The sequence below is a fragment of the Chitinispirillales bacterium ANBcel5 genome, assembly GCA_029688955.1.
GTDB classification, from domain to species: domain Bacteria; phylum Fibrobacterota; class Chitinivibrionia; order Chitinivibrionales; family Chitinispirillaceae; genus Cellulosispirillum; species Cellulosispirillum alkaliphilum.
On sequence record JARUKZ010000015.1, the window covers coordinates 1 to 57,671 of the forward strand.

The 57,671-nt window shown below is 39.3% G+C and carries 56 protein-coding genes (1 of these 56 running past the window's edge); 18 read left to right on the plus strand and 38 right to left on the minus strand.

The window, feature by feature from the left end; all coding sequences use genetic code 11:
* From QA601_09640 to QA601_09655, 4 genes are all read left to right on the plus strand, one after another.
* A partial coding sequence (locus QA601_09640; protein MDG5815341.1) for a hypothetical protein occupies positions 1-215 on the plus strand: 215 nt, incomplete at its 5' end.
* A 593-nt stretch (positions 216-808) separates the two neighbouring features.
* Complete coding sequence (locus QA601_09645; protein ID MDG5815342.1) at positions 809-1,603, plus strand: hypothetical protein; 795 nt, start codon at positions 809-811, stop codon at positions 1,601-1,603.
* A gap of 436 nt (positions 1,604-2,039) precedes the next feature.
* A complete protein-coding gene (locus QA601_09650) occupies positions 2,040-2,651 on the plus strand; it encodes a hypothetical protein (protein MDG5815343.1) in 612 nt (203 codons plus the stop codon).
* A gap of 141 nt (positions 2,652-2,792) precedes the next feature.
* A complete protein-coding gene (locus QA601_09655) occupies positions 2,793-3,053 on the plus strand; it encodes a DUF4235 domain-containing protein (GenBank protein ID MDG5815344.1) in 261 nt (86 codons plus the stop codon).
* Here the strand turns inward: QA601_09655 and QA601_09660 are convergent.
* Positions 3,050-3,778 (minus strand): class I SAM-dependent methyltransferase, encoded by a 729-nt coding sequence (locus QA601_09660; protein MDG5815345.1) that lies wholly within the window; start codon positions 3,776-3,778, stop codon positions 3,050-3,052. The genes QA601_09655 and QA601_09660 overlap by 4 nt on opposite strands.
* Before the next feature lie 106 nt (positions 3,779-3,884).
* Here QA601_09660 and QA601_09665 point away from each other — a divergent pair, with 106 nt between their 5' ends.
* The 6 genes from QA601_09665 to QA601_09690 all read left to right on the plus strand — a co-directional run bounded on the left by QA601_09665 (position 3,885) and on the right by QA601_09690 (position 7,334).
* Complete coding sequence (locus QA601_09665; GenBank protein MDG5815346.1) at positions 3,885-4,607, plus strand: methyltransferase domain-containing protein; 723 nt, start codon at positions 3,885-3,887, stop codon at positions 4,605-4,607.
* A 43-nt stretch (positions 4,608-4,650) separates the two neighbouring features.
* Positions 4,651-5,529, plus strand: coding sequence for a YihY/virulence factor BrkB family protein (locus QA601_09670; protein ID MDG5815347.1), 879 nt, complete (start codon positions 4,651-4,653; stop codon positions 5,527-5,529).
* Positions 5,530-5,571: 42 nt separating this feature from the next.
* Positions 5,572-5,745, plus strand: coding sequence for a DUF1328 domain-containing protein (locus tag QA601_09675; GenBank protein MDG5815348.1), 174 nt, complete (start codon positions 5,572-5,574; stop codon positions 5,743-5,745).
* A 37-nt stretch (positions 5,746-5,782) separates the two neighbouring features.
* Positions 5,783-5,980 carry a hypothetical protein gene (locus QA601_09680; GenBank protein MDG5815349.1) on the plus strand — a complete coding sequence of 66 codons (198 nt, stop codon included), beginning with the start codon at positions 5,783-5,785 and terminating at the stop codon, positions 5,978-5,980.
* A gap of 95 nt (positions 5,981-6,075) precedes the next feature.
* Entirely contained in the window at positions 6,076-6,702 is a 627-nt protein-coding gene (locus tag QA601_09685) for a hypothetical protein (protein ID MDG5815350.1), read from the plus strand.
* A gap of 167 nt (positions 6,703-6,869) precedes the next feature.
* On the plus strand, positions 6,870-7,334 hold the full coding sequence (locus QA601_09690) for an MgtC/SapB family protein (protein ID MDG5815351.1): 465 nt from the start codon (positions 6,870-6,872) through the stop codon (positions 7,332-7,334).
* Between the two features lie 2 nt (positions 7,335-7,336).
* Here the strand turns inward: QA601_09690 and QA601_09695 are convergent, their stop codons facing one another.
* The 20 genes from QA601_09695 to QA601_09790 form a co-directional block, all read right to left on the minus strand.
* Entirely contained in the window at positions 7,337-8,107 is a 771-nt protein-coding gene (locus tag QA601_09695; GenBank protein ID MDG5815352.1) for a TIGR04290 family methyltransferase, read from the minus strand.
* 10 nt (positions 8,108-8,117) lie between these two features.
* On the minus strand, positions 8,118-9,836 hold the full coding sequence (locus QA601_09700) for a hypothetical protein (protein MDG5815353.1): 1,719 nt from the start codon (positions 9,834-9,836) through the stop codon (positions 8,118-8,120).
* An 11-nt stretch (positions 9,837-9,847) separates the two neighbouring features.
* Positions 9,848-10,444 carry a histidine phosphatase family protein gene (locus QA601_09705; GenBank protein MDG5815354.1) on the minus strand — a complete coding sequence of 199 codons (597 nt, stop codon included), beginning with the start codon at positions 10,442-10,444 and terminating at the stop codon, positions 9,848-9,850.
* 1 nt (position 10,445) lies between these two features.
* Positions 10,446-11,453, minus strand: coding sequence for a GNAT family N-acetyltransferase (locus QA601_09710; protein MDG5815355.1), 1,008 nt, complete (start codon positions 11,451-11,453; stop codon positions 10,446-10,448).
* Positions 11,454-11,456: 3 nt separating this feature from the next.
* Positions 11,457-12,527, minus strand: a complete 1,071-nt coding sequence (locus QA601_09715; protein ID MDG5815356.1) for a glycosyltransferase — start codon at positions 12,525-12,527, stop codon at positions 11,457-11,459.
* Positions 12,528-13,334: a PIG-L family deacetylase gene (locus QA601_09720; GenBank protein MDG5815357.1), complete on the minus strand. Its 807-nt coding sequence runs from the start codon at positions 13,332-13,334 to the stop codon at positions 12,528-12,530.
* Positions 13,331-14,101: a sugar phosphate nucleotidyltransferase gene (locus QA601_09725; protein ID MDG5815358.1), complete on the minus strand. Its 771-nt coding sequence runs from the start codon at positions 14,099-14,101 to the stop codon at positions 13,331-13,333. Before QA601_09725 ends, QA601_09720 begins: the two co-directional genes overlap by 4 nt.
* Position 14,102: 1 nt before the next feature.
* Complete coding sequence (locus QA601_09730) at positions 14,103-15,182, minus strand: glycosyltransferase (GenBank protein ID MDG5815359.1); 1,080 nt, start codon at positions 15,180-15,182, stop codon at positions 14,103-14,105.
* A gap of 25 nt (positions 15,183-15,207) precedes the next feature.
* The gene (locus QA601_09735; protein MDG5815360.1) at positions 15,208-15,795 is read right to left on the minus strand and encodes a histidine phosphatase family protein; all 588 of its coding nucleotides are present in this window, start codon (positions 15,793-15,795) and stop codon (positions 15,208-15,210) included.
* A gap of 12 nt (positions 15,796-15,807) precedes the next feature.
* The gene (locus QA601_09740) at positions 15,808-16,710 is read right to left on the minus strand and encodes a glycosyl hydrolase (GenBank protein MDG5815361.1); all 903 of its coding nucleotides are present in this window, start codon (positions 16,708-16,710) and stop codon (positions 15,808-15,810) included.
* Positions 16,694-17,845 (minus strand): glycosyltransferase, encoded by a 1,152-nt coding sequence (locus QA601_09745; GenBank protein MDG5815362.1) that lies wholly within the window; start codon positions 17,843-17,845, stop codon positions 16,694-16,696. Before QA601_09745 ends, QA601_09740 begins: the two co-directional genes overlap by 17 nt.
* A complete protein-coding gene (locus QA601_09750; GenBank protein ID MDG5815363.1) occupies positions 17,845-18,951 on the minus strand; it encodes a glycosyltransferase in 1,107 nt (368 codons plus the stop codon). Before QA601_09750 ends, QA601_09745 begins: the two co-directional genes overlap by 1 nt.
* 23 nt (positions 18,952-18,974) lie before the next feature.
* Entirely contained in the window at positions 18,975-20,108 is a 1,134-nt protein-coding gene (locus tag QA601_09755; protein ID MDG5815364.1) for a glycosyltransferase, read from the minus strand.
* The gene (locus tag QA601_09760; GenBank protein MDG5815365.1) at positions 20,099-21,202 is read right to left on the minus strand and encodes a glycosyltransferase family 4 protein; all 1,104 of its coding nucleotides are present in this window, start codon (positions 21,200-21,202) and stop codon (positions 20,099-20,101) included. The genes QA601_09755 and QA601_09760 overlap by 10 nt, the downstream gene beginning before the upstream one ends.
* A 51-nt stretch (positions 21,203-21,253) precedes the next feature.
* The gene (locus QA601_09765) at positions 21,254-21,541 is read right to left on the minus strand and encodes a hypothetical protein (GenBank protein MDG5815366.1); all 288 of its coding nucleotides are present in this window, start codon (positions 21,539-21,541) and stop codon (positions 21,254-21,256) included.
* A 29-nt stretch (positions 21,542-21,570) separates the two neighbouring features.
* Positions 21,571-22,581, minus strand: coding sequence for a Gfo/Idh/MocA family oxidoreductase (locus QA601_09770; GenBank protein ID MDG5815367.1), 1,011 nt, complete (start codon positions 22,579-22,581; stop codon positions 21,571-21,573).
* Positions 22,578-23,594: a zinc-binding dehydrogenase gene (locus tag QA601_09775; GenBank protein MDG5815368.1), complete on the minus strand. Its 1,017-nt coding sequence runs from the start codon at positions 23,592-23,594 to the stop codon at positions 22,578-22,580. Before QA601_09775 ends, QA601_09770 begins: the two co-directional genes overlap by 4 nt.
* Entirely contained in the window at positions 23,591-24,664 is a 1,074-nt protein-coding gene (locus tag QA601_09780) for an NAD-dependent epimerase/dehydratase family protein (GenBank protein MDG5815369.1), read from the minus strand. The genes QA601_09775 and QA601_09780 overlap by 4 nt, the downstream gene beginning before the upstream one ends.
* On the minus strand, positions 24,661-25,776 hold the full coding sequence (locus QA601_09785; GenBank protein ID MDG5815370.1) for a GDP-mannose 4,6-dehydratase: 1,116 nt from the start codon (positions 25,774-25,776) through the stop codon (positions 24,661-24,663). The genes QA601_09780 and QA601_09785 overlap by 4 nt, the downstream gene beginning before the upstream one ends.
* A gap of 282 nt (positions 25,777-26,058) precedes the next feature.
* The gene (locus tag QA601_09790) at positions 26,059-26,511 is read right to left on the minus strand and encodes a hemerythrin domain-containing protein (GenBank protein ID MDG5815371.1); all 453 of its coding nucleotides are present in this window, start codon (positions 26,509-26,511) and stop codon (positions 26,059-26,061) included.
* A gap of 270 nt (positions 26,512-26,781) precedes the next feature.
* Between QA601_09790 and QA601_09795 the strand changes: the two genes are divergently transcribed.
* The 4 genes from QA601_09795 (at position 26,782) to hisS (ending at position 29,807) form a co-directional block, all read left to right on the plus strand.
* Positions 26,782-27,279 carry a DUF892 family protein gene (locus QA601_09795; GenBank protein ID MDG5815372.1) on the plus strand — a complete coding sequence of 166 codons (498 nt, stop codon included), beginning with the start codon at positions 26,782-26,784 and terminating at the stop codon, positions 27,277-27,279.
* 16 nt (positions 27,280-27,295) lie between these two features.
* Complete coding sequence (locus tag QA601_09800; protein MDG5815373.1) at positions 27,296-28,141, plus strand: sulfurtransferase; 846 nt, start codon at positions 27,296-27,298, stop codon at positions 28,139-28,141.
* A 16-nt stretch (positions 28,142-28,157) separates the two neighbouring features.
* A complete protein-coding gene (locus tag QA601_09805) occupies positions 28,158-28,331 on the plus strand; it encodes a DUF1328 domain-containing protein (GenBank protein ID MDG5815374.1) in 174 nt (57 codons plus the stop codon).
* A 192-nt stretch (positions 28,332-28,523) separates the two neighbouring features.
* Positions 28,524-29,807, plus strand: a complete 1,284-nt coding sequence (gene hisS, locus QA601_09810) for a histidine--tRNA ligase (protein MDG5815375.1) — start codon at positions 28,524-28,526, stop codon at positions 29,805-29,807.
* On the opposite strand, the gene QA601_09815 is transcribed toward hisS, so the two are convergent.
* The 3 genes from QA601_09815 to fliD are packed head-to-tail and all read right to left on the minus strand — an operon-like array spanning position 29,804 to position 32,548.
* Complete coding sequence (locus QA601_09815) at positions 29,804-30,148, minus strand: hypothetical protein (GenBank protein MDG5815376.1); 345 nt, start codon at positions 30,146-30,148, stop codon at positions 29,804-29,806. The two genes, hisS and QA601_09815, sit on opposite strands and share 4 nt — an antisense overlap.
* A gap of 3 nt (positions 30,149-30,151) precedes the next feature.
* Entirely contained in the window at positions 30,152-30,571 is a 420-nt protein-coding gene (fliS, locus tag QA601_09820) for a flagellar export chaperone FliS (GenBank protein MDG5815377.1), read from the minus strand.
* A 12-nt stretch (positions 30,572-30,583) separates the two neighbouring features.
* Positions 30,584-32,548, minus strand: a complete 1,965-nt coding sequence (gene fliD / locus QA601_09825) for a flagellar filament capping protein FliD (protein MDG5815378.1) — start codon at positions 32,546-32,548, stop codon at positions 30,584-30,586.
* Between the two features lie 144 nt (positions 32,549-32,692).
* On the opposite strand from fliD, the gene QA601_09830 reads away from it, so the two are divergent.
* Both QA601_09830 and dnaA read left to right on the plus strand, forming a co-directional pair.
* Complete coding sequence (locus QA601_09830) at positions 32,693-33,571, plus strand: MlaD family protein (GenBank protein MDG5815379.1); 879 nt, start codon at positions 32,693-32,695, stop codon at positions 33,569-33,571.
* Positions 33,572-34,006: 435 nt separating this feature from the next.
* Complete coding sequence (dnaA, locus tag QA601_09835; GenBank protein ID MDG5815380.1) at positions 34,007-35,389, plus strand: chromosomal replication initiator protein DnaA; 1,383 nt, start codon at positions 34,007-34,009, stop codon at positions 35,387-35,389.
* A 9-nt stretch (positions 35,390-35,398) separates the two neighbouring features.
* Here the strand turns inward: dnaA and trmFO are convergent, their stop codons facing one another.
* The 9 genes from trmFO to QA601_09880 all read right to left on the minus strand — a co-directional run bounded on the left by trmFO (position 35,399) and on the right by QA601_09880 (position 49,157).
* Positions 35,399-36,730 (minus strand): methylenetetrahydrofolate--tRNA-(uracil(54)-C(5))-methyltransferase (FADH(2)-oxidizing) TrmFO, encoded by a 1,332-nt coding sequence (gene trmFO, locus QA601_09840; GenBank protein MDG5815381.1) that lies wholly within the window; start codon positions 36,728-36,730, stop codon positions 35,399-35,401.
* Positions 36,731-39,028, minus strand: coding sequence for a type I DNA topoisomerase (topA, locus tag QA601_09845; GenBank protein ID MDG5815382.1), 2,298 nt, complete (start codon positions 39,026-39,028; stop codon positions 36,731-36,733).
* Between the two features lie 94 nt (positions 39,029-39,122).
* Positions 39,123-40,751: a bifunctional phosphoribosylaminoimidazolecarboxamide formyltransferase/IMP cyclohydrolase gene (purH, locus tag QA601_09850; protein MDG5815383.1), complete on the minus strand. Its 1,629-nt coding sequence runs from the start codon at positions 40,749-40,751 to the stop codon at positions 39,123-39,125.
* Between the two features lie 196 nt (positions 40,752-40,947).
* Entirely contained in the window at positions 40,948-43,248 is a 2,301-nt protein-coding gene (locus tag QA601_09855) for a carbohydrate-binding protein (GenBank protein ID MDG5815384.1), read from the minus strand.
* Positions 43,249-43,543: 295 nt separating this feature from the next.
* On the minus strand, positions 43,544-45,307 hold the full coding sequence (locus tag QA601_09860) for a cellulase family glycosylhydrolase (GenBank protein ID MDG5815385.1): 1,764 nt from the start codon (positions 45,305-45,307) through the stop codon (positions 43,544-43,546).
* A 149-nt stretch (positions 45,308-45,456) separates the two neighbouring features.
* Positions 45,457-47,061, minus strand: coding sequence for a sodium:solute symporter family protein (locus tag QA601_09865; protein ID MDG5815386.1), 1,605 nt, complete (start codon positions 47,059-47,061; stop codon positions 45,457-45,459).
* Entirely contained in the window at positions 47,058-47,252 is a 195-nt protein-coding gene (locus tag QA601_09870) for a hypothetical protein (protein MDG5815387.1), read from the minus strand. Before QA601_09870 ends, QA601_09865 begins: the two co-directional genes overlap by 4 nt.
* Before the next feature lie 2 nt (positions 47,253-47,254).
* Complete coding sequence (locus QA601_09875) at positions 47,255-47,893, minus strand: TetR/AcrR family transcriptional regulator (GenBank protein MDG5815388.1); 639 nt, start codon at positions 47,891-47,893, stop codon at positions 47,255-47,257.
* Between the two features lie 166 nt (positions 47,894-48,059).
* A complete protein-coding gene (locus QA601_09880; protein MDG5815389.1) occupies positions 48,060-49,157 on the minus strand; it encodes an AI-2E family transporter in 1,098 nt (365 codons plus the stop codon).
* A 260-nt stretch (positions 49,158-49,417) separates the two neighbouring features.
* Here QA601_09880 and QA601_09885 point away from each other — a divergent pair, with 260 nt between their 5' ends.
* Positions 49,418-51,526 (plus strand): 7TM-DISM domain-containing protein, encoded by a 2,109-nt coding sequence (locus QA601_09885; GenBank protein MDG5815390.1) that lies wholly within the window; start codon positions 49,418-49,420, stop codon positions 51,524-51,526.
* A gap of 107 nt (positions 51,527-51,633) precedes the next feature.
* On the opposite strand, the gene QA601_09890 is transcribed toward QA601_09885, so the two are convergent.
* On the minus strand, positions 51,634-52,782 hold the full coding sequence (locus QA601_09890; GenBank protein MDG5815391.1) for a DegT/DnrJ/EryC1/StrS family aminotransferase: 1,149 nt from the start codon (positions 52,780-52,782) through the stop codon (positions 51,634-51,636).
* Between the two features lie 219 nt (positions 52,783-53,001).
* Here QA601_09890 and QA601_09895 point away from each other — a divergent pair, with 219 nt between their 5' ends.
* A complete protein-coding gene (locus QA601_09895) occupies positions 53,002-53,712 on the plus strand; it encodes a methyltransferase domain-containing protein (GenBank protein MDG5815392.1) in 711 nt (236 codons plus the stop codon).
* A 60-nt stretch (positions 53,713-53,772) separates the two neighbouring features.
* On the opposite strand, the gene purD is transcribed toward QA601_09895, so the two are convergent.
* The 4 genes from purD to QA601_09915 form a co-directional block, all read right to left on the minus strand.
* Positions 53,773-55,071, minus strand: coding sequence for a phosphoribosylamine--glycine ligase (gene purD, locus QA601_09900; protein ID MDG5815393.1), 1,299 nt, complete (start codon positions 55,069-55,071; stop codon positions 53,773-53,775).
* A gap of 29 nt (positions 55,072-55,100) precedes the next feature.
* The gene (locus QA601_09905) at positions 55,101-55,748 is read right to left on the minus strand and encodes a hypothetical protein (protein ID MDG5815394.1); all 648 of its coding nucleotides are present in this window, start codon (positions 55,746-55,748) and stop codon (positions 55,101-55,103) included.
* Between the two features lie 140 nt (positions 55,749-55,888).
* Positions 55,889-56,923 (minus strand): tRNA preQ1(34) S-adenosylmethionine ribosyltransferase-isomerase QueA, encoded by a 1,035-nt coding sequence (gene queA / locus QA601_09910; GenBank protein ID MDG5815395.1) that lies wholly within the window; start codon positions 56,921-56,923, stop codon positions 55,889-55,891.
* 105 nt (positions 56,924-57,028) lie between these two features.
* Positions 57,029-57,671: the 3' portion of a hsp70 family protein gene (locus QA601_09915; GenBank protein MDG5815396.1), read on the minus strand. It continues 2,204 nt past the right edge of the window; the window shows 643 of its 2,847 coding nt (coding positions 2,205-2,847); its start codon lies beyond the right edge, outside the window — the gene reads right to left on this strand; its stop codon occupies positions 57,029-57,031.

Here is a 57,671-nt window from a genome sequence, read left to right on the forward strand (position 1 = left end):
GATTCAGTTGCTCTGATTTTTTACGAAAAGGTGAGAGCTATAACCCCCCCCACCTTTTTTGGGCAATTAGTTACAGAAAGCACTGTATAGAAATCTATCTCTTTTTAAAGATCGCCGCAGCCCCACCGGCTATTGATAGCAAAAGATATAAAACCATTGAAGGTTCAGGGACCGCTGCTTTAGTCCCCCGGGCTGTGGCCCAAATCCCTATATAACCAGCACCGGTTCCACCCGGGACTGAAATTCTCCCTTACGCCATGTTTCTTTTATATGGGGCTAAAGGCGGTAGTTTGGGTCACCCCCGGGCGGCAATGGTAAAAGCGTGAAAAGATCCGTTTGGGGGGACCCTTAAGCTATAATCTCGGTAGGAATTTGGAATTCTTGTCTCGCAGGGAGCCTTTGGTCTTAATCTCTCTCCCATTCTTGTCGATATCCCGCTTCGCATCACCCACTACGAGGCAAGCAAGGTCCTTAGCGCCTCCGTGAAGAACCATTCACTTGCCATCAGGGCTATCTGAGGGATGGCCAACTTTGCCTCCCTGGCCTCCGTAGCAGTAGCTGCTGCGTAGGGGTGCCGGGCGACACAAATAAAAAAAACTGTTATGGCCGTAACCCCTTCGAAGCATTACATATTTATTACCATATGTTTAATCAGATTAACAGACAAATTCGTACGTTTTATCGTTCTTGTCCCACTATACAACCTTAATCCAGAATTCCAAACTCACTTTTTTTACTTTTTGTTAGACATTATTCCCCTCCAGAAAACATTTTAATTTTAACACACTATTATAACAGGAGTGAATATATGGAATCATCACAACCACTTGTACCTATCAAAATGCCCCTTGCGGTACTTCTGCAACAGGCATGTGATATGCACAAAATTTGCTACTCCGATCTTGAAGCTGTTAAGAAGGTCGGGCTCGATATGTCGCTTGTTGACGCTATCCCTCAGCTTGTGTTAGATCTTTCCAAAGCTCACAGCGATTGGATAAATGTAAAAAAAGATAGTGTTCAAGAGGGTAAAGAGCTTAAAAAGTATATTGCTGAAATGTGTAAGTTTCGTACCGACCTCTCCCGGTCTCTGCGGTTTGCGGCAAAGAAGGCCGGTGTTAAACTGGTAGTTCCCTACTATAAAACACGCAGTGGTTATGAGGTGAGTCAGCATCTAAATGACCTGGCGGTGATGGGCAGAAGGAAAAGGTGGATGCTTGAGAAGATAAACTTTGATATGTCTATTCTGGAAGAGGCGGTTCATCACTCCTTTAACCTTACAGAGAAAATAATCTTTAGAAGACAGAGTAGACCTGTCGATTCAAAAGAGCGCAAGGCGCGTGATGAGCTCTATTCGAAACTCTATAGAATAGTAGAGGAGATACGTATTTGTGGTAAGTTTGCCATGCGTCACTCAAGACGTAGAAAACTGTACGCGAACTCCTACTGGCGTCGCCCCAAACGGGGAAGACCACGGGGGTTTGCCTCGCCAAAGCCAAAGAAAAGAGGAAACGTTCAAACTGCCGCGCTAAAAGGTGTAAAACCCATGTACCAACCATCGGTTGTAACTAAAAGCACTAACCCCGGCCCGCCACCGGATAGTTAAGCACAACACAAACGTACTCTGTACCTACTAAACCACCTCTTTAAGCACCCTGTTTTTCAGGGATCACAGCATTTCTATACCCATTTTTACAAAATACCCTTAAGCGATGGGGTCATTTCACCCCAAAAAGTATTTCTCACCCCGTTTAGACCAATTCTTTTCCTCTACGAACCATTTCTCAGTGCCCACGAACTAATTATTTGACCCTCTGAACCATTACTTTAGCCCCATTTCCTACTTCTCACCCACCCTGAAGCATTTCTCTGTACCCGGGAAAACCGGAACGGCTCTATGGAAGAGTGAAACGGGTAACAGAAGAAGTAAAACGTTCATCGGGAAGGTTAAAACTGCTATCGGGAACTGTGAAAACGAACCCGGTAAGAGCCAAACAGTACTCGGGAATGGTGAAACATGGGTGTGGAAGGGGTTGTGGGGTGTGCAGAAGGGTTTCGTTGGCGGTATGGAAGGGTTCATGGAATGTGGAATGTGGAATGTGGAATGCGGGTATATGGGGGTATATGGGGGTATATGCGGGTATATGCGGGTATATGCGGGTATGTATGCGGGTATGTATGCGGGTATGTATGCGGGTATGTATGCGGGTATGTATGCGGGTATGTATGCGGGTATGTATGCGGGTATGTATGCGGGTATATGCGGGTATGTATGCGGGTATATGCGGGTATATGCGGGTATGTATGCGGGTATATGCGGGTATGTATGCGGGTATGTATGCGGGTATATGCGGGTATGTATGCGGGTATATGCGGGTATGTATGCGGGTATGTATGCGGGTATATGCGGGTATGTATGCGGGTATGTATGCGGGTATGTATGCGGGTATGTATGCGGGTATGTATGTGGTATGTATGTGGGTATGTATGCGGGTATGTATGCGGGTATGTATGTGGTATGTATGTGGTATGTATGTGGTATGTATGTGGTATGTATGTGGGTATGTATGCGGGTATGTATGTGGTATGTATGTGGTATGTATGTGGTATGTATGTGGTATGTATGTGGTATGTATGTGGTATGTATGTGGTAGGTGTGTGGTAGGGACACCCCTTGTGGGTGTCCTCCCCCTACGAAACACACACACCGTACAATTAACGGTTACTGTGCCCGGTTTTTGCTTACTCAATAGTACTGAAGATTAGTGATAAACCAAGTAAACAGAGGTGTAGTAATGAAAAAGAAAGTACGAAAAAAGATGTGGAAACTAGCGATGATGATCATAGTCTCAGTGAGTGGATTTATAATCAACCTCAGCCTCAAAAAGGTATGGAAACTGATCACCAAAAAAGATCCTCCCAAAGAGGAAGGCGAGGTCAGGTCCTGGAAAGAGTTAATCACCTGGAACATAATTAGCGGACTTATCAGCTCTGTTTCAAAATTGTTTGCAGCGCAGACAAGTCGCCGGGCAGGAAAGCGCCTTAAAGCTGTTTAAAGTTTTTGAAGCGAGAGCAGTTCAATAATCCCCAAAAACTTTAATTGTGACCTGAGTACTTTAAATCCTCGTTTGGCAAACGTGAGGTGAAGAGAAACTTTATCCGGGTACCTCCTGAGACTCTCTGCAATGTAGGTGTAAACTGAACAGTCTCTATGGAGTATATAGCCCCACAACGCACCCCACAGCTTTAAAATGCAGTACTGATTGAACTGTAGAACCTTTTGAGGTGGTTTGCTAAATTCCAGAAAATGAGCAGTTGCACCTGGTTTTAAAATTCGCCAGAATTCATCTAACGCGCCGTTAAGATCCGGAGCATTACGTAAGGCGTACCCGCCGGTTACCAGATCAAACGATTCATTTTTGAATGCCAATTTGCACATATCTTGCGCGCACAACGAGACATCGGGACTACAGTTTTCCTTAGCCCTGCAAAGCATCGAGGGTACCAGATCGATACCGGTAACAGATGCTGCGGGGAATTTTTCTTTCAAAAGGTCGGTGATATCTCCGGTCCCACAAGCTATATCGAGAACCGAAATTTTCTGCTTCTTGCCATCATCAGGTAATGCTTCGGTAAGCGTCCTTTTCCAGCGTTTATCGTTTAGAAGCGAAAGGGCTTTAGTGGTTATATGATACTTTGGAGCCACAACAGAAAAGAGATAAGAATTGAATCGTCTTTTCTGCTGTGGTCTGAAAAACAAATCATCACTGTATTTTTCCACCCAACTCTCCACTATAAGGGGTCCGGTTATTGCGTAAAGATTAAACCAGCGTTCATTGAGTTTGCAATTATGTTGCCAACCATGTAGTACAAAAAAAGGATTTTCGATGAATTCAATAGTAAGGGATCAATTGTTATCCCGCTCACAAGAGCCTGAAATCATGGACAGCAAGTCTTGTGACACTAAACAGCTAATAAAAACACTTCAGCAGTTCAAATTGGTAAACCTGCTTTTTTCAAGAGTACGATACTTGTTGAAACAATCAGTTTTAAGCGATTTAGAAAAGGTTAAAGAAGCATCACTGCTTGATATGGGTTGTGGCGGGTGCGATATCTCCCTATGGCTTATCAGACGATGCAGAGAGAAAGGCTTGAGGTGCAACATTACCTGTGTGGATTACGATCCCCGCATCGTATCTTTTGGAAAACATCTGTGCAAAGACTACCCTGAAATAGATTTTATCATTTCAGACCTGACACAGGTCCTTAAAGCTAACAAATACGACTATGTAGTAGCAAATCATGTACTTCATCACTTCTCTGACGATGAGCTTCAAACTCTTATCCCCCTTATATTCACGGCATCAAAACGCCTCTTTTTGCTCAATGATCTGTACCGCAGTGCTATCAGTTATTATCTTTTTCCATTGCTATCTAAACCTTTTTTTCACAACAGTTTTATTTGCGAGGATGGAAAACGATCAATAAAAAGAGGGTTTTTAAAGGAAGAAATTGATAAATTAGTTGACCCGTTCAATGCAACATGGAATATTAAGACTTCAACTATCTTTCCCGGTCACCTATACTGTATAGGAGAGCGTGAAAATTAAGGGGATAACTAAAACTGCTTATGGAGTTATGAGGAGGATATAATTGTTTAAGCTGCTTAAAGATTCAGTGATTCACTTTGCCAAAGATAATGCCCCACGCCATGCTGCTGCTCTTGCGTATTATTCACTTTTCTCCATTGCTCCGCTGCTTATAATCGCTGTTGCGATCATCGGGGCAGTGTACGGGGAGGATGCGGCACAGGGGCTTATCGTTGACCAATTGGGCGATATGATGGGTGAAGGTGCTGCCAGGTATGTAGAAGATCTGATTGTTCAGGCAGCACGTCCAACCTCAGGTATCACCGCTACCCTTATCAGTGTAGCGATTCTGCTCTGGGGCGCATCAAGGGTCTTTAATCACCTGAGAGCATCAATTAATTCAATCTGGCATATTCGCCTAAAAGAAAAGCTGGGTATAGTTCATAAAATCAAAATGAAAGCGTTTGCACTTATTCTCGTTCTGTTTAGTGGATTATTTCTTCTTGCTACTGCGGTTTTAAACACGGTTATTTTCGCGCTGATTGACCGCATTGAAGAATACACCCCAACCATACCGTTTCTGTGGCAAACAGTGAACTTTTTTTTTCTATATGCAGTGACCACCTTCATATTCGCGCTGATTTTAAAATATATCCCCAACGCAAAACTGGACTGGATTACGGCAACAATAGGTGCGCTCTTTACCTCATTTCTTTTCTCAGTAGGACGGATTTTGCTTGGAATTTATCTCAGTGAATTCTCAGTAACATCAACCTACGGAGCAGCCGGATCCCTTGTGGCAGTACTAATATGGCTATACTATTCAGCACAAATCCTTTTTCTTGGAGCCGAATTTACCCAACAGTATGCAAACTCACGAGGTACACCAATAGAGCCCTCCCGGGATGCAAGCGCAGTAAAGATAATAGAATCTGGTACATAAATTGCACTTTTTGATCATCCATAGAGAAAGAGAGAGGTAGTTATGTTATCATTGTCGTTTCTTTTACTTATTCTGGCAATTTTAGTAGCAGTACTTGGCTTCACAGGTATAGCAGTTTTAACTGTCGAACTTGCAACGATTCTGTTTATCGTTTTTATTGTGTTATTTCTAATTACGCTCCTGGTTGGGCTGGTAAAAAAGCCACCAAAGGTATGATAATTGATCAACACGTTGAGGGAGGTACTTTATGGGTGTGGTAAAAAAAACATTGATTTCTCTTTTGGCAGCTTCATCAGTTGGCATTGTCACAAAGGTAGTAAAGTGGAAAAGTAAAAGAGTGACTAAAGGATTTTTGCACAAGACATCAAAAAGCGGAAAGCAGGCACAAAAAAGATTGAAACATCTTTTTAAACCTAAAAAAAGCTTTCTAAAAACAGTGAAAATCGGTTAATTCTATAGCAGTGCAGCAAAGATCTTGCGTTCCGTTTAAAGGCTTCTTTACACATTGTTGTTTTTTTTGAGCAGTTGCTTTAAAAGGAGATCACTATGAAAGTATTTAAAATCAGTTTTATCGTTGCTTTTTTCATCCTTTTCACTGCTGGCTCTTCATCTGCACAAGATCTGCGTCTGACCCTTGATGCTGGCGTTTCGAGACCCGCGGGAGATTTAATGGATCAGTTTTCATGGGGATATTCCGGGGGAGGTAATTTTTTAATTCGTATTACCGATAATTTGAGTCTGGGTGGACGAATTGCCTATAACAGATGGGGACCAGATGAAGCAGAATTCCTGGAGGATATTGATCCCTTTGATATAATCGATGCTGAAGTAGAGGGAGAAGCCAGGGCGTTTGAAGTTGTTCCCATTGTAAGGCTCACAACCGCATACCCTCTCAGTCCGATTCAATTCTTTTTGCACGGAGGCGCGGGCTTATATGGACTGAGTGATGAAGTTGAAGTAAATGGTAACGATGAAGATGGAAACCCTGTTTCAGAGATATTCGGCGATGATTGGCGCTACAGATTCGGAGCACAAATTGGTGCAGGCCTGTTACTTGGTAGCCCGGATTATCTCTCCCTGGAACTCTATCCTGCTTTTCACCTGATCTTTGACGGAAATGATGATACGTTTCAGTACTTTTCAATCAACATAGGTCTGGGATTAGGTATCTGATCTCTTGCAAATGGGTTATTGAAGGAACATAACAATACGGTAACAATTGTTTAGGATCTTCAATAACCCGCTTAATTCACTTTGAAAAACAGATTTTCTACCCTCTTACCCTTTCTCTATCTGCCCGGTGTCACTTGATAAATCGGCTATTTACAGGAGCACTTTAGGTGGATTTTGATTTTAGCACAATACTTTCTCACCTTTTACATCTTTTATTGGCGTATGGTTTTGCGCTTCCCATCGGCTTTGAAAGAGAAAGGGATTCAAGAAGCGCCGGAATAAGAACGTTTCCCCTGGTAGCAGTTGCAGCCTGTGGTTATATGATAATTGGTACAACAATGCTACTTGGCCCTGAACCGCAATCAAGGGTAATGTATGGAATAATCACCGGAATGGGTTTTATTGGCGGAGGTGCTATTCTTAAGAATCAAAATATGGTGACCGGAACGGCAACCGCTGCAAGTCTATGGAATACCGGAGCAATTGGAATGGCTGTAGCCTGGAAACGCTATGAAATAGCACTGATTTTAAGTACACTGAATTTTTTAACACTAAGATACGCAACCCAGCTTAAAAGTAAAGTTGTTGATACTAAGGACCAAACCAGTGATGATTCAATTTACCCTCCTTAACCTTAGTTTCTTTTATCTATTCCAGCAGCAGCCCTGTACTCTTTCTCCCTCATATCCTCTTCATGTATTACCACAGTATTTCTTGAACATACAAATATCTCATCATCTGGTCTGTGATTGACAGTAAAATTTGATGAACGCAGCATAGCTTCTATTGCCCCACCATTTGGTACCCACCAATTAGTGGGGTCACCGGCCACCCGTTCTTCAATGAAAGCCATCTTTGGCCATCCTGTTTGAAGGAGAGTTTCTCGTTTAAAAAGATCAAGGTCGCTAACACTGGTATACTGTTCAACTCCTGGCATCTTTAAAGTTTGAAATACCATCATTTCGGAACTAATTCGGGAGATAATATCCATTGCAAGAAGAGGGTATCTAAGATGATAAAATACACCCATGAACCAGATCAGATCATAGGTTTGAGACTCATGCGCAAGATCATATACCTGCATCTTTTTAAACTCAATGTTTTTTTCCAACCCAAACACCTTCGATGCCCACAAGGCCTGTTTTAAAAAATGCTCATCAATATCTATGGCGGTTACCTTCGCACCCAAACGTGCCAGTTGAAAAGAGTAATACCCGGCATTACAGCCGATATCAAGCACGTTAACACCGCTAAGATCAGAGGGAATAAACGGAGCTATTAGCTCCCATTTGAATTTAGGAAAATCTCCCAGTGGGTGTTCAGGAGATGTCTGAGTACCATCAGGCAGATGCAAGTTGTGAAACCAGGGTTTTAAGTCTTCTATCTCTTTTTCTATCTGTTTCATTGTTGCTCCACTAATAGGTAGTGTTGTATTCCTCTAGTTTAGTTTCGAGACACCTTATATAAAACTGTAGCTTCTGGTTAAACCTTTGTGCCTCTACAGTTCCTGACAATGATTCCTTTGCCAAAGCTGAATATCCGATTCTAAACACCGTATAGGCTATAAAATGAAAAGGCAAAACTCTATCCAACTCATAATCACCCGATTTTTCTTTATATATACTCAAAAAATCTTTTGTACTCCTGTTACAGAGTGCAAATTCTATACAAAAGCCGGCAATATCCCATGCTATATCTTGTGCGGCTGGTAAAAACTGATCCCGATAATGGTCTGTTCCATCCAATTTCACCCACCTGTTTTCAGAATAAATCCACTTATGTGGCAACATCCTGCTATCTACGGCTATCGGACGTCTCCTGTACAGTTCAGTGTTGATTAAAACTTTTTTGAGCTTTTTAAGCAGATCTTTTCTTCCAATCTTTGAAATATTACCTTCAATCATCTCAAGCATCTGCTCATAGGAGGTCAGCTGTTCACAAAGTAGTCTTTTACTTCTAAATACTAAGTAATCGACAACAGTGTGAAAAAGTGTGCACAAAGAGCTGCTGGCATCTTCTTTTACATCCATAAACCGGTAAAAAACAAAACCGTTTTGAACTTTTAGAACCGGTGAAGAATAAGTATTACTCAAAATTGTTGCGATCTTCTCAGTCTCTTTCTGATACCTCCCAAGACCAGAGAACTTTGCGACTATAGTTCCGGTATTAATGGTATCTAAAAGGTATTTTCTTCTCTCATGATAGGGGTTTACTGCCGGCCAAAGGGCAGGCCTGGAAAATAAATGATATCGCCATTTTCCCCCTGAAATATCTGTTAGTGTCGGCTCTGCGCTTATTAAGTTGTTTTGAATTTTTTTCCATACTTTATCAAATTCACCCGTGAACTTTTTATAATTATTCCAGCGTTCACGTGATTTTTGGCACACAAAGTTTTTTGAACTGGGAATCCAGCTTGGAAGAAACACTATTCTCTCCCCCGGGATACCAAATTTTTCAAGATATTCGGCAGTTCCACAGAAGGATGAACCACTTAATCCCGGCCCCTCATCAACAATTAAGTAGTACGCATCCCAGTGAATAAACTTTTCGATCATTTGGTTATCGAGTTTAATTTGTCTGTTAAATGTATCACCAAAAGGCCTTACAGTAAAACTGGAGACATCTACCCCATTTGCAAGTAAAACAGAAGTGACCGCAGCACTCAGACTGGTTCCGATACTTCTCAATCCAATGCATACAACCTTTTTAGGGTGTAATTCATCAATAATTTTTTCTGAAGCATCATAGAAGGTTTCAGGGTACAAACTGTAAAAAGCATACCCCTCTGGTATTCTTCTTTGAACATAATAAGGCAACTGGGTTGCTTTAAGGTGTTTGAAGAGAGGAAAAAACTGTGTCATTTTTTCCAAAGATCTGCCGTTTTTTAAATAATCATAATATACCTGTGCGCTGAGAATCGTTAATTGTCTTAACAAACCTCCGGCACGAGTGAAGTGTTCTGCATTTGGACTATAGTAGTCACACACACAGCTCTCGAATTCCCCACACTCGATTAGTAATTCAACGATACTGTCTTCAGTTGCTCTATCTAAAATCCGATCGGCACATCTTTTTACCTCTTCAAGAAACGTCTCTGTTCTACAGATCAAATTGTGATTAGCATAAACCAGCATATCAATGCCTTTCAGAGACGCCCTGTGTAATTAATTAGTGATATTTCAACATATTCATCGCCGATATCCAAAACCGAAACAGATGCAGTATCGATGGTTAGTCGGTGCATTGACCCAAGATCAATCCCTCCATAGTAACATAGTATAGCTTTTAATGGATCACTGTGACCCACAATTGCAATGTTACCACCCGAATAATTTTTTCTCAACTCTTCAACTTTTTGGACCTGGCGACTTTGTACTTCAATCATCATCTCTCCATCAGGAGCTCTAACCATCTCCCTAAAAGAGTTGAACCTTTGCCATAGTGGATCCTCATCTAAATCTTCAAAACTTTTACCAGTCCACTTACCAAAATCAATCTCATTAAAACTTTCATCAGTAGACACTTTCAGATCTTGACTGAGCCCAATGGTTTCAGCTGTTTCTACGGCTCTTTCAAGTGGTGAAGATACTATATGATTCAAAGGTGTATTTACGAACAGTTGGGAAAGAGCTTTGACCTGTTCCCTCCCCTGTTTATTGAGATGAACTCCTAAGGTTCTTCCATTCAGTTTACTGTCAACGGAATCGCAAATACCATGTCTAATTAAAAATATTTTAGTCAATTTAGTTAACTCCGGAAGTTAAAATAATCTGATGATTGACTCTATTTTTGGCGCCCCAGCTATATTTATAATCTTCCTCTCCTCTTAAAAAATCAAAAACTCTAAAGCCTTTTGCTATTAAATCTTTCATAGCAAGATACAAACACACCGATCCAATACTAACATTTTCAAAATTAGCATCGAAACCACTTATATACCCATAAGCACAATCATTATGCACCAGGATATAGAATGCAGCACAAACCTTTTCTTCACAACTGAACCTATAAAGTAATAGCCTGTTATTTCTGACCATTTCTCTTCCAGAGCACAGGTGGAATTTTTTGACCTTATCTTCTGATAACACACCATTCATTCCTTTGTTTTTCCAGCGCTTTGTATGAACCTTAATTAAATCGTCCATAAACACTTCAAATGTATTATCATCCGCGATTTCCATCGAAACCATGCTTTTATTCTTTTCAAGATATTTAATCCCTCTCCTTATATTTTTTCTCAGTTTTTTGGAAGCAATGTGCGTAATAAATTCATCAGAACTATTTGGTAGTATTAGATATGGACATCTACTTAGCTGCGTAATATGAACACTTGTTAATTTATCATTTTTTATTGTTAAGAGTATTGAATCTTTTTTTACTTCCTGAAGATCAATAATACTATACTGATGTTGATTATGTTGAAAATATTTATATAATGAATTGAGTACCTGAGTTTCATATCCATTCTTGATAATGATATCGAGATAATCACTAATTCCCGAACCTATAAAACTTAGCGTTTTTTCACCGTGCACCTCGTAGAGAAACAAAGGTGCCAATGCAATAAGTTTGTTTTCTGAGTTATATACAGTAATCACCCTGAGATGATCATTTCCAAATTGATACCACCAATTAAGTATCCACTCAGGACTCTGAAACGGTGTAGCTGTTTTGCTCTCATAAATCAAATCATTCCACTGAGCAATTATAGATTTAAGCTTTTTAACAGAATTTATTTCTTCTAAACGCACTTATTACCAACTCACATTTGATTCTTGCATTTTACACTTATTAATTATTTTGTTATATGTATTGATATATTCTTTTACCATTCTCTCTCTTGAATAATAATGTTCATAAGTATTTTTACAATACTCTCTACTAATTTCAGAAACGTTTTTAATTGCCTCAGCCATTTCCTGAATATTTTCCACTAAAAACCCATTTTTCCCGTTTTCTACAATATCTTTAAGGGCACCCGATGTATAAGCGATAACAGGTGTACCACAGGAAAGTGCTTCCATCGCAACCAACGAACTCGTTTCGGGAGCCTTACTGCTTACAAGTAAGCATCTGGAATTACGCAGTAATTTGTATCGGTGAAAAAGTGATGCTGATCCGATAAACCTGTATTTTTTTTCATCTATTCGGGGTAAAAGTGTATTTTGATAGTATTTAATATGTTCTTCGTATGGAAATACTTCCCCTACTAATAGCAATGGTATATTTGCCTTTTTTGCAGCATCAAATGCCTCATGAAAATTTTTTTCAGGACAAATTCGCCCCATACACAAAGCATACTTACCCGGGCTATTGGTAACCGAACCGTTGTTTTCAGGTACTCCGTTATTAATTAAGTATAGATTATTTAATTTTTTTTTGACTGAAGTAAACTGATGATTAGATACACAGTTAAAGTAAACCTGTTGAGACTGAATTGAATAAATCTCATCCGAATACCACGACAATGGTAAGTGTATTGTAATAAGTGAAGGAATATATGAATTTACATAAAAATATCGATTAAAGTTTATTCCGTGATAGTGAATGATGTTAACTTTATACTGATTTGCAACTTCTTCTACCTTAGCTTTGTACTCTTTTTCAATTGAACTACGGGTTTTCTCATCTATTTTTCCATCAGGAAATGATGTTTCAATGAGAGTACCGAAAACCTTTGATCCTCTGGAAGCTATGACTATACTTCTTAAATTATTTTCTACCAGTGCTCTGTCTAGTTGCAATAATATTTGCTCAGCTCCACCAGCAGTTCTTTCTTTTAAAGGTGAAAAAGGATAAGCAACGTTTAGTACAGTAAGAGCCATCTAAGATTTCCTTTTAAGGCCAAGCATATGCATAGATTCTGATGCAGCCTGACGCCACTCTCTTCCAGTAATACCCCATTCCATCAACTCATAAAACAATATTCCGGAATGAGGATTATTTAAATAATTATAAGTGGGTGCTTTTCTAAAAATTTCTTTTGTTATATCAAAGTGTTTAATCATTTCTACTTGTGTTTTATAGCACGAAACCATTTCATGTTTTATTTCCAGATCATTATTACTAATGTTTGATGATATGCTTTTTGTTAAATTATTCAGGAAATAGTTGGTCTTTATTGAACAATCATGGTTAAAATAAGATGAGAATTCATATACATCTGTATTAACTTCTTTTAACATTCTGCAAGCAGACCATACGACAAAAGATGCTGTATCGTGATCTGGATGCCCCCCTTCGTATGTATGAGTTATAATTTTTTCTATCCCGTTGTATTTAATTATATCCACTAATTTTTTTATGATTTCAACCATACGAAAAGATGCCGTCTGATCTGTGATATCAAGCCAAATACAACAATCTTTGGATAAGCCAGCACAATCTAAAGCTTGTTCTGATTCTCTCCTTCTTTTTCTTGCATATTGTTCTCTTGAATAACACCCTGCCAGATTTGAATGTTCTATGTTTGGTGCACCATCGGTTATATATACAATTTTAACATCTTTTAAATATCGCAACCTGCTTCCCATACTTATAACATCATCATCGGGATGAGCAGCTACAATTAGAGTTCTTCTATTTACGTTATTGGGTTTATAGCATAGCTTCTCAAGAAAAGAATCAATCACGAGTATTGCTCCTGATAGTCTTCTTTATCACTTGTTATATTTTCATGTGAATCTTTTAGTAGTTGAACAGATTCATAGTAACCATTAACCGTTCCTACATCTACATACTTTGAACCGGCAGATATCCCAAAAACATTTTCCCCACTTTCAATATAGGTATTTATAAGAGTTCCAAAATATTCATCTCTTTTACCCTTCAAACACCATAATTTGTACAATTTTTGTAGTATTTTTCCGTTAAGCTTAAATGCGCCCCATATGAGATTAGTATGTTTTTGCACATGTTTGACCATAATCTTTTTTACCGATAGGTCATCATTTAATTCTACAGCATCGTAAAATTCAGGTTTTTTTACTGGAAATAACAGAAGAGAAAATATATCGTCAGGTAGCTCACATAATGCTTTTTCAGGAAACCAAATAGTGTCGGGTAAACCTACCAACACTTGTTCATCCTTGTTAATCAGAGGTAGCGCTCTGAAGATTGAATCACAAAGACCACATGGATTTGATTGTATAGTGTATGAAAAATGTACTGAATCGTTTCCCTGACCAAAATAACTCAATATATCACTCTTGGTCGAAGATATTACAAAACATATTTTTGTGACCCCTGCCCTTACCATTCTCTCAACTAAATATTCACACACTGCCTTTGGACGTAATCTACCATTTTCTACCTTACTGCCGACAGGAAGAAGCTCTTTAGAAAATGCAAGAGGTTGAATACGAGACCCTGATCCTGCAGCAGGAATTATCCCCCACATATTACACACACTCCTTCTGTTGTATGCTTACTATCAAATTTTCAAGTTTTTGTGCCCGATGATATGCTCTATGCTGATCAAAAACCCTCTCTTGAGCACATTTTGCAATTTTGTCCCGCTGTGCCTGATCCATTTGAAGCATTTCTATAACATCCATAAAACTTTTGGCTATTAGTATTTCAGAAATGGGTTCGAAGAAATTTTCTATTCCAGACCAACTATCACTTATAACAGGTACCCTGCATGCAGCTGCTTCAAATATCCTGGCCGAAGGACAATATCCGCATTTTACCATCTCTTTTCGGGTAATATTTAATGTAAACTTACTCGACGAGTAAAACACATTGTGCAAGGGTGGTGGTACGTGCCCCGCGAAACTTATATTGGCTTTCCACTCAAAATCCTCAGGATATTGAGCCCCACCTGCCAAAAAGCGCCCCCCGGGAAACTCTTCAGACACTCTTAAAAACAGCTCTTTAAATCCACCATGACGATCTAACGCATACGTTCCAAGATAACTGAGATCTGATATATAGTCAGGATGTGGTTCAACAGGTTTGTGCCAATCGGGATCAACACACCCATAGAGAGTATCAACTCTTTTTGCACCCAATAGCCGTTTTAACCCATCTACAGAATCTCCACCAGTGTAACTCAAAACAAGATCAAATGAACTTAGTTTTTCTGATGGTATATACTCCGGCCATTCACCATCTATAATTTGGTTAAGAGTTACAGGAGTGTCAAGATCGTAAAATATCTTTGTTTTTACATCTGAATTAAAAATCACATTATATGCATCCTGTGAATTTTTACAATAGGAAGTTATTATAGCTGCATCTGCTCTTTTTAAACTTTTTTTTACTCTGTATTCAACTTCTTTCCATGTTGAATACAGAACTAATTGAAGGCCTTTTGGGGGGATGTAATCTCGATGGGAAGCGTAATATGGAACATCACGTTCATAGAAAATCACTTCATGATTACGTTTAAGTAATTCCTTAATGATACCTCTCCATAAAGTAGCATGTCCATTTCCCCATGATGAGCTTATTGCAAGCCCAAAAATCACCACTGTCACTCTTTTGTCCCTTTCAAATTGATATTCACACAACAAAATTCAATGTTTTTAAAACTGCACTATCCTGAAACAATCTAATTTCACTTATCGATCCAGGATCAATGCTTAAACGTAAAAACATATCAAGAGCTATGCCACACAGATATGAAATAACAGATTTAATAGGTTCGTTGTGACTAACTATAAGAATCCTTCTATGGGGTGTTTCTCTTTTCAGTTTTTCAATAAATGTAATCATACGATTTTGAACAGATATCATACTCTCACCATTAGGTGCTTTTGTCAAACTTCTAAAAGAATGAAAACGTTTCCATTCATAGTCGTGTTCAAGCGATTCAAATGTTTTTCCATTCCAGTTCCCATAATCTAATTCTATGAGTAGTGAGTCCAATTGTAGTGGTATACCATATTCTGCACATAATGGTTTTGCTGTTTCCACGCAACGTTCCAAAGGGCTACTATACACTACGTCTATTTTTTTCTTTCCCAAAATTTTCACTAATTGCTTTGATTGTTCGTAACCTCTTTCACTTAAATGGACATTTTTTAACCTACCCGGTATTTTTCCAGAAAAATCTACATACCCATGCCTTACTAAAAAAAGTTCTACCATAATTGTCTCCTACTAATCTTTTGAAATGGTTGTCTCTTTTTTTACATATCGTGCAACCACATCTTGTGCAAACTCTGCAAACTCTTCAAGAATAATAGGAGGACTTGTAATTGACGGCTGTATGCCCCTTGATGGAGGTGTAAAGCATAGTGTTATAGTAATGTCAAATTCTTTTAAGGCCTCCATTTGTTTATCAAACCAATCTATTGCATTAGGTCTGTGCCAATCGGCCCAGCTTATACCAGTGCGAAGCTTTTTTACTCCCATCTTTCTCAAGCATTCGATAGCAAAATCAAGCCGGTGATCTTCAAAATGAAACCATTGACATATTCCCATCTCCGGAGGAAAATATCTTAAAGCTGGTTTAGCTGTTCCATCGGCCCGTATAAGCCCCATATAAAAATGCCTATAATAGGAACTTCCTTCACTCTCTTTGTGTCGCGTTGTCGCTTCCCAGGCTGGTGGAAGATCAAACAAGCTGTACCAAAATATCCTCTCTACCCTGCCCATCAAAAGCTCTGAAGTTCGTTTTAAACCAAATACCTGCACTTCATCTGCACCAAAAGATGATGTGCCGACCTCGGTGACCCATACGGGCAGACTACAAACGCTCTCTACATCTTTTATTTTCTGTGGCCATTCATCTATTTGCCAGTGATTCCAATCAAGCGGAAATCCATGTATTGCAACAGCATCAAGAGTATCAAACAAACCATAACTGCTTAAAAGAGTGAGATAATTTGTATCAATTGGTGAAATGCCGCCCAGTACAACAGGTAAAGTAGGATGAGTACGCTTGATTGCCTTTGCCGCCAATGATGTCATTGCAGAAAACAGCTTCCAATCAGGATCTAATGTAAAATCCCAATGGGAGAGGTTATTTGGTTCATTCCAAAGTTTAATCGCCTCTATCATAATACTCCTCTAGATGTGAGGTGATAAAAAGAGCCTTTGACATAAATTTCTTACGCTTAACCTTGTGTGCCTCCAATACGTAATACTCAAGCTCCTCGGCACGATGAGCAGAAGTGTGCTCCTGCAAGACCCTCTTTTGTGCCTGTTGACCTATTTCCATACGTTGTGAATGAGGTATTTGAAGCAAAGTCTTATAGGTCTGTTCCATTGAACCACTTATAATGATCTCTTCATTGGGCTTAAAAAATGTCTCTAACCCCTCCCAGTAATCACTAATAACAGGTACTGCACATGCAGCTGCTTCAAATAACCTAACAGAGGGTGCATATCCTGATGCAATCATATCTGCTCGCGTTAGATTAAGAGTGTAACGTTGGGAGCAGTAGAATCGTCGATGATCAGCCGGAGCCAGGTGCTCCACTTTTTTTACATTTGCCGGCCATTTAATTTCTTTTGGATACTGAGGCCCAGCAACAATAAATTTGCCTTCAGGCCATTTCCTTGCAGTCTGAAGCATCAGAATCTCCAGTGAATCCTGCCTATCAGGACTAAATGTTCCCATGTATCCTAAGTCATATTTTATATCAACTTTTTGATGGTAATTCACTTCAGGGTCTACCGAACAATAGAGAGGTCTTGCGATTGGGGAGTTATAGACATTTTCTATTATATTGAGTATTGGTCCACCCGCAAAGGACAGATAAAGATCATATTTAGAAATGAGGTCAGGAGCAATATAATCATATTCTCTTCTCTTTAATTTTGACATAGTTACCGGTGTATCAATATCATAAAACGCTGTAATTCCACATGCAACACTGTTAACCCATTCACCTACAACCACACCATCAGGAACAAAAGAACCGACAATGACCAAGTCCGCTTTTTGTATAACAGACAAATATTTCTGTTTCAACTCATCTATTGAACTGTATAGTTCAATTTTACCATGAGACAGTTCAGGAGTATCTCTGTTGCAAGCATACCAAGGCATATCTCTTTCCAGAAATAATACTTTGTGACCTCTGGCTGATAGCTCCTTCATTAACCCACGGTATGTTGTTGCATGACCATTTCCCCAAGAGGAGGTAATAGTTAGACCCATGATAACAATATCATAATCTGGAGAAAGCATCAATTAGTAACCTCCTTATCCCTAACAACATATTCGTTAATTGCGTTTTGAACATCTTTAGCTCTATGTACATACGTGTGTGACTCCAATATTCTTTTCCTTGCAGAACGTCCAACTTCAAAGGCTATGTCTTCATCTATTGTGGTTAGTATTTCTGCAACATTTTCTCCATTAGATGCAACAAAACACTCTTTGTGTGGTTGAAGAAAAGCCTCAATACCGTCCCACTTATCGGTTATGATACAAGCTCCCGCCCCAGCCGCTTCAAAGATCCGTGTGGGTGGAGAAAAGCCGTAACTTGCCATACTCTGACGGTTAATATTGAGAATGGCCATTGATGAACAATTAAATTGGTTGTGCTCATGAGTATATACATGCCCAAGGCACTCAAGATTACCAAGGGATGGTATTTTACTATCCCAACCATTTCCACCGATTTTAAATTTGTATTCTGGTAAGAGAGAAGCTGGTTTAAAGAAAAATTCGCTTACTCTTTGTTCCCTGTCAGGCATTCGATTTCCTAAGAAGCCTAAACTGCATTCAAACTTTTCATTTTTTTCTACCGGATAGTGAGTAAACGGATCAAGAGCATTATAAACTGGAATACATATTTTCGCTCCAAGGCTTTTATACGCATTTACAACCATCTCCCCTCCCCCATAGGTAAGTATCATATCATACTCCGGAATAAGGGAGGCAAATGGATCGTTACGATTTGATTTAACTCTATCAAGAGTTGCAGGAGCATCCACATCCCAAAAAATTACGATACTCCCATTTGCCTTGTATTCAAGTACAGCTTCTTCAAGTACATCATCAAGATACCCAACACCACTTGCTTTGACGATAACATCAGCCCCCCTGGCCATATTTAGTGCTTTTTTTAATCCGGGTTCTGATGCCTCATAAACAATACTTTTTGCATAATGAGGATCTTCAATATCACGATGTTTTTGTCTGTCATAAGCATCTGGTTCAAAAAATGTAATCCGGTGACCTAAATCATATAATGCTTTCAATAGCCCTCTATAATAAGTTGCAGCACCATTCCAGTAAGCAGAAACCAAACTGGATCCAAAAAAAGCAATTCGCATTCTATTACTCACTATCATCCTCCTCTCTGAAGCATTCAGATCACTCTTGTCTCATTATTTGATCTGTTATTTTCGATTTTAATACCTATTTCAGAGCAAATATCCATTAATTCATCTACACGATGCCTACAGGTATGGCGCTGCAAAATAGTATTTCTCCCTTTTGTTGCTAAAGATTCCCTTAACTCTTGGTTGTTTAACACCTCCAATATCAATTTCTTCATTTCTTTGCCGTCACGAGCCATCAGATAATCCTCTCCCTCAGTAAACATTTTTTCACAATCATCCCAGGGAGAACATATCAGTGGAATGGCACATGATAGTGCTTCAAAGGGACGAATAGTAGGTATTCCAGGTAGCTTTTCAACATAAGGTTTTCTTGGAATGTGAACGGTCATCTTGAATCGAGAGAACAGTGAAGGCACCATATAGTTTGCAATCCATCCTCTATATTCTATCCCATTATTATTTAAAAGAGATATTGCATGGTCAGGATATCTAACCCCATGAATCGCACATCTCAACCCCAATGTACTTACTGGTTTAAAAAGATATTCTTCCAACTCTTTAGTTCTTTCATCATCTCCCCAGTTTCCTATCCAGGCAATGTCTCCATCTGTCTTTTGAGTTTCTATTGGTTTGAATGTTCTAATGTCAGCCGCTTCGTGCCATACCCATGCCTTCTGTATCCATGATTTTTCAAGGTAAATATCTCTAACTACTTTACCAAAAGCCAAAACGCCATCGTAATAAGAGAGATCATAATCTTCCATTTCTGATGGTGCTGTCACAGACCGATGATGAGTATCATGAAATAGTATTCTTAATCGAGGTAATGCCCGCCTGTATTTTCCTATACGTCGTACTAATTCCGGATGGTTCCATTCATGAACTATAACTAAATCTACACCATCGAGTTCTTTTCCCAGGTCTATTTCTTGTAAATTATACTTTCTACTCTTAAGATCCGGAAAAAATTCATCATAACCTTTAAATACCCCTTCTCCTTGAGCTCTAACAAGATTTGAAAGACTCCAACTATTCTCTGGTTCAAAAAGTAAAACTTCATGCCCTCTACTCTTTAACTCAGAAGCAATCCCTCTTAAAAAGTGGGCGTTTCCATGATTCCAATCTGAGATAAACGAATGAGCAAAAAAGGCTATGCGCATAACGTTTTCTCCCTATGATTACTGTTAAATTTATTGCGATCTATTAATTCCTGATATAAATCCAAATACGAATACACCATGCGAGATACAGAAAACTGCAGTGCACGTTGCCTTGCTCTCTCTCCGTATTCCCTGCGTATCCATGGTTTGTGTATCAACATCTGTAACGTATCCTGTAGTTGTTCACCATCTTCAGGATCAACAAAAAAAGCACTGTCTCCCCAAACTTCTCTTAAGCTTGCTATATTTCCCAAAACAAGTGCACATTCACATAATGCAGCCTCTAAAACAGATAATCCGAAGGGTTCGTATCTGGCTGGTAAAACATATATCGAAGCGCTTCCCATCCATTGTCCAACTTCAAAAGGAGTACATCGACCAAGCCAGTGCACATCACCTTTACTAATTTCATCTATCCCCTCACCAGCAACAAGGACCTGCCATGGTAATCGATGTGCTATGGATGCTAAAGTTCTAATGTTTTTCCCCTCATCCCAAAGCCTTCCCGCTGTAAGGATATATGGATCTTTTATTTTGGGCACAAATAAATGTCTGTTTCTTCCGTTAAAAATTACCTTGCCGCGAAAAGACACTTTGTAATTGGAACTTAGTGAATCTAACATATCTTTTGATGGAGCGACTATATAATCCACCCCCTCTAGTCCCCTTGAAACACTCTCTTTATATTGACTCCACTGTTCGCTTTCTGGATCCTTATTTTTAACAGCTCTATACCAGGAATACACACAAGAGTGTGCCACAATAAGGGAAGGAATATTCCATTTTACAGAACCGTAGGAAAAGCCGTTTAAATGTACGATATCAGGAGCAATAAACTCAGCGATTGAAGAAAGCCACTCTTTAGTCTGATCAACATCGCTCCAGGGATCATTCATCCATTCTAATTTATACCTACTCTCAAATAATTGTAGATTAGAAAGTCCAGAAATTTCGCTTCTTTGAGCTCTATTAAGCTTTTTTCCCATACTTGCAAGTGCTATTTCAAATCCCAGTTTATGCAAAGCACTTACAAGCTCAACAGTATATGACCATACTCCACCCACTGTATCGGTTGTTATTAATAACCGCTTCACTTGACCCTCCCTACCTAAACTTTTTTTATTTTTTCTCTCAAGCTGTTATTCTTACTCACCATTTATGCTTATTAATTTATAGTAATGATCATGGCCATCACTATTCTTTTCACAAAGAAATGCAAGATGAGCCTGGTCAAATTTTTCAAAAAATTTATCCCATGAAATAGGTTCATACTTTTCTTTATCTGAATCCTCGGGAAACAGTATTCTGATAACTCCACTTTCTTCTTTAGCAATAAGTTCATCAGGAACTAGTACAGGAAAACCACCACGCTCCTCAACCCATTTTTTGATGAACCGATGATTTGATGTGATTTTTGAGTTATCATTAAACATTTTCTTACTCCTTTCAGGTACCCTACCAACTATCTTCCGTATATACTATCAATGATCTGGGAAACAGTATACAGACGCTCTCCTTCAGGATCATATTTTTTCCCTTCATAAAGGTTTTGTGCCCACTCAACGATAGCCCTACCACCCCAATCATCAGGAGGACTAAGCAAAACTTCTTTTGAAGTTCCCCTATATCGTTCAAGGGTAAAGTCATAAAATGAACCATTTACATTTTTAATACAAAGTGAACCCCTGGTTCCAAATAAAGTGATATTTATAACAGCATCGCATCCGGTATTTAAATTCCATGAACAGGCGATTTGGACATTAGTGTTGTTTTCAAGCCCAATCTGAACAAAAGAATGGTCTTCTATGATACCCATTTTATTACTCACAGGTTTGCCTTTAGAAAAATGTTTTCCAGACACAGTTTTAACCTGATGTTCATCAAGTAAGTACAATACAGTATCAACCATATGAATACCTAAATCCATAACACAACCACCACCTGATAATGAAGGGTTATAGAACCATTCCTTATCAGGACCATAGGCATTGTGAAAACAGGCATCTACAGCATATATCTCTCCTATATCACCACTTTTCAGAAGTTCTTTAGTAAGTGATGTGGCCTTAAGATGACGATATGAAAAATCCACGCCCAGAAGTTTATCCTGAATTCGTGCAGTATCCAATATTTCTCTGCATTCACCTGCGGTTCTGGCGAGAGGTTTTTGACAAAAAACAGAACACCCTGCTTCTAACGCATCAATTGTTTGCTTTCCATGTAATGCACTTGGCGTTGCTATTACAACTCCATCAACAGCACTGTAATCTATTTGCTGAGAATCAGTGCATAGATATGCATAAGGATTATTTTCACTGATTTTTGATAGTGTACAGGGTTGAGTATCGGAAAGATAGAGTGCCTGAGCCAGACCACTTCCAAGCACAGCCTGCATTCTATTATACCCTATCCAGCCCAGACCGATAAAAGCTAAATTTAGTTTTTGAGTTATACTTTTAGTTTCTACAGTCATGGTATCACCACAGCTTTCAAAAAACCATCTGGTCTTGAGTTCATGATTTCGAATGCTTCATTTGTCTCTCTCAATGGAAAGGTGTGCGTGATTAAAGGAGCTATATCTATCTTACCTTCACAAATTACTTGAACTGCCTTTTTCATACCTTCAATATATTTCGACTCTTCCCGTTCATGAGCATTAATTACATCTATTCCTTTCCAGTTCCACTGTTGCAGATTTATACTCCTGTTTCCATCCTGGTGATACCCGGCTATAATCAATCTTCCCCTGTTAGCAATAATTTCTGAGGCTATATTCAATGGCCAACTGTGACCAGAGGCTTCAATAACGGTTTCACATCCCTTCGATTGAGTAAGGTTTGCAACATGCTGGATAACCTTGTTATGATCATCCATAGAAACAACTTCAGAAGCTCCAAACTGTTCTGCGAGTTCTAATGCAAAATGTCTCCTGGAAAGAGCAACAACTCTGGCTCCAGCCAATGAACATAACCTGACAAGCAATATTCCCAAAAAACCGTTGCCTACAATTGCTACATTTTGTCCAGGTTGAATATTACTTCTCTCAAAAATATTCATAGCACAACCCAACGGTTCACCAGGAAAATACAAATCATTGAGTTCACGAGGAACAGTAACCAGATTTTTCCCATTAACTATTTCATACTGGGCAAATGCTTTATTCGAAATAAAACATACTCTATCACCTACTTGAACGTCTCTTACATTATCTCCTATCTCTTCAACGATCCCCCACCCTTCATGTCCCGGAGCACCATAATCTAAAGGATAAGAAAACCAATCTCTTCCTTCCCAAATTGGAATATTTGAAGCACAAACACCACACCCCTGTAATTTTACCAAAACTTCATCTTTTAAGTTTTGTCGCAAACATATTTTTTCTGGTACAAATTTTTTAGGGTATAAACAGCGCAGCGCCTCCATTTCTACTACTATTTCTTTTTCCTTAGTTTCCGGGCATTCCTTTGCTAAAAGATCTTCTCTCATCCTACATTCTCCTTTTCCATCGATACTTTGCTTATTCTATTCTCTGAAAGCCACCTGTATAGCCGTTTTACACCATTTCTCCAACTTACCTTAGGCTCCCAACCGGTTTTTACCGAAAAATCCGAAAAGTCACTTATATAAAATTTCTGATCCCCCGATCTCCATGGGGCATATATTTTGTTTGCTTCTGCACCGTCAAGTTCTGAAATAAAATCTATGGTTTCAAGCAGACTCACAGCGTTCTGTGGACCTCCGCCAATGTTAAACGCGTTTCCTTTTATATTTTCAATATTTTTAATTGCCAGCGCAAATGCATGTATTAAATCATCAACATATAGCACATCTCTTACCTGAAAACCATCACCAAAAAGCGTTATACCTTTTTTTTCCAGGTGGTTTATTACAAAGTGAGCAACCCATCCCTGATCTTCATTACCGAATTGATGGGGCCCGTACATGCAGCTCATTCTAAATACAACTGCAGGTAAGTTATAGATTCTTGCATAATCAAGAACATATTGTTCGCTTCCACCCTTTGAACACCCATAGGGACTATGGAAATCCAGATTTCTCCGTTCATTTATACCCTTCATTGCTTGTTCATCGATTGGAATATAACGCTTATTATCCTTTTGAAGCGCTAGATCACAAAGCTGACCGTATACTTTATTTGTTGAAGTGTAGAGAAGAAATTTGCATTTTTTACTTTTTCGCACTGATTCAAGTACATTAATCGTACCGCCGAGGTTCACATCGAAATCTTCTCTTGGGTCATTGATGCTCGTTGTTACTGCCACCTGTGCAGCTAAATGAAAAACAACTGAAGCACATTGAATACAACGGTTAAGATCTGAAGCATTTCTTACATCTGCAATTACCGGTTTAATTTTGTTTCCATGTTGTATACTCAACCACTCTAAATTGTCTTTTGATCCGTTCCGGGACAAATTGTCATAAATAATGACATCGTGGCCAGCCAATGCCAGTCGGTTACATAAATTAGTACCAATGAATCCTGCCCCTCCTGTTACAACAACAGGCCCTTGCAGATTTGTAAAAACCCCATTCATGACCAGAGCCCCCGTTCCACCAGTTCGGCATTAGCTTTTTCAATATTGTCTATTGCAATCTGACCCTCAAGCCATTCAGACATTTCGATAATACCCTGCTTAATGTCTACTTTTGGTCTATAGCCTAAAACATTTTTTGCAAGAGATATATCTGAGAAACAATGTCTTATATCTCCAGCTCTAAACTTTGCACTTATATGAGGCTCCACATCATTTTTTCCTAATACATCCATAAGCATTTGAGCTACTTCATTGATTGTAATTCTCTTTCCGGTCCCAATATTTAATACCTTGTCCTTTATATCAGATTTCAAGACAAGAGAGCATGCAGAAGCTACATCTTTAACACTAACAAAATCTCTGCTTTGATTTCCATCTTCAAAAATTACAGGTGATTTGCTATTTAACAACCTTGATGCAAAAATTGCCATTACCCCGGTGTAAGGGTTACTGAGTGCCTGGCGACTTCCATAAACATTAAAAAAACGCAAAGCTACTACCGGTATACTATAGGCTCTCCCCAGCATTAAACACATCCGTTCCTGATCGTACTTAGATAATGCATACAATGATGTAAGAGAGGGCTTTTTAGTTTCGGGGGTTGGAAGCGCTTTGAGTATGCAACCCGTATTGTCAACGGGATCCCACTGCGCATTCTTTAACTGCTCTGAGCAGCGCTCAACGTTTTCACTACACCCTCCATTAGTGCTTTCATAAAGACCTTCACCATATACGCTCATACTTGATGCAACAACCAGCTTTTCTATGTTTCTTCCTACCAAGCATTCAAGGAGAGTAGCTGTTCCGATATTGTTTATTTCGGTGTATCTTTGAATCTGATACATGCTCTGCCCCACCCCCACGGCAGCAGCAAAGTGGTACACAGCATCCACGCCCTCAAGAGCATATTTCAAACAGTCTTTGTCTCTTACATCACCATAAATAAACTGGACGTCTTTGCTTAGGTATGAAGGTACTTTTGCATCGGGACCATGCACCTGGGAACAGAGATTATCAAGTACCCTGACCCTATAGCCAGATCTCAATAACTCATCAGCGAGATGGGAACCAATGAAACCAGCTCCTCCGGTAATTAGCACTTGTTTACTCATAATAATCCCACCATCATTGTTGATCACTGTTAAATATTTCTATTTATTTCTTTTAATAGTTAATTCAACTTTACTTTAAGGTTGAATCAGAAACTCTGAACCTTTATTGCAATCAACTTTCGTGCCATATTGTAGACATAGTGAATTGTTTTTAAGGTAAGAAGGTAGAGGGCTAATGAACTATCTTTAGTTATAGACTGAAAGTTTTTTAGAGAACATCGTTAGGATCGTATTTCCTATTTTAAGAATGGTAAGAGCAATTAAGCAGCAGGGGTTATATATTTAAGTTGTGAGATTAAATCCCATTTCATCTCTACTTTGAGAAAAATTCTTCCAAACTATTTTGAATTGCTCCTCAGAAAGAGCTTCTCTAAGTGCTTCATAAAAATCAATTTCTTCGTAATCGATATGCCTGTCTATGAAATCTTTTACAATTCTAACCTTTGCACCCCAGCGCTTATGATTCTTTGGAACAGCTTTCATTTCAAAAAGCATTAGTCTAAAAAGGTAATGCTCTTCAATCAACTGATGAATTTCATCTGAACAGTCCACATTCTGATCCAAAAGGCCACGTAGAACCACTTCTTCAAATTTCATATGACTGCTCAACAGGTTATAGAATCGCTCAAAGAGCTTTTCTCTGATCCTAACAGTGCTGATTGCATGCTCTTCCATTTGAGAGAGAATAACACGTAAACGGCTATGCTCATCACTGAGCAGTCCGGATGACTGCATAGATATGCTACTCCTGGTAAAACAATGGTCACTCTGGGTTCAATTGGATTTTAAGCAACACTTATACCACCCCCACAATCTCTTTTTTACGTAGATTCTGCGATGTTTTTCAATTTCAATTTCCACTTTCGGGAAATTACTCCTTTTTTAATAAACCACGTCTATAAATCTGCCTGCTTCAATTCAATTCTATGATGGTTCGCATTTTGCTTTAAAAACATCTCACATCATTTTTGCACAAACCATACGCCCTGTAATAAAGGAGTTTAAATGAGGCTCAACAGTCTTGAGGACCTTCTTCAAAACCAGATATTAAAGTTATACAACTCCGAACTCCAAATATCCCAAATTCTTCCGGTTCTTACAGAAGCTTCCTATTCCTCTGATCTACGACAGACCTTTCTTGCCCATCTTCGCAGAACAGAGGAACAGATGAAAAGACTGGAAAAGGTGTTAAAAATATTGAATGTTGAACACGACGGTGAGTGGTGTATTGCTGCAGAGGGGCTCCTCAATGAATGCAAGGAACTGTTCAGAGTTGAAGCTGATCCTGCAGTCAAAGACACAGCCCTTATTTATGCTGCTCAGCGATTAACGCAGTACGAAGTGTCTTGTTATTGTGCCGCCCATACTTCCGCTCGCGAAATTGGTTATGATGAAGTGGCAGAAATACTTGAAGAGATTCTGGAAGAAGAGTGTGGGATAGACAAACAGCTTAATAGTCTTGCCAAAGGCGGTTTTTTTTCTATAGACTCAAAAACCGAGTAAGAAGGGAAACAAAAAAATGTCGGTTGAACTTATAACTCCTCAGTGGCTAATGAATAACCAAGGTAAAGAGGACCTAATCATTATCGATTCACAGCCCGACATCTATGATTACCTCTATGAGCATATTCCTGGCTCTATATACATCAGTGATAAATTATGGCGAAGCTGGGAAGATAATATACCAACTCGTTATCAACCAGAAGCGCTAATTGAGGAGATGCTTAGAAGATCTGGCATCCACTCTACCAGTACCGTTGTGGTGTATTCTTCTCAAGGTGCCTTCTCTAACTCCGGAGATGGTCTTGAAGGAGCAATGTGTTGCTATTCGCTCTTCCGGTATGGTGTAAAGAAAGTTTATTTTCTTAATGGCGGGTTAAGAGAATGGATAAAAGCTAACGGCAACTTAACCAGAGAATATCCTATGGTAAAAAAGGGGGATTTCAAAACTGCTATACAAAATGACCTGTTCCTAAGTTATAACCAGTTTCTTGAGCTAAAAGACCAAAACACATCTTTTATTGTTGATGTGCGCCCCCCCGCGTCATACGAAGAATCAGGCGTATGGGAAAAGCAGGGCCATATTCCCAAGGCAGTAAATATACCCTGGAAGACCTTTATGGATCATAATAATTCCTATCTTTTCCAAAGTGCAGAACACATTAGAAAAATGGTAACAGAACGGGGAGCAACAGAAGCTAAAACAATTATTTGTTATTGCGGAACAGGTCGTGAAGCGACAAACGCCTTTATTGCCTTCAAATGGATTCTAAACTATCCCAGAGTGTACCTCTATGAAGGGTCATTTACGGAGTGGTGTTCATATAAACAAAATCCAACAGTTATAGGTAAATCCCCCATCTAAAAAACAAGGAGGGTGCATGCTTGGCTGGTTAATACTTTTTCTTATCATTGCCATCATAGCAGGCATTTTGGGTTTCACCGGCATTGCTACAGCAGCAGCAGGAATCGCACAAATAATATTTTATCTCTTTATCATACTTCTTATAGTCTCTTTAGTAATATATGCCTCAAAAACGGGTAAAAAGGCTTAATTTTGGTCCGAAGTTACTAATAGAAAGACCCAGAGGTGCGTACAATCCTGAGACAATACCCCCTATCCTTTATTACCTCATTTGCGGTTATTAACCAAACACCCAAACGCCACATCTACAACTTGGCTTAAACCGGAGCCGAAACATATTTTATCAAACCCAGATCTTTCAACTATAAAAGGAATTGAATACATGGCAGTGCCTACAGGTCCAAGAGGAACTCGGGATTTTTATCCTGAAGATATGGCTTTTCAACAGTTTATCTTCGATTCATGGAGAAAAAGTAGCGAAAAATATGGTTTTGAGCAGTGCGAAGGTCCAATGTTTGAACATCTTGAGGTATATAGCAAAAAATCAGGAAACGAGATAGAAAAACAATTGTATTCTTTTGAGGACAAAGGTGGTCGCTCTCTTTCCCTTCGTCCAGAACTTACTCCCACCGTCGCTCGTATGGTTGCTTCCAGAGGTACAAATCTTAAACGTCCTGTACGATGGTACTCAATTCCCCGCCTATTCAGATACGAGAAGATGCAGAGAGGACGGTTACGGGAATTTTTTCAGCTCAATATGGATTTGCTTGGAATCGAAGACGTAAGTGCTGATGCGGAGCTCATAGCTGCTTCTATTTCTATGATGCGTGATTTTGGGTTCTCCTCACAGGACTTTAAGGCTCGCATATCCAGCCGTACCTTGCTGGAAGAGCTGTTTGAGAGCATTGGCATACCAAAAACCCGACATGGTGCGCTTTATGCTCTGTTGGATAAAAAACACAAAATACCATCTGATATCTACGATGTTGAATTGGAAAAAACGGTAGGAGATTGCTGCATCCGCGATAAAGTTAAAAATATTTTCTCTTTGGTTTCTTTGGATGAAGTCGAAGAAAAATTTGGTCTTTTACCTTCCGTAAAAAATTTAAAACATCTCTTTTCCCTGTTAAACTCATATGGGATGAAAGACTATACGGTTTTTGATATTGGGATTGTAAGAGGTCTGGCTTATTATACAGGTGTTGTCTTTGAATTGTTTGATGTAGATAAGAGCATGCGTGCTATAGCCGGGGGTGGACGTTATGATACCCTGATAAAACTATATGGCGGCCCACCAACTCCTGCGGTAGGATTTGCGGCCGGAGATGTAGTATTAGGTGACTTTTTGAAGGAAAAAGGAATCCAGCCTCCACTCCCACCAAGAAGTGATATATTCCTTGTATCTATTAATATTTCTTATGATGAAATAATTAAAACAGCACAAATACTAAGACAAAATTCAATAAGCTGCGAGTTCTCATTACGAGAGAATATCGCTGTGGGTAAACAACTAAAAGCAGCAAATGCCGCAAGAGCAAAATATGTGCTTTTCGTTGGAGGTGAGGAATACAACGAAGGCAAATTGAGACTAAAAGATATGGAAACAGGTTCCGAGGAGCTCTTTGTTAGTAGTGATTTAATTTCAATAATCCTTAAAAAACTCTAATTTCTAATCTGTGCAGTATAGGCTTTGACAGCTGTGCCATTTTTTTGCAGAGTTGATAGTTCTGTTTGAATTTCATTCATCCTTTTTCTTATATACTCTGCAGCTCTTTTATCCATCTCTACAATATATTCAATATGATTTTTGATTTCTCTTACAATAGGATTCTCCTGATCTTTTTCGTGTATATTACCTTTAAGCGGTTCTACTTTAGATAACAGATTTGATCTAAGATCAAGTAAGCACTGTAAATCCTCTTCGGTGGGTTCATAAAGAAACTCTTCAGTTAATTGTCTGATCTGCAAATAGCAGTCTCTAATCTGTTTTAAACATCCAACACTCATGTTTTAACCCCTTACGGTTAGCCCTGAAGATTCTTTCCTGCTTGCAGCCTGGGTTTTAACTTTTAAAGATGCTTCTGCCCATGCCGACCTGAGAGTTTCAAGATACCCCAGTACTTCAACCAATTTTTCTTTTTTACTCTTTACACTTGCATCTACAAGGGTTCGGAGCATATAATCGTATAACTTATAGAGATTAATCGCAACCTCTCCGACTTCTAAATTAAGAGAGCTTACCAGTTCAGTTATAGCATCCTGTACTTTAAACATATGGTTTGTTCTCTCTTCAAGTAATCTATAATCATCAAATTTCTCAAGTGCAAGTTTCGAATGCTTAATAGCAACATCATAAGCTATTATTATTAGTTTACCCTGATCAGCTGTATCTACACTCGTATTTTTATAAGCACTGTATCCCTGTTTCACTTTTACTCCCGGTTAAGCCATATTTCCCAATGTTTGCATCATGTTCATACTCTGAGATTGAAGCTGGCTCATTGCCTGCTCCATATCCGTAAACTGCCTTACCAGTCTGGCTCTATAACGTTCAATTCTGTCTTTAAGTTGATCTATTCTATTATCGGCATTTTTTATACTTCTTCGCCATGAATCTTGTCTTAAGCTTATCAATCCCTCATCAGAATTTGTTATACGGCTGACCGTATCATCCAGAGTACTTGAAAGTCCTTTGGATAAAGTAAATGTAGATTGCCCATCACCAATACTCCCCATGGGAGCCGTAATTGTCAGTCCTTTGGCAGGACCTTCATTAAATGAAACTACATCTCCAACTCTTCTTCTTGATGTAAACCATTCATCCGTTCCATCCAACCGTATTCTAAGGTGCTCATCATCAATCTCTTCGATAATATATTGTCCGCTCCTGGTATCATTACTACTTGTGCCCATAAACACCTGTTCATTGTCACTAATACCAGTAGTTACAAATAAGCGCATTACATCATCCAAATTCTCTTCTAAAGCCCTTGTAAACATATCCTGATCAAGCGATAGTTCACCTGATTTAGGATCAGTTTTAAGTCCTACCATAGTAAAATTTTGTAACGATGTATCAAAGAGATCAAATTGTTGACGAAAAGCTGAATTGACTTGGTTGAGTATATTATTTGCAGTCATATCTCCAGCCAAAGCACCTCGACGGGTATTACCTTCATCGGTTGGATCTCCCATTGTAGTCTCTCTTTTTACAAATCTCAATAAATCATTATATGAATTGATTAGATCTGTAAATTTTTCCTGTATTGTATCATGATCCCTGTCCAATGAAACAGTAACCCTTTCAGTACTTGTACCATGAATGTCAAGGGTTACGCCGGTGAGAAATCCGCTACTGGAATTAGTGCTGGATTTCATTGCAATTCCCTCAACACTAAAGTGAGCATCCTTACCCACATTCAAAACACCAGCTCCTGATACCCCTACAGCATCTATACCGATATCAATATCTGTTGAACCGAGAGAAAGAGAAGACATAGTAAGAGCTGAACTACCTGTAACCTTATCACTTATCAAAAGTTCACCATTCTCACTCACACTTACATCAACCATATCGTTATAGGTATGTTGTATGTGCTTTAATAAATCTTCAATAGTAGAGGAATCATTTTTAATAAAAGTACCCGAAACTGTATTGCCATTGTGGTCGGTACCCGAATAGGTAATCGACTCACCAACTACCAGAGATTCAAATTGTGATTCAATATCTAAAGATGAGCGAAGAACCTGATTTATATTTCCTTTATCTCCCTCAGCATTTACAATAATTCCTAAATCCTGCAGCGTAGTGCCAGAAATGTCTCTATATTCTATACCCTCAGAACCAGTATTTCGAGATGAAAGTATGAGACGATAATCATCATCACTAACTCTCATAACCGATGCATTCACATCCAAGGGTCGACCATCTTCATTAGTCGCATTATTGATCTTCATCCTAAGATCTTGAATAGTGTCGGTTTCATTTATAGTTATAGAAGCCCCGTCGACGCTTATTTCACCAACCCCAATTCCAAGCTCCGAAAGTGATGTATTTTGGCTTGTAACCCTTCCTGCAACACTGGCCATTTTCTCATATTCAGCAGTCTGAAATACCCTAACATCATAGCTTCCATCAACACTACCCGTTCCCCCTGAAATCGTAGCCACACTTTCGTTGGTTGAATGGGTATTAAATACATCAAATGAAGTTATCTTAGATAGTTCACTGGCTTTGGACTGAATATCTGAAAGTAGTCCCTGAAGACTGGAATAAGCATCAATTCTAACCTGATAGGCACTTTTATTCACTTCTACTGCGCGAACCTTGTCATACTCAATATTTACCAGCGATTCAATAATATAGCCAGTATCAATTCCTGATGGTCCGTTAATCGAGATGCCCATACTCTTACCCTCATTTAAGCTTCGTTTATTAATCCTTCTATCTTTATCGGTTTTTGCCGTTCAAAACTTAATAACTTTGTTACATTCCAATAAATACTATATATAATAATTGACTTTTTCTATCGTCTCTGCTATCTTTAAGTAATGAGCGATCGCAAACTTGGCTATATTATCCTTTCCTTTCTCCTGCTTTTTATCATAATCAGCATTGGGTATTTCTTCGGTTCAAGCACCTCAGGATACTCACTCAAAGTTTTTTTTGAAAAAAGTGGTGGTCTGAATCTCCATGACCCTGTATATATTAGCGGAGTTCAACGTGGTTCAGTGCAAAATATAACACCCACCAAATATGGTATTGTCACCGAAATTTATCTTGAAGACTCAATTAAACTGTTTGGGGACGTTGTAATAGAACTTTTACCTGAAGGATTAATGGGTCAAAGGATGATAAATATCTCTCCGGGTACCCCTAATTCAAAACATCTCTCAACAGACACTCTCCTCACAGGTTCGTTCAAAATGGGTCCACCGGAAGCTCTTGCCTATGTAGACACACTACATAAGATCGTAAAAAGCTTGTCCGATCTTAGCACTATTTTGCTCCTGGGCTCAGAAACCAGAAACTCCCTGATTGATGATTTTTCTAAAGCATGTCTAACCTTTGATACAATAATGATGAATTTAACAAGTTTTACTCAAAAAACAAATTCTGATATCAATTTAGCTATGGGGTCTTTTTCCGGAGCTTTAAATCAAGCAATGTTTCTTACTCAAAAGGCTTCATCTGTTACCCCTGAAACCTTGTTATCCCTATCTAACTTACTAAATAAAACCGAAACGCTTGTCAACCATATTGATGAACTATTGCACCTTGCTTCATCAGCAATCGAGCCTTTACAGGATCCTGATCCAATTATTGGGGCAGATGAGCTGGAAAGGATGAAAAAACAACTTCTATCAATCCGTGAGCAAGCTGAGATGATTAGAGCTTATGGACTACCACTGCGCATCAGATTTTGGTGAAAACTAAAAGCTTCATCTGCATTAAGCCCTTAATAGTTATGCCACACTGCAAAACAATAATTTCTGTATTTTTTTTTAAGTTTTAGAAATAAATAGCCCAGATTGATTCATCAAACGCAACCGTAACCTTTTGTCATTCGTTTTTTAATTTTTTTAGAATTTTTGCTTTGAAGATGTGACTATTGAATTTATATTCTTTTTGCAATTCTGATCACCTGTTTAATGTGGATAAACCTTTGTGGATAACTGGTGGAGATGGTGTTGATAAAGCGTGGAAAACTTGTTGAGACTACCAACCGAACTAACTTTTTCTCACTCTATCGCACTGTATTTCAAGAACTTGCAATTAATATTACATTTTTTCTGTTATTGCCGGTTTATATAGGCTTAATTTAATCATTTTTCTCCATGTCAATTTTAAGGTGTGTTGATAACATGTTGGCAGACAATCTATCTCAGGATTTACCAGTTACATCTCTTTGGCAAAACTGCCTCTCAAAAATACAACATAAAGTTGGACCTGCAAGTTATGAAACATGGTTTAGAACTACAGATCTCAAAGTTGGACCTAATGGAGATGTTTCCCTTCTGGTTCCAAATCAGTTTTTTGCGGATTTTATTGAGGAACATTTCTCCACTCTGATTTCAGAGGTATTAAAAGAGAACTCTGTAGAGGTTACCAGTCTTTCTTTTGTACCAACTGAAAAAGACTGGAAAATTGTACAGCCACTCACTGAAGAGCTAACTGAAACACAAGAGAGAAAAATTCCACATGTTGTTCAGAAAAATGATCAATTTCACCCAAATTATCGCTTTGAGAGCTATGTAGTTGGTGACAGCAACAGAATGGCTCATGCTGCGGCCCTTGCGGTAGCCGAAGCACCAGGTAAAACCACCTTCAACCCTCTTATTATCTATGGTGGCACCGGATTAGGAAAAACCCATCTGCTTCAGGCGATTGGTCATTTTGCACAAACTGAGGGAACAGCGGATAATGTTGTTTATCTTACCAGTGAAGAATTTACCAATCAGTACATTAATTATGTAGTGAACAAAAAAGATTCAACTTCATTTTATAAAAAGTTTTCTGATGTTGATCTGCTTTTAATAGACGACATTCAGTTCTTTAGTGGAAAACCGGGAACACAGAAGGAATTTTTTAGGATTTTTAACAAGCTTCTGCTCAATAACAAACAGATTGTTCTTTCTTCAGACAGACAGCCAGACAAGATTCCCGATATGATGGATCACATCATAAACCGATTCATGGGTGGACTTAATACCGACATTCAACCCCCTAATCTTGAAACCAGAATCGCAATACTTCGCAAAAAGGCAGAAACTGATGGTTTAATTCTTCCCGAAGAGGTACTTCAGTATATTGCCGGTCATATTACTTCAAACGTCAGAGAACTTGAAGGCACTTTGATAAAACTCATTGCGTCCTCCTCTTTTACTGGTAGAGATATCACGTTAGATGTAGCAAAGCAGTTATGCGGAGATGCCATCTCAAGCAAAGAAGAACGGCTTTCAATAAAATTCATTCAGCAAAAAACTGCTGAGGAGTTCTCAATCAGCGCAAATCAGTTTGCCGCTCATACACGCAAAAAAGAAGTTGCTCTTCCCCGCTCTGTAGCTATGTATCTTTGCAAAAAATGGACACGACAATCACTTAGAAGTATAGGGCTTGAATTTGGTGGACGCGATTACTCCACTGTTATCCATTCATTTAAGAAAATCGAAGCTGAATTAGAGAAAAACAACGATTTAAAAGCACGAGTGAATGCAATAGAGCAAATCCTTGAAGGACATGGTTAAGCCTCTCTGTTAACCGATATTTTCATTCCATTGCCTAAGGGACTCTAAAGCTCTGCTGCACAGGAGTTCCTTTTTCCTCTTTTTTCCATCTCTTTTCTTAAATAGTTCCTGAGATAGAGGTGGGAAAAGCCCAAAGTGAATATTTGATGGCGAAAAAGGTTCCTGTGTTGATGAAGTAACGTGCCTGAGCATGGCTCCAAGGGCAGTCTCTTGTGGTGCAGGAGGCAATATTTCACCATCCAGTTTTGCTTTTGCAAATAAAGCGGCCATATGTCCGGTCGCAATACTTTCGGTATAGCCTTCGTTACCACACATCTGACCAGCCATAAAGAGATGAGGATATTTTTTTAAAGACAGATTATAGTTAAGTAATTTTGGTGAGTCCACATAAGTATTTCTATGTATACTTCCAAACCGAAGGAACTCTGCATTCTCAAGCCCCGGAATCATTCTGAACACAATTTTTTGTTGAGGAACTGTCAACCTGGTTTGAAACCCGACCATATTGTAACTATCGCCCCCTGCATCTTCCTTCCTAAGTTGACACAATGCATAGGGACGTTTTCCTGTGCGGGGATCCACAAATCCAACAGGACGTAATGGACCGAAAGCCAAACATTTATACCCCCGCTCAGCCATAACTTCAACCGGTAAACAAGCCTCAAAAAAGCGCATGCTTTCAAACTCTCTGGCATTGGTACGATCGGCGTCCCTGAGTGCAGTATAGAAGGAATTATACTCTTCTTCTGAAAAAGGGCAGTTTAAATAATCCTTGTTTTCTGCATCTCTTCTTGAAGCATGAAAGGCTACACTCATATCTATAGAGTCTGCATCGATTATTGGTGCAATTGCATCGTAGAAATGAAGTTTTGTTGAAGATACATTTTCCTGTATCCAGGATGTCAGTTTTTGAGAAGCAAGAGGGCCTGCAGCTACAATACACGGCGCCCCATTAACAGGAAGTGAAGTTATCTCTTTTCGTATGAGATCTATTCGTGGCTCCTGCTCAATCAAATCTAAAACATATTTAGAAAAATGCTCACGGTTAACTGCAAGTGCAGCTCCAGCGGGAACAGCGGTCTCTTTGGCCGCTTTAATCACAGGACTCCGAAGTTCAATAAGTTCTTCTTTAAGCAAACCATGCGCAGAAGGTGGCTCTTTAGCTTTAAAAGAGTTTGAACACACAAGTTCAGCAGGCATTTGAGTCTTGTGAGCCGGAGATATGAAATGGGGTCTGGCTTCAAACAGGGTTACATTTACCCCCATTGAAGCCAACACCAATGCAGCTTCCGATCCAGCCAAACCGGCTCCAACAACTGTAACCCGATTTTCCGCAATCATCTACTTTTCCTGCTGAAGCTGTTCTGTTGAGGTTGTCTCTGTAGTAGTTTCACCTTCTTCAGGGTATTCAACTTTGCAGGAAAGACAGCGTAGAAAAACACCCTTCCTTTTGTTTTCTTTTCTTACCAGGATTGGATACCCGCATTTTTCACATTTTTTATCAACGGGTGGGTCCCAGGAAGCAAACGTACAATTTGGATAATTGCTGCAACCAAAAAATACTTTACCTCTTCTGGTCTTACGCTGCACAATCGCTCCGTCGCACCCTTCCTGCGGACAGGTAACCCCTGTAGAGATGGAACGGGTATTTTTACAATCCGGATACTTTGAACACCCAAGAAACTTGTTGCCCTTAATGGACAGCACCACCATTGGTGAACCACATTTATCACACTTTTCATCGGTTGTTTCGACTTCAATCTTTTCCAGTGGCTCAGTATACTTACAGGATGGGAAACCCTGACAAGCAAGGAATTTACCATTCCTACTCCATTTAACAACCAGCGGATGCTCCTGGCATTCTGGACACGTTCTGTCAGTTACTTCCTGATTCTGTGCACGAAGATCCTTTATATTCTTACGCACATCATTTAATCTATCTGCAAACGGGCTGTAAAACTCTTTTAACACATTCACCCACTCGGCATTACCTTCTTCAATGTTATCAAGAGTTGATTCCATATCTGCGGTGAAATGAACATCGAATATCTTGGGAAATTCCCGGATAAGAATATTCTTTACCATGTACCCTATTTCTGTAGGTTTAAACCGTCTGCTTTCAACTTCAGTATATTTACGTCTTTTTAGCGTATCAATAATTTGAGCATAGGTACTCGGTCTGCCAATCCCTTTGTCTTCTAATTCCCGCACAAGTGATGCTTCGGTGTACCTTGGTGGTGGCTGGGTAAAGTGTTGCTTATCAGAAAGAGCTTTCAGTGCTGGCTTGTCATCAACCTTAAGAACTGGTATTTTTTCATCCTGTTTATCACTACTTTCCGACGATTCATCTACACTTTCATCATAAAGAGCGAGAAAACCATCAAATTTCATTATGGAACCATTAGCTCTGAGAACACATTTATCACCGTCTATATCAACCCTTGTTGAATCGAAAAGAGCATTTTCCATCTGTGACGCCAAAAATCTTTTCCAAATTAGTTCATAAAGTCTGAATTGATCTTTGGTTAAAAACTGTTTTACCTTTTCAGGAGCTAAATCGGGCTGTACCTGAGAGGGTCGAATAGCTTCGTGAGCATCCTGAGCATTTTTGTTTTTTCCATACAGACGCGGAGCCGAAGGAAGATGTTTTTCGGTAAACATCGTCGCTATCAGCGATCTTGCGTCATTTAAGGCCTCGGTCGCAATACGTGTTGAGTCTGTACGCATATAGGTGATAAGACCCATAGAGCCAAGATGCCCAAGTTCTAAACCTTCATAGAGTTGCTGTGCAATCATCATTGTTTTTGCTGCGCTGAAATTCAGTTTCCGGGAAGCTTCCTGTTGCAAAGTACTTGTAATAAAGGGAGGGTATGGCTTCCTTTTCTTTTCAGTTTTCTGAACATCTATGACCTTGAATTCTGCCCTTTTAAGTCGATCTATCGTTGATTTTGCAGCAGTTTCATCGGGTAGTAATGGTTTGTCAACATTTGAGGCCTTGCGCCCTTCAATAGAAACAAGTTTAGCAGAAAACTGAGTCTTATCATACTCGAAAGTACCATGAATGGACCAGTACTCTTTCTTCTCAAAAGCGTTTATTTCATCTTCACGTTCACAGATAAGGCGCAATGCAACAGACTGCACGCGTCCTGCACTTAATCCCCTAAAAACGGTTCTCCAAAGAATGGGTGATACCTGATAACCAACAATTCGGTCCAGTATCCTACGCGCCTGCTGTGCGTTAACTTTGTTCATATCAATTTGATGAGGATCATCGAACGCAGAAAGCACAGCCCTCTTGGTTATCTCATTGAACATGACCCGTTTGATATTTCCATTTTCTTTTGCTATACTTTGAGCCACATGCCAGGCAATAGCTTCCCCTTCACGGTCAGGGTCAGGAGCAAGATAGATATCATCAGCCTTTGCAGCTTCATCCTTTAACTCACGTAAAACACGCCTTTTGCCTTTAGATGGGGTGTATTTAGGCTTAAAATCTCGCTCTATGTCCACCCCCAGTTCTTTTTCGGGCAGATCAATTATGTGACCCATCGTTGCTCTCACAGCAAAATCTTTTCCAAGATATTTGGATATCGTTTTACACTTTGCTGGAGACTCAACAACAACCAAATGTTTCGCCATAGTAGTTATTCCTTAGGTTACTTAACAGTCAGCCACTTTATCTGTTTGGATGAAATGTGTGCCGCCGTTCTTTTCACTTTTATAAATTTCATTTTTAGTGTTTGAAATGACGCATTCCTGTAAAAATCATTGCTATTCCAAACCTGTTACAGGCATCAATTACTTCATTATCCCTTTTTGATCCACCGGGTTGGATTATATACTTAATACCTGCAGCGTGTGCTTGCTCTACCGAGTCTGCAAATGGGAAAAAAGCATCTGAGGCAAGAACAAAATCTCCAAATTCACTAAATTCCTGATTAACCGGGATATCTTTTGATAATTCCTTATAATCACAGGACAGGTTTTCCCTTGCCTTGCTCAGCGCAAGTTTTCTGAGACTATCGACTCTGTTGGGTTGTCCTGCACCCATTCCCGTAATACGAAATTGCCCCCTTTTATATTCTTGGGCAAGTACAATTGCATTGGATTTGACATGTTTAGCCCCTTTCCATGCAAATTGAGCTAGTTTCTCTTTTTCCCCAGGAAAGTTATTTTCTGTTACACACTCCCAGTTTTTGAAGAGTACGTCATCAACACTCTGTCTCAGAAGACCACCCCGGATATGTTTTAAAACATAATCGTTGTCTTGCTTTTCTCCCAGAGGGTTTTCCAAAGCCAAAATTCGTAATGATGAGCTCTTTTGTTTTAAAAAATCTAATGCTTCTTTGGAAAAATCGGGAGCAATCAAAACCTCAACAAAGCGCCCTGAAAATACTTCAGCAACCTCTCGATCCACCGCTTTGCTCAGGGCAACGACACTGCCAAATGCAGAAACCGGGTCACCTGACCAGGCTGCTTCAAGTGCTTCTAAAATTGTTTCACCTGTAGCATACCCACAAGGATTGGTGTGCTTAATGATTGCCGCAGCAGGTTGATCACCAAGTTCCCTCACTGCCTCAAGAGCAGCATCAGTATCCACGATGTTATTGTAAGAGAGTTCCTTACCAGTAAGCTGCTTGGCTTCTGCTACGCAACCAGCTCTACCCATTCGGGGATCCTTATAGAAACTTGCGCTCTGGTGAGGATTTTCACCATACCTAAGTTTAACTCCGTTTCCATATTTTAAACGCAGGACTTCCTCCTGAAGATATACTTCTGAAAGATAGGTATCTATGGCAGAGTCGTAGTCAGCAGTGTGCCTGAAAGCTTTTACTGCAAGTTTTTTTCGGCTTTCAAAAGAAATGGTGCCGTTTTCATCAAGCTCATCAATAATATCGCAATAATCACAGGGGTCAACAACAACAGTAACATAGGCATGGTTTTTTGCAGAACTTCTAACCATTGTCGGACCACCTATATCTATGTTTTCTATTGCGTCCTCAATTCTAACATCTTCCCTTGCAACAGTTTTCTCAAATGGATAAAGATTAACTACGACAAGATCAATCTGTTTAATTCCATTCTCTTTCATCTCAGTGATATGGGTCGAATTGTCTCTTACAGCCAGTATTCCACCATGAATGCGGGGGTGAAGAGTCTTAACTCTACCATCCATTATTTCAGGATGGCCTGTATAACTGTCCACAGAAACAACGTCTACACCGCTTTCTTTCAGTTTCTTCCAAGTGCCACCGGTTGAGAGTATCTCCACACCCTTTTCTGCAAGGGCTTTTGCAAACTCCACAACACCGCTTTTGTCCGAAACACTTATCAAAGCTCTGTTTATTTTAATCGGCCCCATCTTCTCCTACCTAAATAGATTGAAATACGTAATATATATAGAATAGAACCTACAAAATGCTATTTGTACTGTTTTGATGCAAAAGAATTAAGAAATCTAGGGTAAGTCAGGGGATTAGCATCTCTAAAAAAGTAAATACCCTCAGGTCTTTTTGTGATCCTGAGGGTATTATCACCAATCCAGTATAAAATAAACACTAATCAATGATTGTAGAGAAGACCTCTGCTTTTCTGTTTCCGATAAGACGAATCAGCCACAGTCCACTGGAAAGATCATTTACGCTTAATCGTGAATGAGTTACCCTTCCACTATGAACGATTCGTCCATTGGGTCTTAATAACTCATAACCAGTAAATTGATGCGATTCAGGTAACAAAATCTCTAATCCCCTCCGATTAGAAACAATCCTTACAGAGTTATTGTTTCTTTGCCGCATCCTGTAAGCAGAAGTATTTTGGGAACTAAATGCAATCCAGTTAATATTGAACAATCCGTGGGCATCTCCACTAAACGCAAGCCTGAGCATATGCTCACCCTCAGGAAGTTCTAACGTTGTACTTATAGTTTCCCAACTCTGCCATCCACCGGTAGTTGAGACATCAACAACCCCAAGTTCATTGTCACCAATCAGAAAGGTGATAGTTCCCCCCTCTGTTTCAGTCGCGACTCTAAGATCAACATCATATACACCTGCTCTTTCTACCCTAAGCTGGTACTCAGCCCAATCTCCTCCATCGATATATCCTATATTTTCTCCCCCACCGGCATCTTCTGTTGACTCTGTTTGAATTCCTGACATATTGACAAAGTCTTGAACCTGAAGTGTACCGGGTATGTTGTATAAAGAACCAGGGTCACCGGGATCGTCACCGGGATCGTCACCGGGATCGTCACCGGGATCGTCACCGGGATCGTCACCGGGATGCCCCCCATGATGGATCTGAAAATCCAACCAATTAATATTAAACAATCCATAGGCATCCCCGTTGAAAGCCAGTCGTAGTGTATGTTCACCCTGGGGTAGTTCTAATGTTGTGCTTATAGTCTCCCAACTCTGCCACCCCCCGGTAGTTGAAACATTTACGCTTCCAAGCTCATTACCACCAATCAGAAAAGCAACTGTCCCCCCTTCACTTTCAGTGGCAACTCTAAGCTCAACATTGTAAGTTCCTGCATTATGAATAACTAATTGGTATTCAGCCCAGTCTCCATCATCGATATAGGCAATATTGTCCCCTCCTCCGGCATCTGATGTTGACTCAGTTACAATTCCAGACATGGAATGGAAATGTTGGGCCTGAACAGTACCAGGTATACTGTGTGTGGCGGGGGCACCTGGATCGTCACCTGGATCGTCACCTGGATCGTCACCTGGATCGTCACCTGGATCGTCACCTGGATCGTCACCTGGATCGTCACCTGGATCGTCACCCGGGTCAGGGTAGTCATAATCCTGAGCATACTCAATAAGTTTATTTCTAATAAAGTTTCCGGATGTACTTAGGTCACCTACATTCCATCCGCCCTGAGAACCAGGCGTATTGAGTATAGATGAGCTTTCGGTAAGATGGTGTACAGACCAGTTACACCAGCTAATATGATTTCGATCCATCCAGGCCAACCACTCTTCTGTTTCAGAAATATAAACCTGCCGATCATCTTCACCTCCGCCGCATGCTGCGGTTGTTCCCCATTCCGTAACAAACAGGGCAACATCTCTGTTTAGAGCTTCGTCTGCGAACCCTCTGTGAGTACTGCCATGTGTACCGGCATAAAAATGAAGCGTATAAGCCACATTGTCATCCATTGTAATAGGGTTTTCTGCGGCAATATCCACTCTTTGACTCCAGGTTGGAGTGCCTGCAACGATAAGATTTTGGGCACCCTCTTCTCTTATAACCTCTATTACTTCTTCAAAGTAGGGTTTAAGCTCATAGTTCCAGTAATCTTTATGCTCAGTATACTCTTTAGACTCGATGGGTTCATTTAGTGGTTCATAAATTAAATTAGGTACATCACTGTACTCAGACGCGATAGTTCGAAAAAAATCTTTTGCACCATCCAGTATATCCTTTGGCTCTTGGTCATCAGCATCGTAGGCATGGAAATCGACTATCACATATATCCCTCGGTCGATTGCAGCATCTATTACATTTCTAGCAAGATTTAATTGACCTTCCCTCTGCTCCGGATCCATGAAGCCATCTAACCTTTCACGGGTCCTGGCAGCAATAGCAGCTCTAACAACTGTGGATTTCCAGTCATCAACAAGGGTATTTACAACATTTTGATTATAGTAGTCTTCCCCCCCCCAGATACTCCAGTAAAGACTCATTCCCCGAAGCTGCACAGGTTGGCTGTGTTCCCCAACAATCCTGTTTCCATCGACACGGAGCATTCCATGGTGATCTACAGGATTAGCGGGCTGTGAGAAGGCCAATGCCAGTGAAATTAAAATTAAAAGTATACTTTTCCTTAGTAGTAGAGTTTTTTTCATCAAATACCTCTTGATCGATCAAAGCTAAATTGCATTCTTATTGTTCTATATACTTGGTAGAAAAAAAGACTGTTAAGGTTTGTTGTTATTTCTATATATTCGTAGACTGTAGTTTTGAACCACATATGCATGATGAGTGGATCGGTTTTATTATGAGCATGGAATTTCCAACACAATTTACAGTAGACAGTGTTCATTTAAAACTTATGTCCAATTCAACCAGTCGATTACATGTATAAAAAAATGCCCCAGAAAATTATCTGAGGCATTACAATGTATAAAGAATTATTGAAATTTATCTGTCTATAACAGCAGAGAAGACTTCAGACTTTGCTGGACCATTGAGACGTATAAACCATAATCCTTTAGCCAGATTATTGATCCTGAGATTGGTTTTATTCAGTGATCCACTGGAAACGACTCTTCCATTTGGTCTGAGAAGTTCATAACCTGTAAATTGATGAGATTGAGGAAGCGTAAGGTTTAGTTCTCCACCTGACACAGCGACATTTACCTTAGTCTGATTAACATTTCTTGTTCTTAAAACAGAAGTAGAGGGCTTGATATCAATCCAGTTGATATTATACAGGCCTGAGGCTATACCTCTAAAATCCAATCTTAACATATGATTTCCGGCAGGCAACTCAAGTGTAGTTGAGAAAATATCCCAGTCTTGATACCCTCCAGTTCTAATTATCCTCACTTCTCCTAACGTATCATTTCCAATTGAAAAGTCCACCCATCCAGCGACTTCTGTTGCCGCTCTTATATCCACCTTATAATTACCAGCTTCATTCACCGAAATTTCGTACTCAGCCCAATTACCATTATTTATGTTAGCAATGTTTTTATCACCGCTTTCATCTTCTGTATCTTCAACTCTTATACCATCCATTTCGGTGTAATTTTGTGCCTGAATTCTTCCGGGAATATCAAAAACCTGTGGATCATGAAAGACTGTGTCAGGACCTGCGGGAAGTTCCCAGTTTTGACTATAATCACGTAAAGTTTCTCTAATAAATCGACCGGATTCACTCAACTGACTTACACTCCAACCACCTTCCGCACCACCAGAGTTTAGAATCGCTGATAGTTCTCCTAAGTTTTGTACTGACCAGTTGCACCAACTTATGTGCAGATTATCCATCCAATCAAACCACCTTCTTGTTTCTTCAATATAGACCTGTGGATTATGATAGTCGTTATCCGGATCTGGTCTTCCCCCATTTGCATGCGTTGTTCCCCATTCAGATACAAACAATGGTATTCTTGCGTTAAGCGTGGCGCTCCAAGCGCTTGTCCTGAGTGAACTACCGTGTGTTCCTGCATAGAAATGCAATACATATGCAACGTTGTGATCATCAAGAGGGTTTTGAGCAGCAACATCAACCCTCTGACACCATTCAGGTGTTCCCACCAGAACAAGATTATCCGAGTGTTGCCTAATTGCAGCGATGACATTTTCATGATATGGTTTAAGTTCATGATCCCAGTATCCCTGAGCATCCCTGCCTTGATTAGAACGAATTGGCTCATTTAAAATTTCGAATATTACGTTTGGTTTATCTCCATACTCTTGTGCTATGGTGGTGAAAAAATCTATTGCGTATGATTCAATTTCGCTTACATTTTGGGCCTGTGTATCATAAGCATGAAAATCGACTACGACATAAACATTATTGGCAATAGCTGCATCTATAACCGCTCTTGCAAGGTTTAACTGGTACTCTCTATCACTTGGATTATCGGAAGCGATGCCAACTCTGCCACTTGTTGTTCTGGCAGCAATTGCCGCCCTTATAACGGTTATTTTCCAGTCATTAACCAGAGTATTTACCACATTTTCATTATAATAAGCATCTCCGCTTCCCCAATGCCCTAAACTCCAATACAAACTCATGCCTCTTAACTGTGCAGGTCGTCCATGGTTCATACCAATGATTTTGTTATCATCAACTCTGAGATGCCCATGGACATCAACAGGATTTTCCTGCGCAAAAGCGGAGGACAGGGCGATAATTAAGCTCAAAACTAAAAATTTCAGATTAACAACTCTCATCTAAAATGCCTCCATATTAATCGATTAAGTTAATTGTGTTAATTGCTATAGTTCGGTAATATAAGATATACTACTATAGTATGGTAGAAAAAAAGCCGATGTAGGTTTATGAAATCGGCTTTATTTATTAAGGTTTTGTTATAATATTGCTATTTAACACCATTAAATACTTCTTTTAGGTGTCGATCATTTGGTGGTTTAGATAGCAGGCTAAAAACAATGGTAAAAATGGTTGAAACCGGCAATGCCACAACTATTGGATCAACATTCTGAAGCCATGGACTTGAGGCCAAACTGTCCACTCCAAACAAGGCATTACACAATCCAAGAGGTTGAGACTCTCTTATATGAATAAAAGTAATCCAAAAGGAGCTGGTCAAAAGACCACTTATAAAACAAGCCTTTGCACCTGTTTTAGTAATTCTTTTGGAAAAAAGAGCCCCTACGTAGAGAGGTAGAAATGTTGCAGCACAGAGCCCAAAAAATATTGCCGTTCCAATCGCAACTATGGCAGAACCCTGTTCAAAAAACTGCGGTAAGCCCCAGGCTAAGAAAGTACTAGCTAAAATAGTAATAATCATAGCTACTTTTGTAGTGAGCACAGAACTTTTTGTCTTTATTCCCAAACCCAACTCGACAAAATCACGACCGAAGGCACTTCCCATAGCATGAAATTGTGAACAAAGTGTGGTCATAGCTGCGGCAAGAAGGGTCACCATGAAAATTGCAGTAAACCAGGGGGGCATAGCCATATTTATAAACATAGGGATTATATTATCGGTTCTATTTTGAACAGCTTCTATTGACACCTTACCAACTTCTCTTTCAAAATAAGCGTTGCTCAGTGCCCCGACTATAAATGATACCCCAACCATCATTAGAATAAACACACCACCTACAAGAACAGCCCTGTTGAGTTCACGATTACTCTTTACAGTCATAAACCTGACGATTAACTGAGGTTGAGCAAGCACCCCTATTCCTACACCTATAGTTATAGTTGAAACAAGCTGCCACCAGAACACAGAGCCTATTCTGGGCATAGAGGTCCAGCCGGTATGTCCGGATGACCCGAAAATATCTACTGCCCGTTCTTTTAAACCGGACAAACTACTGTGAGCTTCAGTTACTCCACCAAATTGAGAGTAAGTAAAAATGAGCAGAATAAACATTCCTAAAAACATTACTACTCCCTGAAATGCATCTGCGTACATCACCCCCTTTAATCCGCCCATTATTACATAAACCGAAACAATGGATACAAAAAACATCAGTGCTATGTCATAATTTATTCCAAGAGTCTCTGTTATAAACTGAGTACCGCCAATAATCACAGATCCTGCATACAGTGGCATTGCAATAAAAATTAGCAGAGCTGAAGAGATATGCAAAAATTTTGACTGGAAACGTTTTCCAATAAACTCGGGAAAGGTATGAACATCCATATTGTGCCCTATTTTTCTTGTACGCTTCCCAAATATCACAAATGCTATAAATATACCCACGAAGATGTTAAGAAATGTGAGCCACAAAATTCCCATCCCATACACTGCGGCCGCTCCGCCAAACCCAATGATAGCCGCAGTGCTAATAAATGTAGCACCATAACTTAAGGCCATAATAACAGGATGAGCTTTTCGACCGGCGAGGAGATAATCTGAGGCATTTCTTGTTCCTCTGTAACCAAGAAATGCCAGGAAAGCATTTATAACAACAAAAATCAGTACAATTGATCCAAGAAGAAAAAGATTCACCTTAGCCTCCCACTTTCCATTAATTCCGGCTCATGTTGCTCCCACCTAATTTCCTCTTCAATCTCCACTTTCTCGTTTTCATCACCTGGCTTATTCCAGTTTATTATTCCATATGCCACACATAGCAGCGCTGAGAGAATCGAAAAGAGATAGGCCAGTAACACTCCCGTTCCTTCAATACCCATAAACATCTTTAATCTCCTTGTAGTGCACCCGATTTATATATTCCATTTTTAAGCATCGACAGAATTGTGTCCCACTCATTTAAATACACCTCTCTAAGCTGATCCATGTTTTGATCAGTAGAAAGGTTGCAAACAAAGTCATTTCTGGTTTTCATCAAAAACCATCGCAAAATATCAAGCATACTCTCAAAAGAATAAGCAAGATAATCAGTTTCGATATTAGTAAAAAGCTTTTCAAAATGGTTTAAAAATATTGCATGGACCTTGTCCCCGATGTCTGGGTGGGGTATTTGATTACATTTTACTATAAACAGAATCATTTCAGGGTTTTGAATATAAAATTCGATTGCCACCGAAGCTACAAATCTAAATCTCTGCAAAATATCGGGGGGTAATTGTTTGTTTTCTGAAGAAATTACCTTATCGATAAATTTATATAGTTTTGTATAGACATATTCAACTATAAATAAAAAAAGTTCCTCTTTGTGGCTTATATATTCGTACAAACCACCTTTTGATATTCCTGCTCTTTTTACAATACGATCTGTAGAGGACTGCTCATAACCGTACTTACTGAATTCTTCAACACAGCTATTTATTATTCTTAAGCGCTTAGATTCCCGGAGATTAAAAAATGCTTTTTTCACTTACCTCACCAACTTGTAAACAGAAGCCGACCAGGCGGTCGGTTAAATAAACATAGCCTATAAGATAATTTGTGTCAAAAAAGCTGTCCACCACATTCTCTTGATTCTTCTTATAGCTAATTGGGAACTGATTTAATTTTTAAGTATTGAACCACTACTAATCGTCTTACTCATCTTCCTCTCTAATATTCCCGTTTCGGGAAAGAGCAACAGCTACAGCCCGGCTTTGGGGAAAATGAGATAATACGATCATAATAATAGAGGTTATGGGGACACTAAAAAGCATTCCAGATACCCCCCAAAGTCTTCCCCATAATGCCAAAGATAGCAGAATTACCAGAGGGCTTAAGTTTAATCTGTCACCCATAAATCTTGGCTCCAGAAAGCTTCCCATAAGCTGCTGAATAGTTGTAACACCTATAATCACGATCAGAAAAGGTCTAAAGTCCTCAAATTGCAGCAGAGCTAAAATTGAGGGGAAAATGGTGGCAATAATAGACCCTATGGTGGGGATGAAATTGAGAAGAAAAATGGTGAAAGCCCAGAAGCTGGCAAAATCAAGTCCAACAATAATAAATATCACATAACTTAAAAGGCTTGTTGTGAGGCTTGTAAGTGTTTTTATTCCAAGATACATCCTGATATCAGCATCTATTCGGGCTATAAGCCTGCTTACTTCCTTTTGCCGTTTTGGATTTTTAATTAGAGCAAGAAATTTTGGTGTAAAACTTCTTTGCTCCAGAAATAGAAACAGAAGGTAAATAATAACAATACCTCCCCTGGAAATAAATCCAGTGACCCCTCTTGCCATTGGGGTAGCCATTGCAGCAAAATTAACATCTCTAATTAGCTGTCTTACAGTAAGTGGTTCATCCAATTGCAAAAAACTAAATATTTTTCCTATTACCTGTTCAAGGTTTCGCTGATAAGTGGGCGCCATTGACACCACATCAAGGATATTATTGTAAACCAAATTAATAACCAGTGTTAGAACAGCTGCTATAGTAAGTAATGATGAAAGGAATGCAACAGCATGCGGTAAACGTTTTCTCCTCCAAAGGGGAATTTTTTCATATACCTCAGTAAGCACATTTATCAGATACCAAATAAATACAGCGAGAAATAATGGAATTAGAAGGCTTTTCCCTACCGATAAAACATATAATGAAGCAGCTATCACGAAAATATAAAAAATCAAATTTAAATTAAATCTTCCATCTCCGGGAAACTTCACCAGTGTTTCGGGTTCTTTTAAATGTGACATGTTTATCCTGATTGGGGTTGGCTTTTAACAGCAGATCAGACAATAGTTTAGATCGTAAAAATAGTGTTCTTGTATCAAGAAATCAACAATATGTCCCAAAATTAATGAAATGTTCATCTATTTAAACTGGAATTTATGTATAAAAATATTGTTCTGTAGGTTTTAGATAAAAAAAAAGCATTTTTTTCTTAACAAAATGCTTAAGCATAATTTATTTAACATGATAAATAGTTTTATTAAAACAATGGGCATATCTTTAAATGAATAAAATAATAATACTTATCCTCTCTCTTATTCATTTGACCTCAGCAGCTCCATTTCTTTTATCTGAGGATACTAACCTCTTTAGCGAAAACATTTACTTCTATATTGATACAACTGCATCTCAAAACATTGATGATATTGAGCGGGTACAACTAAAGGGTAAGTTTTCTCCAGCTAACCCTACTATTAATTTGGGATACACAACGAGTGCTCTATGGCTAAAAATGACGGTAAAGAATAATACTGAGAAATCTGGTAAGTGGTTGTTCGAAATAGGTGTTCCTTCACTACATCACGTAACCTTTTATTATCCCGATAAAAGAGGTGGTTACAAAACCTACGAATCAGGCCTGGTGGTTCCACGCAAAATCAGAGAAAACTCATTCACAAATCCTGTTTTACCGCTTGAGCTAGCAAGGGGTGATCAGGTTACATTCTTTACGCAAATATTGTCTGAGAGTGCACTAACCTTTCCAGTTTTTCTCCATTCAGAGAGCGACTTTCTTTTTAAAGAACGCAATGTACAGACCTTTCTGGGTTTTTATTTCGGTGCCCTTTTTGTAATTATCGTTTTCAGCTTTTTTATATTTATAAAAATTGGTACAAAATACTATCTCTATTATATTCTGTTTATTGGAGGACTTGCTATAGGACAGATGCTTTTAGTGTATGGTAACGCATTTGACTATTTTAGTTTTGTTATTCCCGGTAAATTACTACCTTTTTTAAGTCTTGCAAGTTTCATTTCCGCAGTTTTTGGTGTAATCTTTTCAAGATGCTTACTTAATTCTTACAGGTACACACCTGTACTGGATAGAATTCTTAAAATTGTATGCGGTTTAACAGTAATCAGTGGAACAGTTTCCGTTTTTATTTCCTTCTCCTGGTCAGCTAAACTGCTCGGTATAGTAAACATTGTTGCTTCTTTTATACTAATGATTGTAGCTATTATTAGCTGCAAAAAAGGTTATAAGCCATCAATGTATTACCTGTTTGCGGGAACACTCTCCCTTTTGGGATTCATTCTCTATAACCTGATGTATACTTTTGATATAGTACCATTTTCAATTGCACTATATTTTCTCCCAAATGTAGGTGTAATCGCCACTGCGATTCTTCTTCCTGTAGCAATTGTTCAAAAGGTTAAACTTTCTGAAGAACAGAAACGCAAGGCCCAAATCCAACTCATCGACGAACAACAAAAATCCATGAGCAAGCTTAAGGAATTGAATTCAGCGTTGGAACGTTTTGTGCCAACACGTTTTCTTTCACTACTTGGAAGAAATAATATAGCAGAAGTGTCGCTTGGGGATCAGTGCAAATGCACTATGACTGTGCTCTTTTCAGATATTCGCTCCTTTTCCACTATTTCAGAACAATTAAGCCCAACTGAAAGCTTTGAATTTTTAAACCAGTATCTGAGTGGAATAGGTCCAGTCGTGAGAAAACATGGTGGGTTTATAGACAAATACTATGGTGATGGAATAATGGCGCTTTTTCCGGATAATGCGGCAGATGCGGTCTCCGCTGCCATTGAGATACAAAAATATGTAGAAACGTTCAATGATAGGTTTAGTAATTCAAAATACCGTTGTATTCAAACAGGCATAGGCATTCACACCGGCAAAATGATACTTGGAACAATTGGAGAGGATTTTCGAATGGATGGTACGGTTATTTCAGATGCGGTTAATTTATCGAGTCGTCTGGAAAACCTTACGAAAAAATTCAAAACTTCAATAATTATAAGCCAAAATGTTGTGGACGCACTTTCAAATTTTTCCTATAACTTTAAAATACGAATGCTTGGTACAGAAACTGTCAGGGGAAGAAAAGAGGAAACAATAATTTATGAAATTCTTGATTCGTTACCCGAAGATTTATTGAAAATCCGGTGTAAAAACACTAAAACTTTTCAAAAAGGGGTAAAGCTTTTTTATACAGGACAAACAGAATTGTCGATAAAATATTTTCAACAATGTCTAAAAACAGACCCCCAAGACTTTGCTTCCATTTTATTTCTTAATAACGCCAGAAGCTCTAATTCAAAATTAGATTTTATTGATGCTACCATATTTACAAATAAAAACCCCAAAAGAACCTAATCAATTACTAATCCACTTATGAGCAATGTACGTAAATAAAAAAGGAAATTTTTGGTCGTCTAAAACATACGTTTTAAAGTAATAAAAATGTTTTTTCACCGAAAACGTTACTTAAAGATCCCGCAAACAGCTTGTATAACATCATTTACGTCTGAATCCGTAAGTTTCGCCGATAGAGGAAGGGAAAAGGTAGTTTCACCTACATTTTCAGCCACCGGAAAGTCTCCTTTTCTATACCCAAATTCATCTGTGTAATATGGGTGAAGATGAAGAGAGGTATAGTGAACAGCAGAACCAATATTTTGGCTATATAGTCGCTCCATACATTCATCTCGGGAGATAGATGCCCCATTTGCTACCCTAAGGGCATAAATGTGTTTTGCGTGCCGTATAGTTGAATCAGATGGAGAGGGAGGCAAAATGAAAGGGAGTGTACAAAATGCTTCATCATAGCGATTCCAAATTTCGTCTCTTCGAAGAAGCGATGTTTCCAGGCGATTTAGCTGGTGCAAACCAAAAGAGGCCTGGATGTCAGTCATGTTATACTTATATCCAGGCATAGAGACCTGATAGTGTTTATACCCTCTATCTGAATATCGTGACCAGGCATCTTGTGACATACCATGAAGTGCGAAAACTTTGATCTTATCTGCCCACTCCCGGTTTGAGGTAACAACCATCCCTCCTTCGACTGTAGTTAGATTCTTAGTGATATAAAAACTATAAGTAGTGATATCACCATAGGTTGCCATTTTTTTACCTCTGTATTCCGATTCAGCAGCATGGGCCGCATCTTGAATTAAATGAAGGTTATGCTTTGATGCAATTGAACGCAGTGAAGCCATATCTGCCGGGTAACCATACAAATGAACAGGTATCACAGCCCTTGTTTTTGAAGAAATCTTTCTTTCTACATCAAACGGATCTATTGTTAAATCTTCTTCTCTTATATCAGCAAAAACAGGCCTTGCCCCTGCATGTATTACTGCGTTTGCAGTCGCGCAGAAAGTCAGTGCAGGAATTATAACTTCATCACCTTTCCCAACACCTGCCGCAAGAAGAGCAAGGTGTATTGCAGCAGTACATGAGCTTACAGCTACAGCATTTTCAATTCCCTGGTAGGTCGCAAACTCTTTTTCGAAACGTTGAGTCTTAGGTCCTGTACCAAGCCAACCAGAATGAATAGTATCCAAAACCTCATCTATCTCTTCTTGTCCTATTTGAGGACTTCCGTATACCAAAAAATCACTTCGCATAAAAGCTGAAATATCCCACCAAAATAAAAGTGTGCTTAAAAAATGGTATGCATATACCTAAAAAAGGTAATATACCTCAATATTTAAACAAATTGCAATGTTTTCTAATGTTTGCTACTACAAATGATTATCTCATTATTCGCCAAACTGTAAAAACCTTGTTTTCTGTCTTCCCAAAAAGTTCTAAGAAAACAAAAGAACTAAAAACCGAAGACTATAATGTATATTAGCCTGAAGCGAAGATATATTCAGAATATTTTCCTATATTTGCTTAAAACCATGAATCTACAATTCAAAACTAAAGAATTTAGCCTTGAAAGCAGTTCGGGATCCGGGCGTACATTTCGTTTTGTTCGTCCGTCTAACCCCACAGATGTGCTGGAAACGATAACCGATGAGCAGTATGAAAAGGACCATTTCCTTCCATACTGGGCAGAGACATGGCCATCCTCTACAGTTCTCTTTGAATATCTTACATCTACCTTAAAATCCAGCACCATAAAAATCATTGAGCCTGGATGTGGTCTTGGGCATCTTTCTTCTGTTCTGGCATCGCTTGGTCACTGTGTAACCGCTATGGATATATCTCCCGTGGGATGTAAATACGCCTTGCATAATATTCGAAATAACAGCTCAGGGGGACAAGTTGTTTGTTGTGACTGGAGATCACTGCCGTTTAAAAAGGGATATGCTGATTTACTAGTAGCATCAGATATACTGTACGAAAAGAGATGGATAAAACCTGTATTATCGGTCGTTAAAAACACAGTAAAAAAAGAAGGTAAAGCCCTTATTGCTGATCCCTGCCGAACACACTGGGAAGATTTCAAAAGAGAAGCTTCCGGCAAAGGATTTAATACCAATGTGGTACATACAGGTACGGTAAACAGTGGTAAAATTGTGGTAGAAATTCTTGAAATAAGAAGGTAAGTTGTTTAAAGGCTTCTTTTTTCTGGAAAAAGCAGCTACTTTTGTAGCTGCTTTTGTTTACTAAACTCTTTTTTTCAATCTGGTGAGCCCCTTTGCAGCGATATCTCTGCGAAACACTTTGCCTTCAAAGTTAATTTCTGCAACTCCTTCGTAGGCAAAACCGATCGCATCGATAAGAGTCTCTGCCCAGGCACTAACGGCAAGAACTCTGCCACCATTTGTAATAAGATCTTCGTTTTCATCAAACGCAGTGCCAGCATGATACACGTCTATATTAGATTTTGTTTGCTCAGCTTCTTCTATTCCTGTAACTGGTTTACCCTTTTCATATTCTCCGGGATAGCCTTTACTTGCAAGCACAACGGCTACACAGTACCCCGAACTGACAGACCATTTTACAGTAGCAAGATTCCCTAAAGCACATGCTTTAAATACCTCATACCAGTCGCAGGAAACAAGCGGCAATACAGCTTGTGTTTCAGGGTCCCCAAATCTGCAGTTATACTCAACCACCCTTGGTCCGTCTTTAGTAATCATTATTCCCACATAAAGAAGCCCCTTGTAGAGACTTCCTTCCTGATCCATAGCCCGAATAGTGGGTACAACTATATTTTGTTCAATTTCTAAAAGTAACTGATTATCAACTACCGGAGCAGGCGCATACGCTCCCATACCACCAGTGTTGGGGCCTGTATCTTTCTCACCTATTGCCTTGTGATCCTGAGAAACGGGGAGTATTCTGTATGTTTTTCCATCAGTAAGAACAAATACAGAAGCCTCCTCTCCTTCCATTTTCTCCTCTATTACTACAGTCTCTCCGGCTGAGCCAAAACTTTTTGCGTCAAATATCTCATCCAGTGCCCTTTTTGCTTCTTCCATAGAGTTACACACTATAGCACCTTTTCCTGCAGCAAGTCCACTTACTTTAATAACGATCGGCGCACCTTTTTTTTCAAGATACCGGAGCGCATCACTTTTAGAGCTAAACAGGTCATATTCTGCAGTAGGAATCTGATATTTTTTCATCAGTTCTTTTGAAAACGCCTTACTCCCCTCGATTCTGGCAGCATCTTTTGAGGGTCCAAAGATTGTAAGCCCTTTTGTTTTAAAGGAATCCACAATCCCTTCAACAAGAGGAATCTCGGGACCAACAACCGTTAGATCGATTTCATTATCCCGGGCCCAATCTGCAAGCTCATCCCAGTTATTGATTTTTTTATCAACAAGCATACAGCCGTCTTTTTCCATACCAGGATTTCCGGGATATGCATACATGCATAATGGTCGATCAGAGCGCAGAAGAGCCTTTAAAATCGCATGTTCCCTGCCACCAGCTCCAACTATTAAAATGGAATTCATAAAATCCACAGTATCACTCCTTATTACACCTACTTCAGAACATCCTCATCTTCATCACCGTGAGGCTGAAGACGTTGAGTTTCCTGAATGTACTCTGATGTGATATCCTGCTTACTCTGCAGGTGATTTACTACTCTTAGTGTTTGTTCTTCATTCAGTGTTATTCTTGTCTGACGTGTTAAACGTGACTTAAAATCCCATTCACCAAGTACTTCCTTTGTTACTTCAAAAGAGTCCTCAATGGAAACAAAAGCCTTCTCATCAGCCCTTAAAGCATAGCAGCCGTCTTCATCAAGACAGGAATAATCTGAACAGTAACGAATATGCTGCTTTTTTACATCCGCAGTTTGTGCTACTCTGTAATATCCGGTTATAAAGAAACGATCTTTATATTCCGTGTCAGCCCCAACATATTTGGTCATAAAAAGCAAATATCTATATTTTGATTTGATAAAATTAGTACGCACTTTGCTTTTAGAACAACCGTAAAAGCCATAAGTCCCGGTTTCATAATTAGGTTCGGGAATTATATCACTCGGGTATTGCTCTGGTACTTCACGTATTGGTAATTCTGATACCGGATCACTTGAATAGAAAACAATCATGCCGGTGTCAGATGCCCTGTAATCCTGCCATAAGACACTATCTACCGATCTGTTCATGATATCACCAGCCATAATAACTCCTGTTCAACTGATTAAAAAACAGAGCCCGTATAATTGTATACGGGCTCCAGAATAACTTATCATCAATGTCTGTGTTTATAGGAAGATAACACCCGCAATGATTAGGGTCAAGCCTTTAAGCATAAAGCGTACTAATTTATAATCATTGCATCACCATAGCTGAAAAATCGGTATTGACACCCAACAGCTTCATTATAGGCATTTAGTACTTTCTCACGTGATGCAAAAGAGCTCACAAGCATTAAAAGGGTAGATCTGGGTAGATGAAAATTGGTTATCAATACATCGGTTGCTTTAAACTCAAAAGGCGGAAGAATCATCAACGTAGTTTTTCCGGTTGAAGGTTCAATATTATGATAACCGGTAGCACAATGCTCAAGTACTCTTACAACTGTCGTACCCACTGCAATCACTCTACCCCCTCTAAGCCACGTACGGTTAATCTCATTTGCCGAATCCTCGCTCAATTCATATCGTTCCTCATGAATGTTATGCTTACGAGGATCTTTTACCTTTACGGGCCTGAAAGTACCAATACCAACATGCAACGTTATAAATGTTGTTTCTACTCCCATTGCCTTTAACCTGTTAATTAACTCAGGCGTAAAATGTAACCCTGCAGTTGGAGCAGCAACAGCTCCGGAATTCTTAGCGTAAACAGTTTGGTAAAGTTCTCTGTCTTCAAGCTTTTCTTCTCTTTGTATGTAATGAGGAAGCGGCATTTTTCCGTACTTCTCCAATACTTCATCTACCGATTGTGCTCCTTCTATGAGCTGTATCTTCCTCTCACCACCATCAAGTATCTCTCCCACTTTAAACTGAATGGCTTCATTGTATTCAAGAATCATAACAGAACCAGGCGGGACTTTCCTGGCTGGCTTTATCATTGCTTTCCAGCATTGCTGGTTGATCCGCTCGGTCATGAAAAGTTCAAGAGCAGCTCCTGTTGGTTTTCTGCAGAACAGCCTTGAAGGGATCACCTTGGTATTGTTAAATACGAGTCTATCACCAGCCTTGAGCAGTTTGTGCAAATCCTTAAAGAAGAGATGTTCCACCTGACCACTCTTTCTTGAAAGCGAAAGTAGTTTGCAGGAATCACGATCCTTTAAGGGTTCCTGGGCTATAAGGTGCTCCGGAAGCTCATAATGAAAATCGTCTGTAAGCATTGAAAAAAACCAATCTTTGCCATAAGAAGAGTTAAGAAGTCTTTAAAAATAGTCGTTTGCAGGACTTTTATGCAATTCTTATTATCATAAACAGCGCCTGAACATTTACCCTACTATCTTAAGGCCCCTGGGCAACTGCTCTCCAAACGCTAAATTTTGCTCCTCCTCATCGAGTCGTCCCCCATCTTTAACAAGCGATATGTAGTGCTGAGGTGCACCATTTTTTACTAAAAATTCAGCAACTCTGCTTCTTAATTCTTCGCCAATATCTCTATAGCGATCGCCCGTTTTGCGAGACAATAGCATCAGGGTAAAGTAGAGATCAAAAGCCGGTTTTGCGTTTTCAATAAGTTTTTCTATCCATTTTTCAACAACATCATGATCAACCAAACTATTTAAATTTCCATACATTGGAATTCTTGCCCCCAGTCGCCCGAGTGCCCACACCGCGGTTGAAGCCAAAGAGTCTTTACGGTTAAGCAAGCGTAAGGCGATATCACCAAGTTCTTTTTTCATAGAAACTTCAAGGTGTTCAAGAGACGCCAATAAACGCCAGATTTCACTTAGTTCATGTACACCATATTTTTCATCCCCGCCTTTTCCCCTCCGTTTTCTTCTTGCCGCTCCTTTTTCATCGTTAAACAAAGAACGCAGAGAACTTAAAAGTGGTTGAGCAAGTGTACGCTGTTGACCAGAGGTCAAACCACCCGCGATACGCCTCCATAATATCCACCACTCCGCACGGCAG

What these genes read in the sequence shown, in the direction of transcription:
- QA601_09645 (MDG5815342.1), top strand. Translation starts at nt 809, where the DNA reads ATGGAATCATCACAACCACTTGTACCTATCAAAATGCCCCTTGCGGTA.
- QA601_09655 (MDG5815344.1), top strand. Translation starts at nt 2,793, where the DNA reads ATGAAAAAGAAAGTACGAAAAAAGATGTGGAAACTAGCGATGATGATC.
- QA601_09665 (MDG5815346.1), top strand. Translation starts at nt 3,885, where the DNA reads ATGAATTCAATAGTAAGGGATCAATTGTTATCCCGCTCACAAGAGCCT.
- QA601_09675 (MDG5815348.1), top strand. Translation starts at nt 5,572, where the DNA reads ATGTTATCATTGTCGTTTCTTTTACTTATTCTGGCAATTTTAGTAGCA.
- QA601_09685 (MDG5815350.1), top strand. Translation starts at nt 6,076, where the DNA reads ATGAAAGTATTTAAAATCAGTTTTATCGTTGCTTTTTTCATCCTTTTC.
- QA601_09695 (MDG5815352.1), bottom strand. Translation starts at nt 8,107, where the DNA reads ATGAAACAGATAGAAAAAGAGATAGAAGACTTAAAACCCTGGTTTCAC.
- QA601_09700 (MDG5815353.1), bottom strand. Translation starts at nt 9,836, where the DNA reads ATGCTGGTTTATGCTAATCACAATTTGATCTGTAGAACAGAGACGTTT.
- QA601_09715 (MDG5815356.1), bottom strand. Translation starts at nt 12,527, where the DNA reads ATGGCTCTTACTGTACTAAACGTTGCTTATCCTTTTTCACCTTTAAAA.
- QA601_09725 (MDG5815358.1), bottom strand. Translation starts at nt 14,101, where the DNA reads ATGTGGGGGATAATTCCTGCTGCAGGATCAGGGTCTCGTATTCAACCT.
- QA601_09735 (MDG5815360.1), bottom strand. Translation starts at nt 15,795, where the DNA reads ATGGTAGAACTTTTTTTAGTAAGGCATGGGTATGTAGATTTTTCTGGA.
- QA601_09740 (MDG5815361.1), bottom strand. Translation starts at nt 16,710, where the DNA reads ATGATAGAGGCGATTAAACTTTGGAATGAACCAAATAACCTCTCCCAT.
- QA601_09745 (MDG5815362.1), bottom strand. Translation starts at nt 17,845, where the DNA reads ATGCTTTCTCCAGATTATGATATTGTTATCATGGGTCTAACTATTACC.
- QA601_09755 (MDG5815364.1), bottom strand. Translation starts at nt 20,108, where the DNA reads ATGCGCATAGCCTTTTTTGCTCATTCGTTTATCTCAGATTGGAATCAT.
- QA601_09765 (MDG5815366.1), bottom strand. Translation starts at nt 21,541, where the DNA reads ATGTTTAATGATAACTCAAAAATCACATCAAATCATCGGTTCATCAAA.
- QA601_09770 (MDG5815367.1), bottom strand. Translation starts at nt 22,581, where the DNA reads ATGACTGTAGAAACTAAAAGTATAACTCAAAAACTAAATTTAGCTTTT.
- QA601_09775 (MDG5815368.1), bottom strand. Translation starts at nt 23,594, where the DNA reads ATGAGAGAAGATCTTTTAGCAAAGGAATGCCCGGAAACTAAGGAAAAA.
- QA601_09780 (MDG5815369.1), bottom strand. Translation starts at nt 24,664, where the DNA reads ATGAATGGGGTTTTTACAAATCTGCAAGGGCCTGTTGTTGTAACAGGA.
- QA601_09785 (MDG5815370.1), bottom strand. Translation starts at nt 25,776, where the DNA reads ATGAGTAAACAAGTGCTAATTACCGGAGGAGCTGGTTTCATTGGTTCC.
- QA601_09790 (MDG5815371.1), bottom strand. Translation starts at nt 26,511, where the DNA reads ATGCAGTCATCCGGACTGCTCAGTGATGAGCATAGCCGTTTACGTGTT.
- QA601_09795 (MDG5815372.1), top strand. Translation starts at nt 26,782, where the DNA reads ATGAGGCTCAACAGTCTTGAGGACCTTCTTCAAAACCAGATATTAAAG.
- QA601_09800 (MDG5815373.1), top strand. Translation starts at nt 27,296, where the DNA reads ATGTCGGTTGAACTTATAACTCCTCAGTGGCTAATGAATAACCAAGGT.
- QA601_09805 (MDG5815374.1), top strand. Translation starts at nt 28,158, where the DNA reads ATGCTTGGCTGGTTAATACTTTTTCTTATCATTGCCATCATAGCAGGC.
- hisS (MDG5815375.1), top strand. Translation starts at nt 28,524, where the DNA reads ATGGCAGTGCCTACAGGTCCAAGAGGAACTCGGGATTTTTATCCTGAA.
- QA601_09815 (MDG5815376.1), bottom strand. Translation starts at nt 30,148, where the DNA reads ATGAGTGTTGGATGTTTAAAACAGATTAGAGACTGCTATTTGCAGATC.
- fliD (MDG5815378.1), bottom strand. Translation starts at nt 32,548, where the DNA reads ATGGGCATCTCGATTAACGGACCATCAGGAATTGATACTGGCTATATT.
- QA601_09830 (MDG5815379.1), top strand. Translation starts at nt 32,693, where the DNA reads ATGAGCGATCGCAAACTTGGCTATATTATCCTTTCCTTTCTCCTGCTT.
- dnaA (MDG5815380.1), top strand. Translation starts at nt 34,007, where the DNA reads ATGTTGGCAGACAATCTATCTCAGGATTTACCAGTTACATCTCTTTGG.
- trmFO (MDG5815381.1), bottom strand. Translation starts at nt 36,730, where the DNA reads ATGATTGCGGAAAATCGGGTTACAGTTGTTGGAGCCGGTTTGGCTGGA.
- topA (MDG5815382.1), bottom strand. Translation starts at nt 39,028, where the DNA reads ATGGCGAAACATTTGGTTGTTGTTGAGTCTCCAGCAAAGTGTAAAACG.
- purH (MDG5815383.1), bottom strand. Translation starts at nt 40,751, where the DNA reads ATGGGGCCGATTAAAATAAACAGAGCTTTGATAAGTGTTTCGGACAAA.
- QA601_09855 (MDG5815384.1), bottom strand. Translation starts at nt 43,248, where the DNA reads ATGAAAAAAACTCTACTACTAAGGAAAAGTATACTTTTAATTTTAATT.
- QA601_09860 (MDG5815385.1), bottom strand. Translation starts at nt 45,307, where the DNA reads ATGAGAGTTGTTAATCTGAAATTTTTAGTTTTGAGCTTAATTATCGCC.
- QA601_09870 (MDG5815387.1), bottom strand. Translation starts at nt 47,252, where the DNA reads ATGTTTATGGGTATTGAAGGAACGGGAGTGTTACTGGCCTATCTCTTT.
- QA601_09880 (MDG5815389.1), bottom strand. Translation starts at nt 49,157, where the DNA reads ATGTCACATTTAAAAGAACCCGAAACACTGGTGAAGTTTCCCGGAGAT.
- QA601_09885 (MDG5815390.1), top strand. Translation starts at nt 49,418, where the DNA reads ATGAATAAAATAATAATACTTATCCTCTCTCTTATTCATTTGACCTCA.
- QA601_09890 (MDG5815391.1), bottom strand. Translation starts at nt 52,782, where the DNA reads ATGCGAAGTGATTTTTTGGTATACGGAAGTCCTCAAATAGGACAAGAA.
- QA601_09895 (MDG5815392.1), top strand. Translation starts at nt 53,002, where the DNA reads ATGTATATTAGCCTGAAGCGAAGATATATTCAGAATATTTTCCTATAT.
- purD (MDG5815393.1), bottom strand. Translation starts at nt 55,071, where the DNA reads ATGAATTCCATTTTAATAGTTGGAGCTGGTGGCAGGGAACATGCGATT.
- QA601_09905 (MDG5815394.1), bottom strand. Translation starts at nt 55,748, where the DNA reads ATGGCTGGTGATATCATGAACAGATCGGTAGATAGTGTCTTATGGCAG.
- queA (MDG5815395.1), bottom strand. Translation starts at nt 56,923, where the DNA reads ATGCTTACAGACGATTTTCATTATGAGCTTCCGGAGCACCTTATAGCC.